Source organism: Nocardioides sp. NPDC006303 (assembly GCF_040613175.1).
Taxonomy (GTDB): domain Bacteria; phylum Actinomycetota; class Actinomycetes; order Propionibacteriales; family Nocardioidaceae; genus Nocardioides.
Genome location: NZ_JBEXRR010000032.1, coordinates 1 through 55,079, shown reverse-complemented (window position 1 = coordinate 55,079; position 55,079 = coordinate 1). Strand labels below are relative to the sequence as shown.

Sequence of the window (55,079 nt, the reverse complement as noted above, 5' to 3'; positions counted from 1 at the left end):
GCGCACCGCGATCGGTGGCCAGCGAGGTGCTACGGGTGGCGCGGCAGCACGGCGACACCGAGGTCGAAGCCGGTGAGGCCGGTGGCTCGGTGGGGCCCGAGCTGCAGGAGCAGCAGGTCGAGACCGATACTCCGGCGGAGGAGTACCTCGGGCTCCTCGAGCAGGATCTGAGGCGGTGGCGCGACAAGGCGCGCGCGGCCGCCTCCGAGGCGGGCGCGCTGATCCTGGCCAGCGGCACCACCCCCTTGCCGGTGCGTCCCCGGACCTTCGACGACGAGCGCTACGCGGCGATGACCGAGCAGTTCGGGCTGACCGCCACCGAGCAGCTCACCTGCGGCTGCCACGTGCACGTCTCCGTCCACTCCGACGACGAGGCCGTCGGGGCGCTCGACCGGATCCGCGCCTGGCTGCCGGTGCTGCTCGCGGTGAGCGCCAACTCACCCTTCTGGCAGGGCGGCGACACGGACTACGCGAGCTACCGGTCCCAGGTGATGACCCGGTGGCCGACGAACGGTCCGACCGAGATCTTCGGCAGCGGCCAGGCGTACGCCGATCATCTGCGCCTGCTCGTCGACACGGGGGTGCCGCTCGATGAGGGCATGGCGTACTTCGACGCCCGGCCGTCCCGCAATTACCCGACGCTCGAGATCCGCGTCGCTGACGTGTGCCTCGACCCTCGCGACACCGTGCTCGTCGCCGCGCTGGCGCGGGCGCTGGTCGAGACGGGTGCCAGGGAGTGGGCCGAGGGCCGGCCGCCCGATCCTGTTTCGGTCGCCGTGCTCCGGCTCGCCATGTGGCAGGCGGGACGGCACGGGATCACCGGCGATCTGCTGGACCCGCAGACCCACCGCCCGAGGCCGGCTCGCGACGTGGTGGAACGCCTGCTCGAGCACATCGGCCCGGCGTTGCGCGACACCGGAGACCAGGTGCGCGTCGAGAAGGGCATCGGCCGGATCTTCACCGGCGGCACGGGCTCCACGACTCAGCGCCGGATCCACGACGAGGAGGGCCGTCTGGACCGAGCAGTGGTCCGGCTGGCCGAGCTCACCTGAGTTTCCCACCCTGAACAGGAGGCACCTGCTGTCATGATCCGCTTCGGTCATCTCGACATCGACTTCGACGATCGCGTGCTCACGCCGCGTACCTGGACCGTCCGTCAGTCCGAGTGGGCGGCCAAGCTGGCCGCGGAGCTGCCGGACGGACCGATGCTCGAGCTGTGCTCGGGCGCCGGCCAGATCGGCCTGCTCGCCGCCGCCCTGACCGGCCGGCGCCTGGTGTGCGTCGACGCCGATCCGGTCGCCTGTGCGTTCGCCCGGGCCAACGCCGAGCGCGCCGGGCTGGCGCACCGGGTAGAGGTACGCGAGGGCAGCATGGACCAGGCCCTGGACCCGGACGAGCGCTACTGGCTGGTGATCGCGGACCCGCCGTGGGTGCCCACGGCCCAGGTCGAGCGGTATCCCGAGGACCCGCGGACGGCCATCGACGGCGGCGCCGACGGGATGCTGGTCGCCGAGATGTGCCTGGCGACGACCGTCCGGCACCTCTCCCCCGGCGGCGCGGCCGTCCTCCAGCTCGGCACGACCGGGCAGTCCGATCGCGTGCTGGAGATGGTCGAGGGCAGCGACCTGACGATCGAGGAGGTCCGCGACTCGCCGGGCGAAGGAGTGCTCGTGCACCTCGCCCGCGCACCGCGGCCGAGCATGTCGGAACCGGCTGTCGGGTACAGGACGGCCTGAGGGAAAGGTAGGCCTAGATGCTGCCGAAGTCGCGTGGCACCCTGAGTGCCGCTGTGTTCACTGCGCTGCAGAGCGGCGCCACCGCTGATCTGGAGCCGACTCCGGAGTCAGCCGAGGACGCCCAGATCGCTCTGTGGGCGCTCTACGAGCTCCACTACCGGGGCTTCGACGAGATCGATCCCGACCTCGAGTGGGACGCGGACCTGCTGGGTCTGCGCCGCGGTCTGGAGCGGTCGTTCGAGGTCGAGCTGCGCCAGCGCTGGGAGCACAGCGGCTTCCAGGAGGATCCCGACCTGGACCTGCCCGGTCTGGTCGCCGACCACGACGGACCGTCGCTGGCACGGTTCGTGCAGCGCCGGGCCGACCGGGAGCAGGTGCTCGAGATCCTCAAGCACCGCTCGCTGTACCACCTCAAGGAGGCCGACCCGACCAGCTGGGTCGTCCCCCGGCTCGACACCCGGCCGAAGGCCGCGCTGATGGAGATCCTCTTCGACGAGTACGGCGACGGTGACCCGAACCGGCTGCATCACCACCTGTTCCGCCGAGGCATCGAAGCGGCCGGGCTGCGTACCGACCACGCCTGCTACGTCGACGAGGCGCCGGCCGAGATCCTCGAGATGAACAACGCGCTGTCACTGTTCGGGCTCCACCGCCGGCTCCGCGGAGCGGCGCTCGGCCACTTCGCCGCGTTCGAGTCGACCAGCTCGGTGCCGTCGCGCCAGCTCGCCCAGGGGCTACGTCGCCTGGACTTCCCCGAGGAGATGGCGAACTACTACGACGAGCACGTCGAGGCCGACTCCGTACATGAGCAGGTGGCCGTACGCGACGTCTGCGGCGCGTTCGTGGAGGAGAACCCGAGCGAGCGCGACCAGGTGCTCTTGGGTGCCTTCACCTGCCTCGACCTGGAGGCTCGCTACGCCCGGACGATGCTCACCCAGTGGGGTGCCTCATGACCGACTTCGAGCACCCCTCGATCGTGCTGTGCCCGGCCGGGCCGATGCTGCTGCGCGGGAAGCACGAGATCCAGGACCCCGACGGGAAGATCCACCACACGGTTCGCCCGGTCAGCGCGGTGTGCATGTGCGGCGGGTCCGCGATCAAGCCCTGGTGCGACGGTACGCATCGACTGCTCGCCGCGCGAGGGCGCGACAGCGACGACACCAGCGGGTGAGAGGAGCCCCTGGTGGTTCGACTTCGTCGGGTCTCGACGGAGGAGCCGGGGTGGACCCGCCGTCGCGCGGGTCGCGGCTTCGTGTACCTCGACGACTCAGGTGACCGGCTGCCGGACGACGCCATCGAGCGGATCCGCTCCCTGGCCATCCCTCCCGCCTGGGAGGACGTCTGGATCTGTCCTCGCGAGAACGGGCATCTCCAGGCCGTCGGGACCGATGATGCCGGCCGCCGCCAGTACCTCTACCACCCCGACTGGCGGGCGAAGCGCGACCAGCAGAAGTTCGAGCGGGTGCTGGAGCTCGGCGCGGTCCTGCCCCGCGTACGCGAGCGGACGGAGCGGGATCTCACCACCACCGGGATGAGCGCTGCCCGGGCATCAGCACTCGCGGTGCGTCTGCTCGATCTGGGGTGCTTCCGGATCGGCAGCGACGCCTACGCCGATGAGAACGGTGGCTTCGGCCTGACGACGCTGGAGCGTCGCCACGTACGCAAGCGGGGCGAGGCCTACGTCTTCGACTTCACCGGGAAGTCCGGCGTCCACCACTCCATCAGCATCGACGACCCGCTCTCGGTGAAGGCGATCGTGCAGCTGCGTCGCCGCCGCGCCGGCTTCGAGGAGCTTCTCGCCTACCGTCAGGGCCGGCGGTGGCAACGGCTGACGCCGGCCATGGTCAACGACTACATGCGCGAGCTGAGCGGCCTCGAGGTGTCGGCGAAGGACTTCCGGACCTGGCACGCGACCGTGCTCGCGGCACTCGCCCTGGCCGAGGACCCGCACGCCGCGGGCCGCTCGACCCCGACCGCCAGATCCCGCCGCAAGCAGCAGGTCGCCGCGATCAAGGAGGTCGCGGAGTACCTCGGGAACACGCCGGCGATCGCCCGGAGCTCCTACGTCGACCCGCGGGTGCTCGAGCTGCACGAGCAGGGGTGCACGATCCGTGTACGGGACGGCGTGAGCGAGGACCCGCAGGCGCGACAGGCCGCGGCCGAGCGCGCGGTCCTGCGCCTGCTGGCACAGGCCGACCGCTGAGGCATCAGCCCTCGATCCCGGTGGCCTCGTGGGACGCACCCACAGGCTTGCTCTCCGGGGATCCGCGCTGTCTGAGATAGATCGAGAGGACGGCCATGGAGCCGACCGCCAGGAACTCCGACTGCCAGTTCTGCAGGGTGCGCGCCCAGAAGTCCGAGTTCGTCAGATAGGACACCCACGGGATCGGGTCGCGGAGCTGGCGCAGCCTGGTCTCGTTGTACGTCGCCCATCCCGCCACCGACTGGACCAGCCAGGACATCAGGAAGATGGAGCCCATGACGATGCCTAGGGAGCGGGAGTAGAACAACGTCCGCAGGCCGCCGGCCCGGGCCAGCTTGGGCGAGTCGGGACGGGCGTACGCTCCGACCTTCTGCGCCTCGTCGGACTCCTGGCCCGCGTCCTTCAGCGGCTTGGACTCCGGGGATCCACGTTGGACCAGCCAGACCGTCAACATGATGTAGAGCAGGAACTGGAGATACTCACTCTGCCAGTTCTCCGTCACGTCCACGGCGAAGCTCGCCGAGGTGAGATACCTCCCCAGCGAGAGCTGGTGGAGACCGTCGGCGAACAGCTCGTCGTTGAGCTGGTGCCAGCCGGCGATGGCCTGACCGGCGAGGCTGACCAGGAAGAGCGCCCCGAAACCCAGGCTCAGTGAGTTCTCTTTGAGGAATCGGCGCATCGAGGCCCCTCACCCGTGCCTCAGCGCGAGGACGAACGTGTAGAGCAGTCCGATACCGATGACCGCCAGGTAGGTGACGTACATGACTCGCATCTCAGCCTCCGTGCACGGCGCAGTCGTAGGGCTTGGGCTGCTGCGGCGTACAGCCGGCCGCGAACATCCGCCAGCCGTCGGCGAACCGGGTCAGGAACAGGGTCTCGCCCTGGTAGCGCACCTCGGCCATGGTCCCGAAGACGTCCACATCGTCCGGGACGCCCGGAGCGGGTAGGTCCTCCTCGGCCAACGCGTCGTCGCAGGGCAGCTTGGCGGCGGACTCCAGCTCGGAGCGCGTCTCCGGAGCCAGCAGCGCGCACGCCCGGGCCCAGTCCTGGGCGGCTACCGCGTCTTGGAAAGCGGCGGCGCTGTCGCGTACCGCCTGGTCCTGCCCCGAACCGCATCCGGTGAGGACCATCGGGAGGAGCAGCGCCAGCCCCATGAACCACCGCCGCATCGCACACCCCTCAGCCGTGGGCGGCTCGTGCCGCTCCCGCCTCCGTGGCCTCGCCGCTGGTCTGCAGCTGACCGCCCTGGTCCTCGAGGTGGGCGCGTACGAACCAGTGGAAGAGCTCGAGCTGCTCGGTCTGGCCGATCAGGATGTCCTGGGTCACCAGGTCGATGTCGTCGAGGGTCTTGATCGCCTCGCGGTAGGAGCCGATCACGCCCTGATAGGTGACATCGAGCGCGGCGAGATGCTCCTGGGTGGTGGCCCGGCCGATGCTGTAGTCGTTCCACTCCCGCTCCTCGACCAGAGCGCCCGGGGTGCCTCGCGGGGCACCGCCCAGGGTTGCGATCCGCTCGGCGAGCGCATCGGCCATCGCGCGTACGGCGTCGACCTGAGGGTCGATCATCTGGTGGACCGCGATGAAGTGGGGTCCGACCACGTTCCAGTGCACGTGCTTGAGAGTGAGCTGGAGGTCGTTCGTGGCATGGAGGCGCGACTGCAGCAGGTCGATGGTCTTGCGCGCAGCGCCCTCGTCCAGCCCCGGGATCGTGTAGTGCAGCGTCTCAGTACTCATGTCGCGATCGGTACCCCGCATCGGCTCGATGCATACCAGCGCACGTCGGCGAATAGACTCGTCCGCGTGCCCGCTCTTCTTGGTTCCCCGTCTCGCCTCTTTCGGATCGTCGCCACCGCCGAGGCGGTGACCTGGGCCGGGCTGCTCAGCGGCATGTTCCTGAAGTACGTCACCAAGACGACCGAGCTGGGAGTCAGCATCTTCGGGATGCTGCACGGGATCGTGTTCATCACCTACTGCGTCACCACCGTCGCGATCGCGATCGACCAGCGCTGGTCGATCGGCCGGCTCGTCGCCGGCCTCGCCTCCTCGATCCCGCCGTTCCTCACCCTCTGGTTCGAGCGCTACGCCGAGCGCCGCGGCCTGCTCGCCCCGGCGTGGCGACTGATCGACGAGTCCCCCAGCCGCCCGCTCGAGCGTCCGCTCGCATGGCTCCTCCGCAACCCGGTGCGTGGCCTGGCCGCCGGTCTCGCGAGCGTCGCCGCGCTGACCGTGGTCGCCCTCATCGCCGGGCCGCCGGTCGGCTGACCCACGCCGCACAGCGCGGCCAGGTCACCTCGCGGCGTCTGCGATCTGGACCTCACCGCGACGTACGACCTCTCCGCAGGCCTTGCAGGCCAGCACGGGGTGGAACTCCGCACCACAGGAGTGCTCGAACCTGGCCGGCGGGCCGTCCTCGCCTGCCAGGTGACGGTCCCCGAACTCGCGCATCGTCTCGATGATCGGCGCGAGCGACCGCCCGAGATCGGTCAGGTGGTATTCGTACCTCGGCGGGCGCTGCTCGTACTGGACCCGAGTCACCAGTCCGTGGGCCTCGAGCCTGCGTAGACGGTCGGTGAGGATGTCGCGCGGGCCGCCCGTGAACCGGGCGATCTCCTCGAACCGGCGGCTCCCGAGAAACAGCTCGCGAACGACGAGCAGGGTCCATTTGGAGCCGACGAGCTCGAGCGTCCGCGCCACCGAGCACTCACGTACCTGCGTCATCATGGTTCGATCCTAATCGAGTTGGAAAACCAAACCAACCCGAGTACGTTGGAAAAACCAACTCATCACGGAGCGGCGCCCGCGCCGTCGAACAGGAGAACCACATGCCCACTCTCGCGAACGCGGTCGTCCTGGTGACCGGAGCGAACGGCGGCCTCGGCACCCACTTCGTCAACCAGGCGCTGGAGCGCGGCGCCGCCAAGGTGTACGCCGCGGCCCGCAAGCCCCGCGAGTGGAACGACCCGCGCATCGTGCCGCTGAGGCTCGACGTGACCGACCACGACTCGGTCACCGAGGCTGCTGCGGCAGCTGGAGACGTCACGGTCGTCATCAACAACGCCGGCGCCTCCAACGGCGCCAGCGTGACCGGTGACCTGAGCGCCGCGCGCGACCTCTTCGAGACCAACTTCTGGGGAGCGCTCGACGTCACGACCACCTTCCTGCCGTCGCTGCGCGCCAGCAAGGGGGTCGTGGTCAACGTGCTCTCGGTCCTGAGCTGGTACGGCGTCGGCGACGCCTACAGCGCCACCAAGGCAGCGCTGTGGTCGGCGACCAACACCCAGCGCCTCGCGCTGGCGGGCGACGGCATCCATGTCGCGTCGCTGCACCTGGGCTACACCGACACCCCGATGACGGTCGGCATCACCGACCCGAAGAACGATCCGGCCGACGTGGTTCGGAGTGCGTACGACGGCCTCGAGGCCGACGCGTACGAGATCATCGCCGACCAGATCAGCGCCGACGTCAAGGCCGGCCTCGCCCAGCCGATCGAGGCGCTCTACCCGCAGCTGGCCCGCTGACCCACGCACAGGAGACGCTGATGACCCTCGATTTCGACGCCTTCTTCCTGCCGACCGACGAGGACGGGACGTTCGAGTCGACTGCGGCGACTGCCAGCCCCTGGGACCAGTCGTTGCAGCATGGCGGCCCTCCCGCTGCCCTGCTGGCCCGGGCGATCGAGTCCGTACGCTCCGACCCGGCCCTGTCCATCGCCCGGTTCACGGCCGACATGCTCGGCGGCATTCCGCAGGGAACCATGCGCGTCGAGGCGCACGTGGTCCGGCCGGGCCGTCGCGTCGAGCTCATCGAGGCCTCGCTGTGGGCCGGTGACCGGCTCGCCGTCAAGGCGAGCGCCTGGCTGATCCGGGCCACGCCGGGATCGACCCGCGAGCACTGGCGCGAGGAGAAGGTGCCCGCCATCCCGCCGGCCTCCTCCGAGCGCTTCTTCGACGGGGTCAGCCCCGACTGGGGCTACGGCCGCGCCATCGACTGGCGGTTCATCAGCGGGGGTTACGAACCCGGCCCGGCGGCGGTATGGGCGCGGCTGCGCGTCCCGCTGGTCGCCGGTGAGCAGGCCTCCCCCGTGCAGCGCCTCCTCACCCTGGCCGACTCCACCAACGGCCTGTCCGGCTCGCTGCCGATGAGCTCGTGGTACTTCATCCCGCCGACCGTGACCGTCACCATCGAGCGACCACCCATGAGCGAGTGGATGCTGCTCGACGCCCGCAGCACCATCGGCCCGGACGGTATCGGCCTGGCCCAGGGCGACATGGCCGACGAGCACGGCACCTTCGCCATGGTCGCGCAGCCGCTGATGGTCGCGCCCCGCTGAGCCTCACCCAGCACGTTCGCTGTTCCGACCCGACTCGCACACCACCGCTTGAACGAGAAAGAGGACCACCATGCCGAACGCCTTCATCGTCGACGCCGTCCGTACGCCCGTAGCCAAGGGCAAGCCCGGCGGCGCCTACTCCGAGATCCACTCTGTCGATCTCCATGCGCACACGCTCGCCGCGTTGGTCGAACGCACCGGCATCGACCCGGCCGTCGTCGACGACGTGATCAGCGGCGCGGTCGGACAGGTCGGCGAGCAGTCGGGCAACACCGCCCGCTGGGCCCTGCTCGGCGCCGGATTCCCGGAGTCGGTCCCCGGCGTCACGGTCGACCGGCAGTGCGGCAGCTCGCAGCAGGCGCTCCACTTCGCCGCTCAGGGCGTGATCGCGGGCGCGTACGACGTGGCCATCGCCTCCGGCGTGGAGTCGATGAGCCGCGTCCCGATGGGGTCGCAGTTCGCGGGCAAGGACTTCTACGGCAGCAAGGTGAACGCCCGCTACGACGGTGGCCTGGTCCTCCAGGGCATCTCGGCCGAGCTGATCGCCAACAAGTGGGACCTCTCCCGCGCCGAGCTGGACGAGTTCGCGGCAGAGTCGCACCAGCGTGCCGCGGCAGCGTGGAAGGACGGGCACTTCGACTCGCAGGTCACCTACGTGAACGACCTGCGCGTCGACGAGACGATCCGGCCGTCATCCACGGCCGACTCGCTCGCGGGCCTTCGACTCGCCTTCAAGGACGAGGACTCCGTGGCCAGGTTCCCCGACATCGACTGGCGAGTCACGGCGGGCAACAGCTCCCCCATCAACGACGGCTCCGCCGCCCTCCTCGTCGCATCCGAGGAGGCCACCGCGCGCCTCGGCCTGACCCCGAGGGCGCGGGTCCACTCCTTCGCGGTCGCCGGCGACGACCCGATCTTCATGCTCACCGGCATCATCCCCGCGACCCAGAAGGTGCTCGCCCGCGCCGGACTCTCCATCGACGACATCGACGCCTTCGAGGTCAACGAGGCATTCGCCTCCGTCGTACTCGCCTGGCAGAAGGAGACCGGTGCCGACCTCGCCAAGGTCAACATCAACGGCGGCGCCATCGCCATCGGGCACCCGCTGGGCGGGTCCGGCGCCCGGCTGATGACCACGTTGCTGAACAACCTCGAGCAGACCGGCGGCCGCTACGGGCTGCAGGTCATGTGCGAGGCCGGCGGCCTGGCGAACGCCACGATCATCGAGCGGATCTGAGCCGCCATGACTCAGAACACGACCCAGAACACGACCTCCGAGCAGTCCCGAGCGGTGCGCGAACGCACCTACTCGTGGGCCGACCCACAGGTCTTCGCCACCGCCGCCCGGGAGCTCGACGGGCTCGACTTCTTCAAGCAGCTGGGAGACATCGAGCTCCCGCCACCACCGATCAACGCGACGCTCGGCATGGCCCTGGTCGAGGTCAGCGACGGCCGGGCCGTCTTCGAGCTCACGCCCGAGGAATGGCACTACAACCCGATCGGCACCGTGCACGGCGGCATCCTCGCGACCCTTGCCGACTCGGCTCTCGGGTGTGCGGTCCACACCAAGCTGAAGGCGGGCACGGGCTACACCTCGCTCGACCTGACCATCAAGTTCACCCGCGCAGCCACGCTCGACAGCGGCACCCTCACCTGCGAGGGCCGCGTCGTGACGATCGGACGCCGCGCCGCGACCGCCGAAGCCGAGATCACCGACCAGACGGGCCGCGTCATCGGTCACGCGATCGCGACCTGCCTCATCATGGCGGGGAGCTGACGGCTTCGGCGGTTGCAGGTCAGCTGTCGGCGTGCTGATCGAGCGTGCGCTTCAGGTCCTCCTTGCCCTTGTCCCCGACGGGGATGTCGGCGTTGGCGGCCTGGCGGCGTAGCTCGTCACGGGTGATGTCCTGGGGCATGTCGCCGAGGTGCTCCTGCCGACTCTTCAAGAAGGCCTTACCCAGCTCGGCGCGACGGGCGTCGTCGAGACGGTCGCGAATGCCCGGGAGCACGGTGCTCTCCTCCTCCTCGACGTGATGGGAGACCGCCTCGACCACCTCCGCCAGCTTGTCGCCGTACTCCGTTGAGTAGGGGTCGCACTCGCTGAGCTCGGCGAGGAGACGGTCCGCCAGCAGGTGCTCCTCCTGGCTGTGCGCGACGTCCTCCGCCTCACCCGCCTCGTCCCGGGCGGCCGGGTAGACCTCGGCCTCCTCGGCGCGGCTGTGTGCGGCCAGGAGCGTCACCAAGATCGGGGTCAGCCCGGCTCGTACGTCTGGATCTCGCTGAAGCTTCTCGAACAGGCTCTCCACCTCACGGTGGTCCTGCATGATCAGGTCGGTCACGTCTTCGGACACGGGAGTCCTCCTCTGCGCTGAAAGGGATCCGGCGAATCACCGGTACCCCCGAACGCGCGGACTCAGCCTCAGTCGGGAGGCTCGTCGACGATGTGCACGGCCGCTTCCTCAGCGGAGGCGCCGGCACCGTCGATGCCTTCGTCGTGTCCGATGAGCTTCCCCTCGTCGTCCTCACGCACGCCCTCGTCGGGACTGGTGAGCCGGCCGGCGCGGGCCTCGCCCACCTCCCCTGTCACCGGGCCGTCCAGGATGTCGGCGTCAGCCTCGGCCTCGGCCTCCTCCCAGACCTCCGGCTCCTCCTGAGCGCGCCGTTCGTCGATGGTCTCCCCCTCGATCTCCTCCCGCGGCGTCACACCCTTCGCGGTGACACCCCGCGGCCGCTCGGGCGGCGAATAGCCCTCGTCCAGGACATCGTCGACACCGCGGTCGTCGAGGGTGTCCTCCGGCTGAAGCTGCTCTTCACTCATGACTCGACCGGTAACCCCCGACGCGACCTCGCATGCTCCGCGAGTCGGTTGGTTCGTACGTAACCTGGTTCGGGGAGGCTGGCCGTGCTGGACCTGCAATGCGACGAATCGGGGCGACGTAGCTATGACTGCCGACCTTGCCTACGTGGTGATCGGTGCCAGCCTGCTGCTGGCCATCGTGCTTCCCGACCTCCTCAACCGATGGGCGATCTCGGCTCCGATGGTGCTCGTCGGGGTCGGGATGCTGATCGGGCTCACGCCGCTCCCCGATGGCCTGCCGCTGGACCCGCAGGCCAACCGGGTCGCGATCGAGCACGCCACCGAGCTGGTCATCATCGTGGCGCTGATGGGTGTCGGCCTGGCGCTCGACCGGCCGCTCGAGCTCCGCAGGCCGAGGACCTGGCGCCGGTGGTCGTCGACCTGGCGGCTGCTGGCCATCGGGATGCCGGTCACCATCGCCGCCATCGCGGTTCTCGGGTGGGCCGCCGGACTGGCACCGGCCGTGGCGATACTCCTGGGCGCGGCGCTGGCGCCCACCGACCCGGTGCTCGCCTCCGACGTCCAGGTGGCCGGCCCGCAGACCGGTGACCACGAGGTCGACGAGCGCGACGAGCTCCGGTTCACCCTCACCTCGGAGGCCGGCCTGAACGACGGGCTCGCCTTCCCGTTCGTGTACGTGGCGATCCTGCTCGCCACCGAAGGAGCCGTCTCGAACTGGGCCCTTGAATGGGTCGGCTTCTACCTCGTGGGAAAGATCGTGATCGGCGTCCTTGCCGGCCTGGTGGTGGGAAAGGTCCTCGCCTACATCGCGTTCCGGTCCAGCAGCCGGTCCCTGCGCGTGGCCGAACGGGGCGAGTCGCTGCTCGCCCTCGCGGCCCTGATCGGGTCGTACGGCGTCGGCGAGGTTCTCGGCGGCTACGGGTTTCTCTCCGTCTTCGTCTGCGCCATGGCCTTCCGTTCGGCCGAGCGCTCACACGACTACCACGCAGCCATGCACGAGGTGGCCGAGCGGCTCGAGCGCCTGCTGACCCTCTTCGTACTCCTCGTTCTCGGGATCGCGCTCACGCGAGGCCTGCTCGAGGCTCTCGACTGGCGCGGGATCGCCATCGGGCTGGCGCTGATCCTGGTGGTCCGTCCAGCGGCGGGGATCCTGGCCCTGGCGCCGTGGCCGGGCCGAGGCGAGCGCACCTCGCCTCTGACCCGGCACCAACGCTGGGCGACGGCGTTCTTCGGCGTCCGCGGCGTCGGTTCCGTCTACTACCTCGCCTACGCCGCCGGGCAGGACGAGGCGTTGGCACAGGACTGGCTGTGGTCGACGGTCGCCTTCACCGTCGTCGCCTCGGTGCTGATCCACGGAGTCCTCGCCACCCCGGTCATGGCACGCGTCGATCCCGCCCGGCGATGACGACGAGCTTCGTACGTCAGGCAGGGCCGCCTTCGCCGCTGTCGGCGGCGAGCAGGTCGACGTCGACGTCCTCCTGACGTGAGATCCGGTCCGTCACGAGCTCCTGCTGCTCCTCGGTGAGGGTCACCCCGGCCTCCTGCAGCGCCTTGGACAGCTCGTCCCGGATGGTTCCCTCGGGTGCGGTCTCCTGCCAGGCGTTGACTCGTTCGACCACACCCTGAAGTGCCTGTACGCGTGCTTCGTCCTGGTTCATCTCAGTCATCTCCTCGCGGTACCCGACCCAGGTGAGGACATGCCGACCGACGAATCAGGTCCGTGCGCGGGCGGGTCCGGATCATCCCTACCGGGGGAGGACACGGGCCCACCGAGGCGACCACCGTGGTTCCCGTGGTTGACGCATGGCGTCCCGCAGTCGTCCTGACGAAGGTGAGGGGTTCCGATGAGCAGCACCGAGGTGGCAAACCGAGCAGGTGGTGTCCTCCTCGTCACCTGTCTGTCGACTCTGGTGGTCAATGCCAACACGTCGGCGGTGAGCATCCTGCTCCCCGCCATCAGCGCAGATACCGGCATGGATGTCACCACGCTGCAGTGGGCCGTCACGGGCTACTCGCTGGTGGGCGCCGCGACCATCGTGACCTCCGGCTCGCTGGGCGACGTGTTCGGCAGGAAGCGCATCTTCCAGCTCGGTCTGCTGCTGTTCATCGCCTCGTGCGTGCTGATCGCCATCTCCGACTCGGGTGCAGCCGTCATCGCTGGGCGGTGCATCCAGGGCGCATCCGGCGCGACGATCCTGGCCTGTGGCCTCAGCCTGCTGACGGTCGGCACACCTGAAGAAGGCAAGCTGCGGGCGGTCTCGCTCTGGGGCGCGGCGGCAGGTGTGGGTGCTGCGGCCGGGCCGCTGCTCGGCGGTGTCCTGGTCGAGCTGACGAGCTGGCAGGGACTGTTCTGGCTCGACGCCGGCGTCGCGGCGGTGTGCATGGCGATGACCGCACGCATGGTGACCGAGTCCCGCGACGAGGACCGGCCGCGCTCGATCGACGTCGCTGGCAGCGTGCTGGTCGCTGCCACCCTCACCCCGATCATCCTGGCACTCAGTGAGGGCAGTGACTGGGGGTGGACGTCGTTGGCCACGCTCGGGTGCCTAGCAGTGGCCGTGGTGTCGGGATTCGCCTTCGTCGCGGTGGAGAAGCGGGTCGCCGTCCCCATGCTCGACCTGGCCCTGCTTCGCAACCGGGTCCTGGTGGCGTCCACGATCGCCATCCTCATCGGCGCCGGCACCATCAACGCGCTGATGTACCTGGTGAGCCTCTACTTCCAAGACCCGAGCACGCTCGGGCTCAGCTCGCTGCAAGCAGGCCTGGCGACACTTCCGGCCACCGTCGGCCTCGTCGCGGTCGCTCCCCTGGTGCCACGGGTCGCGGCGCGGTTCGGCGGTCGACCGGTCGTCGGAGCCGGCTTCGCGATCACGGCGATCGGCTTCGGCTGGATCGGCTTCGTCGAGGGCTCGTGGGGGTACGGCGCGTTCGTGCTGCCGCTCGTCGCGGCGGCCGTCGGGATGGGCCTGTCCAACGGGCCAGCGACGTCGGCCTCGACGGCGTGCGTCTCGGCAGCCCAGGTCGGGGCGGCCTCGGGTGTCTCCAACATGGCACGCTACGTCGGCGCGGCCGTGGCCACTGCCCTGGCTGCGACGATCTACGGAAACGTCATCGCCAGCCAGACGGCTGAGGGCCAGTCCAGTGCCGATGCCCTGTCCTCCGGCCTTGCCGCCGCGTCCTGGGTGATGGCGGTGTTCAGTCTCGTCGGCGTCGCGATGGCCGTGATCATGGGGCGTCACCGGGTCGCCCGGGGCACTTTGGCCGACGCGGGCGCTGCGGCCGCGGCACACACGCACACCCTGCCGACTTCGGCCACGCCCACGTCGGCCGAGAGGACACCGTGACTCCGCGACGGCACGTCCGCCCGCGAGCCCTCAGCCGGCGAACGCCGCGCGGCCCTGCAGGGCGGAGGTGCCGAGGTCGCTCTTGGCGAGCGGCTTCCGGTCAGTGACCGCTTCTGTCCAGGCCGCGGTGGTGGCGACCGCGGCGAAGTTGGAGTGCAGCAGGACGAGCAGGGTCTGGTGGAGCTGGTCGGCCGAGACCTTGCCGGCCTCGTTGGCCAGGTGGATGGCGCCGCTCGCGTCGGAGAGGATCTCGGCGGCCAGGCCGAGCTCCTCGGCGCTCACCGCCGTGGCGATGTCGCAGTTGTTGGTCATGAAGCCGACGATGGTGATGGTGTCGACGCCCTGCTCGGCCAGCCACGCCGCGACGCCGGTGCCCGCGAAGACGCTGCTCTTGTCCTTGGTCACGCGCTTCCAGGACGACTTGACGCGCCGCTCGATCTCGGGGTGCAGGGTCGAGCTGTGGCTTCCGGCAGCGAAGACCGGAGAGCCCTCGGGCAGCTCGTGCCGGACGACGACCACGGGAAGGCCCTCGCGATCGGCGACGTCGAGTGCTTCCGCGATGTTGGCGAGCGCCTGCTCGCGGTCCGGGGACTGGATCTGCAGGATCCCGTCGAAGTACTCCTGCTGGACGTCGACGACGATCAGGGCGCGGCGGGGCGTGGTCATGACTGGATTCCTCTGTTCGGGGTGGCGTTGGCGTTCCCCTTCACTCTGGCCGCTGTGAAGCGCTACCGTGAGTGGCACAAATGACGACTTACGATGAGATCGGGCCAGGATGCGCATCGCCGTACACGCCTTCGACGGCATCACCATGTTTCACCTCGCCGCACCCTTGATGGTCTTCGGCGAGGTCGGCCGCCTGGGCCTGGCCGAGGGATGGGATCCCGTGGTGTGGACCGAGGACGGACACGGCGTACGAACGGCCGAGGGACTGCGAGTCGACGACGTCGCCGGCCCCGATGTCGTCGAGGACGCGGATCTCGTGGTCCTGCCGTCGTGGCCGAGCGACCTCCGGCCGGCCGGTGCCGCCCTGACCGGCAGGATCCGTGCCGCGCAGGCACGGGGCAGTCGCATCGCGGGCCTGTGCCTGGGCGCGTTCCCCGTCGTCGACAGCGGGGTGCTCGACGGACGAGATGCCGTCACCCACTGGGGCGCGGTCGACGAGCTGGCCCGCCGGCGGCCGGCCGTCACCGTCATTCCGGCAGCGCTCTACCGCGATCACGGCGACGTACTCACCTCAGCCGGCACGGCATCGGCCATCGACGCCTGCCTGTCGATCGTACGCACCCACCTCGGCTCCGCCGCGGCAGCCAGCGTGGCCCGCCACCTCGTGGTCGCGCCCCATCGCGAGGGCGACCAGGCCCAGTACGTCGACCGCCCCATGCCCGAGTCAGGAGGTGTGGGCGACCTCGGACCGACGATCGACTGGGCCCTCGCCCACCTCGACGAACGGCTCCACGTCGACGACCTGGCAGCCCACGCCCGGATGAGCCGGCGCAACTTCACCCGCCGCTTCGCCGAGGTCACCGGCACCACGCCCGCGCGCTGGGTCCTGACCCGTCGCCTCGACGAAGCGCGCCGTCTCCTCGAGACCACGACCTGGCCCATCACCCGCATCGCCGAAGCGTGCGGGTTCAGCAGCGCCGTGACGTTCCGGCAGAACTTCGCCACGGCATTCGCGACGACACCCACCTCCTACCGCAGGCGGTTCGCCCCCTCTGCCGATGTGGCGAGCTCCAAGCGCACCACGACGCCCTTCGAGGTCGGGGTGTTGCTGCCCTCGGCAACGCTGTCGAGCGGCACGAGCACGTTGGTCTCCGGATAGTACGCAGCCGCCGAACCCCGGCTCGCCGGATAGGCGACCAGGGTGAATCCCGGGGCGCGCCGCTCGACACCGTCCTCCCAGACCCCGACGATGTCGACGCGGTCACCGTCGGCCAGACCCAGCTCGGCGATATCGGCCGGGTTGACCATCACGATTCGGCGGGCGTTGTGGATGCCGCGGTAACGGTCGTCCATGGCGTACGGGATGGTGTTCCACTGGTCGTGAGAGCGCAGGGTCTGCAGGATCAGATGACCCGGCGGGGCCTGCAACCACGTCAGGTCGTTGCGCGTGAAGACGGCCTTGCCGCTCGGTGTGCGATAGACGCCGGAGTTCACCGGGTTCGGGAGAACGAACCCGGTCGGATTCTTGATCCGCTCGTTGAAGTCCTCGAACCCCGGCACCACTCGTGCGATCCGATCGCGGATCCGGCCGTAGTCCGCCTCGAAGTCCGCCCAGCGGATGCCGTACCGGCCGCCGATCGCGGCCCGTGCCAGGCGCGAGATGATCGCGACCTCGCTGAGGAGATGCTCCGAGGCGGGCTGGAGCTTGCCGCGAGTGGCGTGTACGGAGCTCATCGAGTCCTCGACGGTGACGAACTGCTCACCACTGGACTGGACGTCGATGTCGCTGCGGCCCAGCGTGGGCAGGATCAGCGCGGTCTCCCCGACCACCGTGTGCGAGCGGTTCAGCTTGGTGGAGACCTGGACCGTCAAGCGGCAGTTCCTCAACGCGGCCTCGGCGACGTCGCTGTCCGAGATCGCCCGGACGAAGTTGCCGGCGACGCCGACGAAGACCTTCGCCTTCCCGTCGCGCATCGCCCGGACGCCGTCCACCGAGTCGTACCCGTGCTTGCGCGGTGGGTCGAACCTGAACTCGGCACCCAGTGCGTCGAGGAAGGAGTCGGGCATCTTCTCCCAGATGCCCATCGTCCGGTCGCCCTGGACGTTGGAGTGACCGCGGACCGGGCAGACCCCGGCCCCGGGCTTGCCGATGTTGCCCCGCAGCATGAGGAAGTTGACCACCTCGCGGATCGTCGGCACGCCGTGCTTGTGCTGGGTCAGCCCCATCGCCCAGCAGACGATGACCGAGCGGCTGGCCAGCACCTGCTCGTGGACCGCCTCGATCTCCTCGCGGGTCAGGCCGGTGGCCTCGAGCGCAGCCTCCCAGGTGATGGTGCGGGCGTGCTCGGCGAAGGCGTAGAACCCGGTCGTGTACTCCGCGATGTACTCCCAGTCCAGCACTCCGCCGCCCTCGGCCCGGTCGGTCTCGAGCAGGCGGCGGTTGAGCATCTGGAACAGCGCGAGGTCGCCGCCGGGGCGGATCTGCAGGAACTGATCCGCGATCTGGGTGCCCCGGCCCACCACTCCGCGGGCCTTCTGCGGGTTCTTGAACCGCATCAGTCCCGCCTCGGGAAGGGTGTTGACCGCGATCACCTTGCCGCCCCGCTGCTTGGTCTCCTCCAGCGCTGACAGCATCCGCGGATGGTTCGTGCCCGGGTTCTGGCCGACCACGAACACCAGGTCCGCGTTGTAGATGTCGTCGAGCTGGACGCTGCCCTTGCCGATCCCCAGCGTCTCGCTGAGCGCCGAGCCGCTCGACTCATGACACATGTTCGAGCAGTCGGGCAGGTTGTTGGTGCCGAACGCGCGGGCGAAGAGCTGGAGCAGGAACGCGGCCTCGTTGTTGAGCCGCCCCGAGACGTAGAACATCGCCTCGTCGGGAGAGTCCAGGCCGTTGAGCTCCTGGGCGACGGTCTGGAAGGCGTCCTCCCAGGTGATCGGCTCATAGTGCGTCGCACCTGGCCGCTTGACCATCGGTTCCGTCAGCCGGCCCTGCTGGTTGAGCCAGTAGTCCGACTTGCCGTCCAGCTCCGAGACCGGGTGACGCGCGAAGAACTCGCGCGTCACCCGGCGCGACGTCGCCTCGTCGGCGATGTGCTTCGCACCGTTCTCGCAGTACTCGTTCCGGTGCCGGTGACCCGGCTCGGGCCACGCACACCCCGGGCAGTCCATCCCGTCGGCCTGGTTGAGGTTCAACAGCGTCAACGCCGTACGCCGTACCGATGTCTGCGTCAGCGAATACTCGATCGCCTTCCGCACCGCCGGCAAGCCGGCGGCCCAGGTCTTCGGCTCGGTGACACTGAGTGCCTCCACCGGCTCTTCCACGGAGTACGCGCCGTCCGCGTCTCGCTTCACCACACCCGTTCCCTTCGAGACTCGAGCTAGCTGGCCGACCTGGGCAGCTCGGCCTCCTCGTCATCGGCCAGTTCGTCGGCCGATTCGTTGGCCGATCCAGCGACCGATTCGTCGGCGGGCGCATCGGGATCACGGGAGACCCGGATGACGAAGTCGTCACCGTGCTCCGAGACCCCGTAGACAACGGCCTGCTCGACGGCTTTGGAGGCGTACTGGGCACGCACCACGAGTGGGTCCTCCCGAAGGTCCTTCACCAGCGATACGCACAGCCCGACCATGACGACGACGAACGGGACCGCCGCCACGATGGTGATGGTCTGCAGGCCGCTCAACGCGTCGGAACCGCCGACCAGCAGCATCACGGCAGCGACCGCGCCCGTGGCAACACCCCAGAAGATCACCGTCGGCCTGCTCGGTTCGATGGATCCGCGCTCGGAGAGCGTGGCCATGACGATCGAGGCCGCGTCCGCTCCTGAGATGAAGAAGAGCGCGACCAGGATCATGACCACGACGCTTGCCACCGTCGCGAACGGGAACGACTCCAGGGTCGTGAACAGCTGGGTCTCGACGCCGCCCGCACCGGCGATGTCCACACCGCCCAACTGCAGGTCGAGAGCCGCCCCGCCGAAGATCGCGAACCAGGCCAGGCTGACCAGCGACGGGACGAGGAGCACGCCCGTCACGAACTGGCGAATGGTGCGGCCCCGCGAGATCCGCGCGATGAACATTCCGACGAACGGCGTCCACGAGAGCCACCAGGCCCAGTAGAAGACCGTCCAGCCCGACAACCAGGTGGCGGTCGCAGACCCTTCGGCCGAGGTTCGCGCCGACATCATCGCAACCTCTTGGAAGTAGCTTCCGACAGTTGTCGGGACCAGGCTGAGGATGAACACGGTCGGACCGGCGACGAAGACGAACAGGGCCAGTCCGACGGCGAGCACCATGTTGATGTTCGAGAGCCACTGGATCCCCTTGGCGACGCCGGAGACCGCGGAGAAGACGAACCCGACCGTGAGGACGGCGATGATCGCGACCAGGATCCCGTTGCCCGTCGTGCCGAGCCCGCCGACGATCTCCAGGCCGCTGCGGATCTGGAGCGCCCCCAGGCCCAGCGACGCGGCCGACCCGAAGAGCGTCGCGAAGATCGCGAGCATGTCGATGACCTTGCCGCCGGCGCCGCGGGCGTGGCGCCCGAGAATGGGCTCGAACACCGAGCTGATGAGCAGACCGCGGCCCTTGCGGAAGACGCTGTAAGCGATCGCCAGCCCCACCAGGGCGTAGATCGCCCAGGGGTGGATTCCCCAGTGGAAGAGGGTGGTTGCCATGGCCGTCTGGATCTTCTCGGACTGACCATCGCCGACAGAGCCCGGCGGAGGTGCGACGAAGTGGCTGACCGGCTCGCTGACGCCGTAGAAGATCAGGCCGATCCCCATTCCGGCGCTGAACATCATCGTGATCCACGAGACCGTACGGAACTCGGGTTCCTCGCCGTCCCTGCCGAGCGGGATGTTCCCGAACTTGCCGAAGGCGAGCCACAGTACGAAGCCGACGAAGGTCGATGCCGCGGTGACGAAGAGCCAGCCCAGGTTGGCCATCACCCAGGACAACGACTTCCCTGAGACCGACGCCAGCGACTCCGTGCTGACGAAGCCCCAGACCAGGAAGCCGATCGCGATGACCGCGGTCACTCCGAAGACGACGCGATCAAGACCACCGGCATCCTTGGCGGGCTCCTCAGGAGGACAGTCGAGGGCCGGATGGGTCGGGCTTCCGTTCTGGCCGACGGATTTGTGGCGCGGCGCTACCGGGGAAAGGTCTCCGCGACGTGCAGAGGATCTCATGACGCACTCCGATCAAGAGCTCTTGGGATGAGCAGCATCTGTCGGTGCCAGAGAGGCTCCGGGTGGCGGCACGACAGTGGGGCGCTACGCGGCCAGACGCTGATATACTAGTTACCTTATCTGTGATGCATCACACAAGGCAAGGGTCGATCTCGACGACGAGTTCGACCTCCACCGGGGCGTCCAGAGGCAGGGCCGAGACCCCGATCACGGAGCGCGCATGTCGCCCCGCATCGCCGAACACCCGACCGAGAAGCTCCGAGGCACCATTGGCGACCAGGGCCTGATCCGCGAAGAGGGTGCCGGAGGCGACATACACGACGACCTTGACGATTCGCTTCACCTGCCCGAGGTCACCGATCTCCGACTTGATCGCGGCGAGAGCGTTGAGCACGCACCATTGCGCACAGGTCTGGCCGTCGGCGACGCCAAGAGCGTCACCGACCCTGCCCGTGGCGAGGAGCTCGCCCTCCCGGATCGGCAGCTGCCCTGAAGTGAAGACGAGCGTTCCCGCGCGCACCGCGGGAACAGGAGCCACGGCGGGCGCCGCCTCACGAACAGACAGACCGAGCCCGGCCAGCGCCATGCTCTGCCCCGACACGGTCGCATTCGACCCCCGAGGACTCAGCAGCCGCAGTACCCGGCCCGAACGATCCGCCATACCCAGACACTAACACTGATATACTAGTTGTCGTTAGTGTGACTTTTAGAGAGCTGGCGCACATGCACGGCCACGAGATGACCGCCGAGAAACGGTTCGCCGAGATGGCGAACCGCCAGCGCCGCTGCTTCTGGCTGGACTCAGGGCCCGGTCAGACCTCCCGGTCGATCATGGTGGCCTTGCGCGACGACGACATCTCCCTCACCTACGACGCCGGGCGAGGTGAGGTGCTTCGTCACCGCGCCGGAGATGTCAGCCAGGTCGGCACGGACATCTTCACGGTCCTCGGGGACGAGCTCGCCCGCACGCCCGAGGACGAGATCTGGGTGGGCTACTTCGGCTATGCATGTCGTCCGGATCTACCGGCCAGGACAGGTCTCGCGGGCGACCCCGCGATGCCTGACGCGATCTGGATGCGCACCCGCAACACGATGATCGTCGACGAGCCGCTCGCGCGCCCGGCCCACCGCACCGCACGAGTCCTCCCCGCGCAGTCCGTGAGCGCCGCCCCGACCGCCTACACGCGCGCCTTCGACGAGGTGCAGCGGGAGCTGCGGGCCGGCAACACGTACGAGGTGAATCTGACGCACCGGATCGAGGTGCAGGACGCCATCGACCCGGCCGTCGCGTACCTGCGCCTTCGCGACCTCAACCCGGCTCCGTACGCCGGTTTCATCCAGCATCACGGGTTCCGGCTGCTCAGCTCCTCACCCGAGCGCTACGCCACGATCGACCGGAACCGGTGGATCGAGACCCGGCCGATCAAGGGCACCACCCCGCGCGGCACGTGCGCCGCCGAGGACGAGGAGCTGCGCCGGGACCTGGCGTCGAACCCCAGGTTCCGCGCCGAGAACTTGATGATCGTCGACCTCCTCCGCAACGACCTGGCGATGGTGTGCGACCCCGGCACGGTGACGGTTCCGTCGTTGATGGCGGTCGAGTCCTACGCCTCGGTGCACCAGCTCGTGACGACCGTACGCGGCCGGCTGCGTGACGACGTCACCGGCATCGAGGCGCTGCGCTCCCTCTTTCCGGCCGGCTCGATGACGGGTGCGCCGAAGCTGCGGACCATGGAGATCATCCGCCGCGTGGAGACCACTCCGCGCGGCGTGTACTCCGGTGCCTTCGGATGGATCGCACCTGACGGCCGGGCGGATCTCGGTGTCGCGATCAGGAGTCTCACCACCACAGGCAACGGCACCTGGGAGCTCGGCACCGGCGGCGGGATCACCGTCCATTCGACAGCTCAGGACGAGTACGCCGAGACAGGCTGGAAGGCCGAGCGGCTCCTGCAGGTGTTCGGCACGCCGTTGCGATGTAACTGATGTATCAGACTAAGATGGTAAAGGCGGCAGAAGATCTGTTGCCGACGATCCGGAGCGGACAAGTGGGGCAAGAACTCAATGACAGTTGACGAGATTCTGGCAGCAACGTCGGATCCCCCCGCCACCTCGCTCGCCGATCAGGCCTACCGATACATCCGCGAGCGCCTGGTGATGCTCGACATCCGTCCGGGGGCGCCGATCAACGACGGCCAGATCGCAGAGGCGATCGGCATGGGGCGTACTCCTGTCCGGGAAGCGATCAAACGGCTCGAGGCCGATCACCTGGTCCACTCCTTTCCGCGCCGCGGCACCTTCGCCACGACCATCGACGCGACCGAGCTCAGCGCGATCGCCGAGATCCGGCGCCAGCTCGCCCCGTACGCCGCCCGCGCGGCCGCGGAACGCGCGACGACACAGCAACGTGAGCAGATGCGCGACCTCGCCGCCCAGATCAGCAAGGGCAAGCTGGGCGACGGAGATCGCACCTCCCTGATGCGCGTCGACAAGGCGGCGCACGGCCTGATCTACCAGTCGAGCGGCAACGCCCACCTCGAGGACATCCTGATCAGGTACGACAACCTCGCCATCAGGATCTGGTGGATGGTGATCGATCGCCTGCCCGACCTGGCCCACCACGTCCTCGAGCAGGCGCAGCTCCTCAGCGCGGTCGCGGACGGTGATGCCGACCGCGCCGAGAAGCTCACCCTCGAGCACATCGGCAGCTTCGAGAGCGAGATCCGCCAGGTTCTCTGACGCTCCGTGCCTCAGCAGTCCAACTGGATGTCACCCAGAGGCTTCGAGCAGCAGATCAGCACCTTCTGGTTGGCGATCTCCTTGGGCCGGATGCCGCCGTTGTGCTGCATGTCGACCTCCCCGGAGAGCATCGACACCTTGCAGGTCCCGCACATGCCCTGACCGCAGGCCGCCATCGGCCGCATGCCGGCCGCCATCGCCGCCTCCAGGATGGTCTCGTCCGGGCCACAGGTGATCATCCGGCCGCTGCGCGCGAACTCGACCGAGAACCCGGTTCCGACCCCCTCCTCGGAGTCCTGCTCGACGGGCGGTGCCGTCGACGGAGCAGGGACCGCGGGAGCGCCGAAGTCGAAGCTCTCCTCGTGGTACTTCTCCATGCCGTAGCCGAGCTCTTCGAGCAGCGACTTCGCCGCCGCCATGTAGCCCGCCGGACCGCAGATGAACGTCTCACGCTCGTTGAGGTCAGGGGCCAAGATCTCGAGCACCGGCTTGGAGATGCGTCCCTGCAGCCCCATCCAGCGCTCGGTGGGGGCATCGCCCTCGCAGATCTCCACGACTCGCAGGTTGGGCATCAGGCGTGCCATCGCCTCGAGCTCGCCGCGGTAGATGATGTCGGCCGGCGTACGCGCACTGTGCACGAAGAGGATGTCCGCCTCGGAGCCGAGGTCGTACAGCGTCCTCGTCATCGACAGCACGGGGGTGATGCCGCTGCCGGCCGAGAGGAAGAGGTACTTCGACGCGTCCTCCTCCGGCAGGACGAACGCACCTGCCGGAGCGTGCATCGAGATCCAGGCCCCGGGCTCGAGGTTGTCGTGGAGCCAGTTCGAGACCACACCGTCGGGGACCCGCTTGACCGTGATGGCCAGCCGGTCGGGCCTGGTCGGCGGCGAGGCGATCGTGTAGCAACGGGTCATCAGCTCGCCGTCGATCTCGACCCGGATGGTGATGAACTGGCCCGCCTCGAAGTCGAAGGGACGTCGCTCGGGGGTCGTGAAGACGAAGGTCTTCACGTCATGGGTGACCGCCAGAACCTGGCTGCACACCAGGTCCATCACGTCGCTCTCGGCCCAGCAGGGCTCCAGCATCCGCCGGCTGCGCACGGGCGCCGGGCGGCCGTTCTGCAGACCGAACGAGTTGGGCTCCGACACCTTGGGGATGTCGGTCTCCATGATGGTCATGTTTCCTCCCGAACTCCGGCTAGGCACTGGCTTGGATGCGTTGGACGTACCAGGTGACGAAGGCATCGACTTCACCCTCGACCACGGAGTACGGACCAGGTACGTAGCCCGGGTCCGCCACTCCTCGCTGCGTGCCCTCGACCAGGACGCGGTCTTGGTCGTTGGTGGCACGCCAGACGGAGGTGAGCGACTCGACCGAGTAGTCGACCCCTTCGACAGCCTCCGGGTTCACCAGCCAGGTCGTCCGGACCAGCGTCCGGTCGACCGCCAGCGGGATCACCGAGAAGACGACAGCGTGGTCACCGAGGAAGTGGAACCACGAGTTGGGCTGCATGTGCAGCGACAGGTCTCCGAACCTGGGGTCCTCGATGGAGCCCATCAGCTTCGCGCAGAGCTGCTGCCCGTCAGGACCGAACGAGGCCCCTGCGCCGTCGAGCGGCAGGTGCGAGAGCTGGAACGCCGTCGTACGACCCTCGAGCTCGCAACGCTCCTCGTGCGGGAAGCCGATCGCGTCGCGGGCCTTCTCCAGCTCCGCCTGCGCCTCCTGATAGCGGTCGAAGACCGACTGCATGCGCGGTGGCACGTCCGCGGCTTCGTAGCGGCTGATCGGGAAGTACGCCGTCACCAGCTCCGGGTGGGAGGCGTCGCAGTGGTGGCACTCCCGGTTGTTCTCCATCACCAGCTTCCAGTTGCCCTCCTCGACGATGTCGGTCTGGTGGGCGACCTTCGCCGAAGCGAGCGAGTACGGCTTCAGGTAGGGCTCGATGAACTCGCTGACCTCGTCGAAGTCGGTCGGCGGCTCGTCGGAGAGGCAGAGGAAGATCAGGCCGCCGACCGCTCGGACGTTCACCGGCTTGAGCCCGAACTTGTCGTACTCGAAGGTGTTCGCCTGCGACTCGGCGAAGATGAGGCTGCCGTCGACCCGGTAGGTCCACTGGTGGTAGGGACACACGATGTTGCCGATCGAGCCGCACGCGGACTCGAGCAGTCGTGATCCACGGTGCCGGCACACGTTCCTGAAGGCGCGAACGTTCTCGTCGTCGTCTCGAACGACGATCACGGAGTGGGCGCCGACATCGATGGTGACGTAGTCACCCGGGTCCGGGATCTCCGCCTCGGCGACAGCGAAGATCCAGTGCTGACCGAAGATGACGTCGAGATCCTGCTCGTAGATCTCCGAGCTGATGTAGAAGGGCGCCTCCAGGCTGTAGCCGGATGCTCGCCTGTCCGCCAGGGACGCCAGCTCCACCGGCGTCGTTTCGATGCTCATACGCGTCACGTTGATGTCTCCCACGCTCAAACCGGGCAGATTCCGGGTTCAGATACGGCGGTCCGCCAGACGGCGGTTGTTTCACTCTGCACAACTACTGCGTAGCGTGAAACGATTCTGCCGCGCTGAAGAAGACGCTGTCAACGGGTCGATCTGGATTCGTCCGCAGGATTTACGCGGGCTTTACGACGTACGCGGAGTGGCCCGCATGCACGAGGCATGCGGGCCACTCCGAGGGTGCCGGTTCGTCGCCTCGGCAGGCGCGGATCACTCGGCCTTGGGGAAGCCGTTCCGCTCGGAGATCGCAGCAGCGGCGGCAAGCACATGCTCAGCCAGCTCGGGCACCTTCTCGGAGGTGATGCGGAACGACGGGCCCGAGGCCACCACCGCGGCGATCACCCCGCCACCCAGGGAACGGATCGGCGCGGCCACGCCGGCGAGGCCGATCTCGTGCTCGTCGACCGAGTAGGAGTAGCCCAGCTTCCTGACCTCGGCGAGCTGCTCCTCGAGCCTGGCCGGATCGATCACGGTCTCCTCGGTATAGCGCTCCAGCCCACCCTCGACGATCTCCCGACGGTCCTCCGGCGACATGGTCGCCAGGAAGACCTTGCCGGAAGCAGTGGTGTGCAGGGGGCTGCGCTGCCCGACCCAGTTCACCGAGGTGATCTCGGCGCTCCCGATCACCTGGTCGATCGTGATGGCCTCCTCGCCGTCGTTGATGACGATGTTTACGGTCTCGCCGACCGCGTCGGCCAGCGCCATACAGATCGGGCGACTCGTGACCGAGATGTCGTGCTTGCGGGTCGCACCGGCGGCCAGCTGGATGACGCCATAGCCGAGCTGATAGTGCCCCCGGCTCGCGTTCTGCTCCACCAGCCCGCGCGCCTCGAGGGTGGCCAGCAGACGGAAGACCGTGGACTTGTGCACACCCAATTCCTCGGAGATCGGTGTGACTCCGACAGCCCCCCGACGGGCGAGCACCTGGAGGATGGAGATGGCTCGGTCCACTGAGTGAACGGTCGTGCTCCGTGTTTCGCTCGTGTTGCTCATGCTGAAACAGTATGCCTCCTTGTCAGATCCTCGCCTTCGCCCCTACTGCCGAGTAGCCGCGGCGCGAGCAACGAGACACCTCCGCAAGAGCTCTGAAAACGGTCGAAACAGGGTCTTGATGCCGACGCCACCGACGGTCTACGTTGTTTCATATAGCGCTCTTGTTTCGCTATGAGAAACATCCCCGCAACTGAGCAAGCCGGACGCCCCCATCCGGGGCAGGAAGAAGAGACGCCATGGCAGACAACAGAGTCGTCGTCTACAAGGGGCCGGGCGAGGTGGCCGTCGAGTCCATCGAGTACCCGAAGCTGGAGCTCCCCCAGGACGTCGTGAGCGGCCTGGGCATCAAGCGCGCCGCGCCGCACGCGGTGATCCTCAAGCTCGTGACCAGCAACATCTGCGGTAGCGACCAGCACATGGTGCGCGGCCGGACGACCGCCGCCGTGGGTCAGACGCTCGGCCACGAGATCACCGGCGAGATCGTCGAGATCGGCGACGACGTCCTCTTCCACGAGGTGGGCGACATCTGCTCGGTCCCGTTCAACATCGCGTGCGGTCGTTGTCGTATGTGCAACGAGGGCAAGACCGGCATCTGCCTCAACGTGAACCCCGCGCGGGCCGGCGCGGCGTACGGCTATGTGGACATGGGTGGCTGGATCGGTGGCCAGGCGGAGTACGTCATGGTCCCGTTCGCCGACTTCAACCTGCTGAAGTTCCCCGACCGGGACCAGGCCCTGGAGAAGATCCTCGACCTGACGATGCTCTCCGACATCTTCCCGACCGGCTACCACGGCGCCTACACCGCCGGCGTCACCACCGGCTCGACTGTGTACGTGGCAGGCGCAGGCCCGGTCGGGCTCGCCGCGGCGTACTCAGCACAGCTGCTCGGTGCCGCCACGGTCATCGTCGGCGACATGAACGCGGACCGGCTCGAGCAGGCTGCCAGCTTCGGCTGCGCGACCGCGGACCTCTCCTCCGGTGACGCCCTCGCGGACATCATCGCGGACATCGTCGGTGAACCCGTCGTGGATGCGGCGATCGACGCGGTCGGGTTCGAGGCCCGTGGCCACGGCCGAGACGCCGCCGAGCAGCCCGCCACCGTCCTCAACGACATCATGGACGTGGCGCGCGCCGGCGCCTCCCTCGGCATCCCCGGTCTGTACGTCACCGGCGACCCCGGCGCCGTCGACGATGCGGCCAAGCAGGGGCAGATCGGCGTCCGGCTCGGCCTGGGCTGGGCGAAGTCGCACACCTTCGTGACCGGCCAGTGCCCGGTCAAGCAGTACAACCGCCAGCTGATGAACCTGATCCTCGCCGACAAGGCCCACATCGCCGACGCCGTCAATGCGAAGGCCATCAGCCTCGACGAGGCGCCGGAGAGCTACGCCGCGTTCGACCAGGGCGCGGCCACCAAGTACGTCATCGACCCGCACGGCATGGTGCGCTGACGCAACCGGGCAGCCGGACGGTCCTGCCCCTGGCCACATCGGCCAGGGGCAGGACCGTCTCACCTACCCAACAGGTGGCGCGCTTCCCCCACGGTGACGACAGAGCCCGTGACCAGCACCTGAGCCGGGTCTCCACCCTCCTCGGAGAGAGCCGAGGCCGCTCTGGCGGCCTCGCGGAGGGCGTCGGCGAGGTCGTCGATCTCCACGACCCGATCCGCGCCAATCACTCCGCGCGCCGCAGCGGCGGTGTCGCGGGACGACAGCGACCTCGGGCTGCTGTTCCGGGTGCAGATCATCATCGACACCACAGGCTCGAGCTCGGCGAGCATGCCGTCGAAGTCCTTGTCGCCCATCGCAGCGACCACGGCGACCGTCTGCCGGCGGCCCAGATCGGACAGGGCGGTGGCCAAGGCCCGGGCACCGTCGGGGTTGTGGGCTGCGTCGAGGATCACCGCGGGCGTGCCGGGCAGCACCTCCAGCCGCCCGGGCGAGCGGGCCGAGCCGAGCGCCCGTCGCAGTGCGTCCAGCGGGATCACGTCTTCCAGGAGGGCTTCGACGCTCGCGATGGCAAGCACCGCGTTGTGCGCCTGGTGGCGGCCGTGAAGTGAGAGCGGGACCTCGGGATAGTGACCGGCGAGGCCGTTGACCGAGATGATCTGACCATCGCTGAACGCTCGTCTGCCGCTCAGGCGGAAGTGACGGCCTTCGACCATGAGCCGCGCGAGATGCGCATCGGCATGGGCTCGGAGGAGCTGCTCGACATCTGGGGTCTGCCGAGATGTGACGGCCAGCGCACCCGGCCTGATGATCCCGGCCTTCTCGGCCGCGATGTCGAGCCTCGTCGGCCCCAGGTGATCGACATGGTCGAGGCCGATGGGGAGGATCGCGGCGACCGGAGCGTCGATGACGTTCGTCGCATCCCACATGCCGCCCATACCGACCTCCACCGCGGCGACGTCGATGGCCGCCGTCGAGAACGCCTGGTAGGCCATGGCGACCGTCATCTCGAAGAACGACAGCGGAGTGGGACTCTCGCGGTCCACGGCCTCGGCCGCGGGCAGCACATCGCGGTAGGCCCGGACGAAACCATCCTGCGGGATCGGCCGGCCGCCGATGCTGATCCGTTCCCGGATGTCGGCGAGATGGGGGCTGGTGAACCGGCCGACCGTCGAGCCCAGCTCGAGGAGGATGGCCTCCACCATCCGCGCGGTGCTCGTCTTGCCGTTGGTTCCGGTGATGTGAATCGACCGGTAGTCGCGTTGTGGCCGGCCGAGCGCGTCCGTCACCGCCCGGATGCGCTCGAGGGACGGGGCGATCCTGGTCTCGGGCCAGCGGGCGAGGAGCCGCCGCTCCACCTCCTCGACGTCGAGGTCGAGGCCGGTGCCGGTCACTGGGGTCCTCCGCCGAGGCGCGCCAGCAGGTCGCGGCGCCAGGCCTCGGTCTCGGCGACCTGGTTGAACGTGAACAGATGCAGACCGGTGATCGCGGCCTCCGGCTTGTCCAGCGCCGGCGCCGCACGGGTGAGGAACCGCTCCGGCGAGTAGCCCCCGGGCGCGGCGATGCGCGCGAACATGCCCTTGTTCTTGGCGAGGAACCTCGTCGACTCCCCCACCCCGATCTTGGTCGCCATGGTGAGGAGCTTGGCGCGCTCGACCGGGCCGGGCAGCCCTACGATGATCGGTGTCGTGACCCCGCGGGCGCGGACGCGGCGTACCCAATCGGTGAGGGCCCTGTCGTCGAAGGTGAGGTTGCTGACGATCTCGGTGGCGTGGTGGCGCTTGTCCCACATCGCCTGGACAAGGCGGTCGTGGATGATCGTCGGATGGTCCTCCGGATAGCCGGCGACACCGACGTGACTGAACGGGTCGCCGAGGTCGACGAGCGCCTCGAGGAGCTCCAGCGCGCTGGGGAACGCTCCCGGCTGCTCGGCGTCGCCGGCGGGCACGAAGACCTTGTCGATGCCGGCCGCCTTCAGGCGACCGACGATGTCGGCGAGCTCGGCCCGGCCCGAGACCATCCGCGCGGCGAGATGGGGTACGACCTCGTACCCGTGCCCGGCGAGGCGGATGGCGAGGTCCACGGTTCGATCGAGGCCCTTGGCCGGGGAAGCGGTCACCGTGACGGTTCGGCCGACCGGAAGAGACCTGGCGACGACCTCTTCGATCGTCGCAGTGGGCAGGACCTCGTAGCGGGCGTCGAGCAGCAGCCTCCGTACGGTCACAGCGGCCGAGCGACGACTCATCGCCGTCCTGCCCGAGCCCCGACCACGTCGGCTGCGACCGCAGATCCACGCAGGCGTGCGGCCACCCTGGAGGCGGCAGCGGCACCGGACACCGAGTGCACGCGCACACCCCAGGCGCCTTCCGCGGCAGCGATGGCGGCCACGGCGTCCGACGCCTCGTCCCGGTCGGCCGGGACATCCGGGTCACGCCGTCCGTACGTGGCCTCCTCGGTGAGGAACCGCTTGCGGGAGGCTCCGACGAGGAGAGGGAAGCCGAGGTCTCTCAGCGTGCTGAGGGACGCGAGCAGCTCCCAGGACTGAGCGCTGTTCTTCGCGAACCCCAGACCGGGGTCGAGGACGATGCGCTCGGGACGTACGCCGGCGTCGAGTGCGGCATCGACCCGGTCGCGGAGCTCGGCGCACACGTCATCGACGACCGAGCCGTAGAAGCAGAAGTCGTCCATCCGCATGGAGTGGGCGCGCCAGTGCATGAGGACGCAGGTGACCTCCGCCTCGGCCAGGAAGGGCAGCATCCTGGGGTCGGCGAGCCCGCCGGAGACGTCGTTCACGATGACGGCCCCGGCCTCGACGGCTCGCTGGGCGACCGAGGCGCGCATGGTGTCGACCGAGACCGGCAACCCCTCCCGGGCCAGGGCCTCGACCACCGGGATCACGCGGGCGATCTCCTCGGCCGCGTTGACCCGCTGGGCACCGGGCCGGGTGGACTCGCCGCCGACATCGAGGAGGTCGGCGCCGTCGCGCATGAGCTCGAGGCCCCTGCGTACGGCTGCGTCGACGTCGAGGAACCGGCCGCCGTCGGAGAACGAGTCGGGGGTGACGTTGATGATGCCCATCACCTGACAGCGCCGATCTGCCTCGGTGAGCAGCTGCGTGGCACTCATGCCGCCACGCCCGTAGCGCAAGCGCCATCATACGGGCGCGGCGGCCTGAGCCTTGTGGTCGCTCGCTGGCGCTCGCTCATGTCAGCGCCCCGGCGATCGCCTCCCTGGCAGCCAGATGCTGTTCGGCGATCTCGACGATGTTGGTCAGCAGCATGGCGCGGGTCATGGGTCCGACCCCGCCGGTGGCACCACTCATCTTGCCCGCGACGACGTCCACGTTCGGATCGACGTCGCCCAGGATGCCTTCGATGGTGCGGGTGATCCCGACGGACAGGACCGTGGCGCCGGGGCTGACCCAGTCGGGCTTGACCAGGTGAGCCACACCCGCCGCGGCGACGATGACGTCCGAGGCCCGGGCGTGTGCGGCGACGTCACGCGTCTCGATGTTGCACAGCGTGACGGTGGCGTGCTCGGTGGGGCGGGTGAGCATGAGCCCGAGCGGCCGGCCGACGGTCAGACCGCAGCCGATGACACAGAACCGCTGTCCGGTGATCGGTACGTCGTGCTGCCTCAGGAGCTCGATGATCCCGCGCGGGGTGCACGGCAGCGGAGCAGGAGTGCCGAGCACCAGCTTGCCGAGGTTCGTGGGGTGGAGCCCGTCGGCATCCTTGTCCGGGTCGATGAGCTCCAGGACCCGATGGGTGTCGACGTGGGGCGGCAGGGGCAGCTGGACGATGAAACCGGTGCACGTCGGATCGTCGTTGAGCTGTTGCACCGCTGCCTCGATCTCGGCCTGCGATGCGCTGGCAGGGAGCTCGATCCGGATCGAGGCGATGCCCACCTCGGCGCAGTCGCGGTGCTTGCCCGCGACGTAGGAGCGGGAGCCGGGGTCGTCACCGACGAGGATGGTGCCGAGGCCGGGGTCGATCCCGGCCTCGTGCAGTGCCTTCACCCGCACGGCGAGCGCGGTCTTCAGATCAGCAGCGATGCGCTTGCCGTCGATCTTTGCTGCGGTGGTCATGCACTTCTCCTTCTCGCGAGACCGGGGACGTCAGCATTCGATGACGTTGACGGCGAGGCCTCCGCGGGAGGTCTCCTTGTACTTGATCTTCATGTCGGCTCCGGTCTCGCGCATGGTCTTGATCGCGGCGTCGAGAGAGACCCGGTGGCTGCCGTCGCCGCGAGCGGCGATGCGGGCGGCGTTGATGGCCTTGTTGCTGGCGATGGCGTTGCGTTCGATGCAGGGAATCTGCACCAGGCCACCGACGGGGTCGCAGGTGAGCCCTAGGTTGTGCTCGATGCCGATCTCGGCCGCGTTCTCCACCTGCTCCGGGGTGCCTCCGAGCACTTCGCACAGGGCTCCGGCAGCCATGGCGCAGGCAGAGCCGACCTCGCCCTGACAGCCGACCTCGGCGCCGGAGATCGACGCGTTGATCTTGAACAGGATCCCGACCGCGGCGGCGGCGAGGAGAAACCGCACGATCCCGTCCTCGTCGGCGCTGGGCACGAACTTCTCGTAGTAGTGGAGTACGGCCGGGACGATGCCCGCCGCACCGTTGGTCGGCGCGGTCACGATCCGTCCGCCCGACGCGTTCTCCTCGTTGACGGCGAGGGCGAAGAGGTTGACCCAGTCCATCGCTCTGAGCGGGTCCGTCTCGTCCGTGGATGCCTGGAGGTGGGTGTAGAGACCGGGGGCACGCCGGGGAACCTTCAACCCGCCGGGCAGCGTGGGTTCGGTGCGGGTGCAGCCGTTGCGCACGCACTCCTGCATGACCGACCAGATGTGCAGCAGCTCGGCACGCACCTCCTCCTCGGTACGCCACGCCAGCTCGTTGGCCATCATCACGTCGCTGATCCGTTTGCCTGACTCGGCGCAGACCGCGAGCAGCTCGGCCCCTGTGGTGAACGGGTACGGGATCGGGGTCGCGTCCTCGACGATCCGATCGGCGCCGGCTGCCCGCTCGTCCACGACGAAACCGCCACCGACCGAGTAGTAGGTGCTCTCCAAGAGCACGTTCGTCTCGGCGTCGTACGCGCGGAAGATCATGCCGTTCGGGTGCGCCGGAAGGGTCTTGGTGCGGTGCATGACGACGTCGTCGGCGTCGAACTCGATGCCCTGGGCGCCGGAGAGCCGCAGGCGCCGAGTGGCTCGGACCTCGGCAACGCGAGCGTCGGCTCTGTCGGTGTCGACGGTCTCGGGCCGGTTGCCCTCGAGCCCGAGGATCACGGCCTTGTCGGAGCCGTGACCGTGACCGGTGGCACCGAGGGAGCCGAACAGCTCCACCTGGGCACGGGCGACGGCGTCGAGCAGTGAGCCGGCCTTCAGGGCATCGATGAACTGCGCCGCCGCGCGCATCGGGCCGACCGTGTGGGACGACGACGGTCCGATGCCGACGGAGAACATGTCGAACACGCTCAGCGCCATCAGCCGGATCCCAGGCGCTGTGTCGAGCTTGTCGAGATGACCTTGAACTCGGCCATGGCGTCGATCAACCAGCGGCCCAGGTAGTCGGCGTACGAGGCACGCGGGAGGATCCGGTAGGAGTCCGTGTCGACCTTCCAGAGGATCACCGGAACACGTCCGATGGTGCTGGCGACCGCCGTGCCCGGCGTGAACGCCCTCGGGTGGAGGTCGAGCGGACAGCCCTTCTCGAGGACCGCCTGCGCGGAAGCTCCCTCGAGCCGGAAGGTGGTGCGGTTGGCCGACAGGTCGACGACCGCGGCACCGCCTCCCGAGACGCCTGCGCGGAGGTAGGACACCAGGGTGGACCCGGCCACGTTCTGCGAGATGACCAGGTACTCGTCGGGCGAGAGCCACAGGATGACCACGTCGTGGCCGGTGGCGACCTCGCCGCATCGTCCGGGGAGCTCGGCGCCGAGGATCTGGGCCAGGCGCGCCCGGTCGGGCGAGCCGATCGGCACCCGCAGACCCACCATGGTGAGGAACTGCTCCTCACGCACCCGCACCCCGAAGGCACCCGACACGCCGGCGTCGACGAAGTCGCCGTGGAGGTGCTGGGCCGGGCTGACGCGCAGAGCGGAGATCTTCTTGTCGAGCGGCTCGATCGTGGTCTCAACCATCGCGGCGGCTTCCTTCCGGGTCGTAGAGGACGGTTTCAGCGACGACGACGTCGACCAGTCGGTCCCCGACCGGTGCGACGAGGGTCTGGCCGATGCGGTTGCGGCCATCCTTGATGAGCGCCAGGGCGAACGAGCGCCCGAGCGCGGCACTGTGGTAGCTAGAGGTCACGTGCCCGAGCATCGGCACTGGTCCGTCGGCGGGGGTGATCGGCGTACCGGACTCGACCAGCTGGGTGCCCTCGGGCAGCCTGAAGCTCTTGTCGACGGGCAGCACCGAGACGAGGTGCTTCCGGTCCGTGCGTGCGGTGTCGGCCCGGTTGTAGGACCGCTTGCCGACAAAGTCCTTCGCCTTGGAGACGATCCACTCCATGCCGGCGTCCTGGGGCGTGACCGTGCCGTCGGTGTCCTGGCCGACGATCGGGTAGCCCTTCTCCGCCCGGAGCACATGCATGGTCTCGGTGCCGTACGGGGTGATCGCCCACTCCTGGCCGGCGGCGTGGATCTCCTCCCACACGTGCTGTCCGAACCAGGTCTCGACATTGACCTCGAAGGCGAGCTCTCCGGAGAACGAGATCCGGCACACCCGCGCCGGGACGCCCGAGGCGAGCGTCGTCTCGCGGAACGTCATGAACGGAAAAGCCTCGTTGCTGACATCGAGCTCCGGAGCGATCTTGGCGATCACCTCCCGTGACTTGGGGCCGACGACGGCGATGGTGGCCCACTGCTCGGTCACCGAGGTGAAGCTGACGTCCAGGGTGGGCCACTCGGTCTGGTGCCACTCCTCGAGCCAGTCGAGGACCTTCGCGGCGCCACCGGTGGTCGTCGTCATGAAGTAGCGGCCCTCCTCGATGCGGAGCGTGACGCCGTCGTCGAAGATCATCCCGTCGGGCGTGCACATGACGCCGTAGCGCGCGGATCCGGGGGCGAGCTTCTTGAAGGCGTTGGTGTAGATCCGGTTGAGGAACTCCCCGGCGTCACTCCCCCACACCTCGATCTTGCCCAGGGTGGTCGCGTCCATCATGCCGACGGACTCGCGGACGGCGGCGCACTCGCGGAGAACGGCCTCGTCCAGGGACTCGCCGTTCTGCGGGTAGTACCACGGCCGCAGCCACTGCCCCACGATCTCCATCTCGGCGCCGTGCGCGACGTGCCAGGGATGGATCGACGTCAGCCGGGCCGGGTCGAACAGGTCACCCCGCTCGCGGCCCGCGAGAGCGACGAACGGGACCGGAGCGTACGGAGCGCGGTACGTGGTCGTGCCGATCTCGCCGGGGCTGCGACCGTCGTTGAGCGCGGCGGCGATGACTCCTATGGCGTTGACTCCGGACGTCTTGCCCTGGTCGTTGGCGGTGCTGATGGAGGTGTAGCGCTTGATGTGCTCGACGCTGCGCATGCCGGCTCCGGTCGCACGCAGTACGTCGTGCACGGTCTGGTCGCGCTGGAAGTCGACGAAGTGGTCGACGAGGTCGTCGAGCGGAACGCCGGCCTCGGCGGCGAGCCACAGAGCGCGGGTGGTGCCGTCACCTGTCGCCGCGGGAAGCGGCCCGGTCGGGGCCTCGGCCTCGCCGATGAAACCGGCGGCAAGCAGCGCCGTCGCTGCCGCATGCCGCCCCTCGGCGAGACACGCATCGAGGGTGTAGCTGCCCCGGGCCGACCCCACGATCTGCTGACCGGCGACTACGCCATCAGGGACGAACCCGGCCAGGTCCTCGTCCCAGCGGACCTTGCCCTGCCGCTGGCTGTGCAGGTGGACCACGGGGCTCCATCCGCCGGCGACGGCGACGACGTCGCAGGCGATGTCGCGCCACTCGCCGACCGCGACGCCGTCGGCGTCGACGGCCGACACCGTGGCGGCGGTGACCCTCGGGTCACCGTCGGTGTCGAGGACCGCGGAGCCGAGGATGACCTCGATGCCGGCGGCTTCGGCGCGGCGGGCGGCGTCGGACTGCTCGGCGCGAGCATCGACGACGGCCGCGACGGCGACTCCGGCCTCGGTCAGATCGGCGGCAACCTCGTAGGCGCTGTCGTTCGTGGTCGCGAGCAGGACCCGTGCGCCTGCGGCCACGCCGTACCGGTTCAGGTATGTGCGGACCGCGGAGGCGAGCATGACGCCGGGGCGGTCGTTGTTGCCGAACACCAGGGGACGCTCGTGCGCGCCGGTCGCGATGACGACCTGCTGCGCCCGGATGTGCCAGAGCCGCTGGCGCGACAGCCCCGTGAGCGCCTCCTTGGCGGACGCGTCGAGGTGGTCCAGCCGGCTCTCGAGCGCGATCACGTAGTTGGCGTCGTAGCTGCCGAAGGCGTTGGTCCGGGTGAGCACGGTGACCTCGGGGGCAGCCGCGAGCTCCTCGGTGGCCCCACGCAGCCAGGTGTCGCTGTCCACGCCGTCGATGCTGAGACCGCGCCTGGAGAGAAGCGACCCGCCGAGTTCGGGCTGGTCGTCGATGACGATCACCCGAGCTCCGGATGCGGCGGCGGTGCGGGCCGCGGTGAGCCCGGCCGGGCCGGCTCCGATGACGAGGACGTCGGTGTGGACGTACAACTTGTCGTAGATCGCGGTGTCGTCGGCGGGGTCGAGGTCGCCGAGGCCGCTGAGGTAGTCGGCCTCGAGCCCGTCGACGAGCTCGACGGTCGTGGCGGGAAGCATGGACTCGGTCACCGAGTCGCCGGGACGCCTCAGCTTGACCAGCGCGTTGGACTCCTCGAGCCCGGCGGCGAGGACGCCGCGAGGACGCTGTCGGTACAGCGAGGGGCCACACTCGAGCACGCCGTTGGCGATCAGTGCCGAGGCGAGGGTGTCACCGGCGTGGCCGGCGTACTCCTGGCCGTCGACGCTGAAGGTGAGGCGGGTGGATCGGTCGATTCGGCCGCCGTCTGCGAGGCGGTGCGACGTCGTGCTCACTGCGGGCCTCCATCCAGGGTGGGACGCGGTTCGCCGGCGCGGTAGACGGCGGCGATGCGGTAGGTGACGGTGTCGCGAAGGACGTTGAACCACTTGCGGCAGCCGGAGCTGTGGACCCAGCGCTCGGCGAAGATGCCCTTGGTGTTCTCGCGGTAGAACAGGTAGCGACCCCACTCCTCGTCACTGAGGGTGTTCGGGTCCTCCGGGTAGGGGACGTGGGCTTGGCCGCCATAGTGGAACTCGGTCTCGTCGCGGGACCCGCAGTTGGGGCAGCTGATGAGAATCATCGTCGGCTCCTTTCAGTGGGCCACGGCGGCTGCGCCGTGCTCGTCGATGAGGGCACCGGTGCTGAATCGCTCCAGTGCGAACGGTGCGTTGTACTCATGGGGCTCGTCGTGGGCGATCGTGTGCGCCATCGTCCAGCCGGCACCCGGCGTGCCCTTGAAGCCGCCGGTGCCCCAGCCACAGTTCACGTAGAGCTGGTCGATCGGCGTCTTGCTCACGACCGGCGATGCGTCCGGCGTGACGTCGACGATGCCACCCCAGGTCCTGAGCAGATGCGCGCGGGCGAAGATCGGGAACAGCTCGACGGCAGCTGCCATCTGCTCCTCGATCACGTGGAACCCGCCGCGCTGGCCATAGCCGTTGTACGCATCGACGCCGGCACCCATGACCAGCTCGCCCTTGTGGGCCTGGGAGACATAGACGTGGACGTGGTTCGACATCACCACGGTGGGGTGGACCGGCTGATGGAGCTCGGAGACGAGCGCCTGGAGCGGGTGGGACTGGATCGGCAGGTCGAAACCGGCCATCTCGGCGAGGACGCTGGAGTGCCCTGCTGCGCACAGCGCGACCTTGCCGGCGGCGATCGTGCCTCGGCTCGTCTGTACGCCGACCACCCGGTTTCCGTCCTTGACGAAGCCGGTCACCTCGCAGTCCTGGATGAGGTCGACGCCGAGCTCGTCTGCCTTGCGCGCGAACGCCCAGGCGACGTGGTCGTGCTTGGCGATGCCCGCGCGAGGCTGGTAGGTCGCGCCGAGGACCGGATAGCGGATGTTGTCGCTGACATTGATGATCGGGCAGACCTCCTTCACCTGGTCGGCGTCGAGCCACTCCGCGTCGATCCCGTTGAGGCGGTTCGCCTCGCAGCGCCGCACCGAGTCGCGTACGTCCTGCAGCGTGTGGGCGAGGTTGAGCACGCCGCGCTGGCTGAAGAGGAAGTCGTAGTCGAGCTCCTCGGGGAGCACCTCCCACTGCTTGAGGGAGTGCTCGTAGATCGCCGCGGACTCGTCCCACAGGTAGTTGGACCGGATGATCGTCGTGTTCCGCGCCATGTTGCCGCCCGCGAGCCAACCACGCTCGAGGACCGCGACGTTCGTGATGCCGTGGTTCTTCGCCAGGTAGTAGGCCGTCGCCAGGCCGTGTCCGCCGCCGCCGATGATCACGACGTCGTAGGAGGACTTGGGCTCCGGGTTGCGCCAGAGGAAGTCGGGGTGCTCGGGCAGCAGGTCTGCCATCACTCGGCTCCGTTCGACTCGAGGAGGTGGGGGTAGAGCGGGTGCTTCTCGGCGAGGTTCGTGACCCGGCTGCGCAGGGCGTCGGCCGTCTCTTCGGTGAAGTCGTCCTTCAGCGCGGCCGCGATGATGTCGGCCACCTCGCTGAAGTCGGTGTCGCCGAAGCCGCGGGTGGCGAGCGCGGGCGTGCCGATCCGCAGGCCGGAGGAGACCATCGGCGGACGCGGGTCGAACGGGACGGCGTTGCGGTTGACCGTGATGCCGATGCGGTGGAGGCGGTCCTCGCCGTCCTGACCGTTGAGCTCGGAGTCGCGCAGGTCGACCAGCACGAGGTGGACGTCCGTGCCACCGCTGACCACCGAGATGCCCGCAGCCGCGACGTCGTCGGCGAGCAGCCGCTCGGCGATGATGCGGGCACCACGGAGCGTACGTTCCTGGCGCTCGCGGAACCCGGGCTCCGCGGCGACCTTGAAGGCGACCGCCTTGCCGGCGATGACGTGCTCGAGCGGCCCACCCTGCTGGCCGGGGAAGACCGCGGAGTTGATCTTCTTGGCGACGGCGGGGTCGTTGGTGAGGATGACGCCACCGCGCGGGCCGCTCAGGGTCTTGTGCGTGGTCGAGGTGACGACGTCGGCGAACGGGACCGGGTTCGGGTGGAGGCCGGTCGCGACCAGGCCGGCGAAGTGCGCCATGTCGACCATGAGCCGGGCGCCGACCAGGTCCGCGATCCGGCGGAACTCCGCGAAGTCCAGCTGCCGGGGGTAGGCGGACCAGCCGGCGACGATCAGCTTGGGCCGGTGCTCGAGGGCGAGGCGCTCGACCTCGGCCATGTCGATCAGGAAGTCCTCGCGGCGGACCTCGTACGGCACGACCTGGTAGAGGCGTCCGGAGAAGTTGAGCTTCATGCCGTGGGTGAGGTGGCCACCGTGGGCCAGCGAGAGGCCGAGGATGGTGTCGCCGGGCTCGAGGAGGGCGAACATCGCGGCGGCGTTGGCCTGGGCACCCGAGTGCGGCTGCACGTTGGCGTACTCCGCGGAGAACAGCGCCTTGAGGCGGTCGATGGCGAGCTGCTCGATGACGTCGACATGCTCACAACCGCCGTAGTAGCGGCGGCCGGGGTAGCCCTCGGCGTACTTGTTGGTGAGAACCGATCCTTGAGCCTCCATCACGGCGGCGGGAGCGAAGTTCTCCGAGGCGATCATCTCCAGCGTCGTCTGCTGGCGGCTCAGCTCGGCGTCGATCTGCTCGCTGACCTCGGGATCGAGGTCTGCGAGCGAGGCGGTCAAGACGTCAACCACGATGAACTCCCAAACTCTTGAAGTACGATTGATATATCAGTTCGGGATCAACAGTATGCTGGGTAGCGAACACCTGTCAACGGCCCAGATCAGAAAGCGGTGACTTGGTATGACCGACGCTCAGGCGCCCGCTCCGCCGGCGATCGGCGCAACGATCTCGCTGGCGCACGCGGCCTACGAGCGCATCCGGGATCGGCTGATCATGCTGGACATCAGGCCGGGCGAGCCGATCAACGACGGCAGGCTCGCGGACTCCCTCGGGTTCGGCCGCACCCCGGTGCGAGAGGCCCTCAAACGCCTGGAGACCGACCATCTGGTCATCTCCTACCCGCGCCGCGGCACGTTCGCGACGCCGGTCGACGTCACCGAGCTCGGCGCCATCTCCGACCTGCGCCAGCAGCTCGAGCCGTTCGCCGCCAACCGAGCGGCGACCGCCGCGACCGACCGGATGCGAGCCGAGCTCCGCGCCATGGCCCAGAAGGTTCGAGGTCTCGATCCGTCGGGCGACGACCGGCCCACCCTGATGCGGCTCGACATGTCGGTGCACCGGATGATCTACCGCGCCACCGGCAACAGGCACCTCGAGGACGTCCTGGTCCGCTACGACAACCTGGCGACCCGGATCTGGTGCCTGGTCGTGGACAAGCTCCCGGACCTGGCGTCCCACATCTCCGAGCACGCCCCGCTCCTGGAGGCGATCGCCGACGGCGACGCCGAGCGTGCAGAGCGGCTGACCCGCGAGCACATCGACAGCTTCGCGACGGAGATCCGCCGCGTTCTCTGACTGCGTTCTCCAAACATGAGATCGGGCGCCGGCCCACCCGGCCGGCGCCCGATCTCGACCAGTAGGTCAGCCGCGCAAGCGACTCATCTCCGGGTCGAAGAGCGGCTCAGGGGTGACCGTCGCGGGGATCCGCTGGCCGAAGTACTCGATCTCGACCTGGTCGCCCTCTCCGATCTCCGCCGGCAGGTAGGCATAGGCGATCGGCTTGCCGATCGTGAACCCGTACGCCGCGCTCGTGACGTACCCGACCGCGGTCTCGCCCGACAGCACGGGCTCCTTGCCGAGCACCATGGACTTTCCGTCGTCGATGGTGAGGCAGCGCAGCCGTCGAGCCGAGGTCTCCACCGAGCGACCCTCGAGCGCGGCCTTGCCGACGAAGTCCTCCTTGGCGCGCTTCACCGCGAACCCGACGCCTGCCTCGTACGGGTCATGCTCGGTGGTCATGTCGGCGCCCCAGGACCGGTAGCCCTTCTCCAGCCTGAGCGCGCCGAACGCGGCCCGGCCGGCGGCGACGACACCGTGCTCCTGGCCCGCGTTCCACAGCACGTCCCACAGCTTCTGGCCGTTCTCGGCGGAGGCGTAGATCTCCCAGCCGAGCTCGCCGACGTAGGACAGCCGCAGGGCGGTGACGGGGATCCCGCCGATGGTGGCCCGCTTGCCGCGGAAGTACTTCAGACCGTCGTTGGTGAAGTCGTCGGCGCTGACCTTGGCGATCAGATCCCTGGCCAGCGGTCCCCACAGGCCGATGCAGCAGGTGCCGCCGGTGGTGTCGCGGATCTGGGTGGTGAGGGCGGGGTCCTCGGCCCGCAGCTTGCGGGCCTCCCGGCGGAGGTACGCCAGGTCGACGGTGCCGTTGGCACCGACCTGGTAGAGCTCGTCCTCGAGTCGGGCGACGGTGATGTCGCTCTTGATCCCGCCCTGCTCATCGAGGAACAGGGTGTACGTCACCGCACCGGGCTTCTTGCTGACGTCACCGGTGGTGAGCCGCTGCAGCAGGGTCTCGGCGCCGGGTCCGGAGACCTCGAGGCGCCGCAGCGGCGTCATGTCGTACATGGCGACCGCGGTGCGGGTCTTCCACGCCTCGACGGCCGCGATCGGCGAGTGGTAGCGGGCCGACCAGTCGTCGCGCGTCGGCGACTTCCACTCCTCGGGCAGCTCGTCCAGCAGGGCTGCGTTGGCCTCGTACCAGTGCGGCCGCTCCCAGGTCCCGGCCTCGAGGAAGAAGGCGCCGAGCTCGACCTGGCGCGCGTGGAACGGGCTCACCCGGATGTCGCGGGGCGACTCCTTGGGCTGCAGCGGGTGGAGGATGTCGTAGATCTCGACGAAGTTCTGCTGCGAGGTCTCGCTGACGTACGCCGGAGCCAGCTGGGTCTCCTCGAAGCGGTTGAGCTCGAGGTCGGCGAGGTCGTACTGCGACCGTCCGGTGGTCAGCACCTCGGCCACCGCCCGGGCGACGCCGGCGGAGTGGGTGACCCAGACCGCCTCGGCCACCCAGAAGCCGTCGACGTCGCGGGACTCACCGACGAGCGAGCCGCCGTCCGGGGTGAACGAGAAGATGCCGTTGAACGACGACTCCGCGATCTCCGCCTCCTGGAGGCACGGGAGCAGCTTGCGGCACTCGTCCCACGGGCCCTCGAAGTCCTCGGGCGTGAAGTCCAGCCGAGAAGGCATGTTGTCGTGGTCGACGTGCTCCGGGGTCGGACCGAGATCGGAGGCGACGTACGGCATCGGCTTGTGGGCGTACGAGCCGATCCCGTAGACATCGCCCCACTCCCGGAAGTAGAGGTCTTGGTCCTGGTGTCGCAGGATCGGCAGGGTCGCGCCGTCAGCAGCCTTGTGCTTGCCACGCAGGACCGGGACGGGAGTGGTCTTGATGAACTGGTGGGCGAGCGGGAGGAGCGGCACCTTGGTGTTCGCCATCGCGCCGACCTCGACGCCCCAGAACCCGGCACACGAGACGACGATGTCTGCCTCGACGACGCCACCGGTGGTCTCGACGCCGGTGACGCGGCCACCCTCCTGGAGCACTCCGGTCACAGCGGTGTGCTCGAGGTAGGTGACGCCGGCAGCCTGCGTACGCTCGATCAGGATGTCGACGGCACGTGCCGCCCGGGCGAGACCGTCGGTGGGGATGTGCAGCGCCGCGAGGACCTGCGACTCGTCGAGGTGCGGGTAGAGGTCCTTGCACTCGGCGGGGCCGATCACCCGGGCGTCGATCCCCCAGGACTTCGCGTAGCCGAGCTTGCGGTAGAGCTCAGCGACGCGGGCCTCGGTGGTCGCGACCTCGAGCCCACCGACCTGGTTGAAGCAGCTCACCCCGTCCTTCTCGAGGGACAGGAACTTCTCCACGGTGTACTTGGCGAACAGGGTCATCGTCTTCGACGGGTTGATCTGGAAGACGAGACCGGGTGCATGGGAGGTCGAGCCACCAGGCAGGCTGAGTGGGCCCTGTTCGATGACCGTGATGTCGGACCACCCGCGTGACACGAGTTCGTCCGCGAGGTTCGTGCCGACGATGCCGGCGCCGATGATGACTGTGCGGGGCGAGACGGTGCTGTCGGAGGACGGCATGAGCAACTCCTGAGGTTCTGGGTTGGTGGTCAGCGGAACACGACGGTGCTGGAGCCGTGCATGAAGACGCGGTGCTCGCAGTGCCAGCGGACGGCGCGCGAGAGCGCGAGGCACTCGGCGTCCTGGCCGACGGTGGCCAGAGCCTGCGGTGTGTAGGTGTGGTCGACCCGGTTGACCTCCTGCTCGATGATGGGCCCCTCATCGAGATCAGCGGTGACGTAGTGAGCGGTGGCACCGACGAGCTTCACGCCACGTTCGTGCGCCTGGTGATAGGGCTTGGCCCCCTTGAAGCCGGGCAGGAACGAGTGATGGATGTTGATCGCGCGGCCCTCGAGCTGGCGGCAGAGGCCATCCGAGAGGATCTGCATGTAGCGGGCGAGCACGACCAGGTCGACGTCGTACTCCTCGACCAGGTCGAGCATGCGCTGCTCAGCCTGCGGCTTGGTCTCGGGCGTGACCGGGATGTGGATGAACTCCAGCCCGGCCGCCTCCGCCATGGGCCGAAGATCATCGTGGTTGGAGGCGACGACAGCGATCTCGGCCCCCAGCGTCCCGCCCCGCCACCGGAAGATGAGGTCGTTGAGACAGTGGCCGAACTTGGAGACCATCACCAGCAGTCGCGGCTTGCGCTCGTCGTGGAACGCGTACGACATGCCGAACCGGTCCGCGATCGGCCCGAACGCAGCGGTGAGCTCGTCGACGTCGGCCCCGTCGACGGACGCGAACGCGGTCCGAAGGAAGAACAGCTCCCCCACCCGGTCGTCGTGCTGCTGGTGCTCGAGGATGTCGAACCCGCGGTCGTACAGGAAGCTCGTGACCGCCTGCATGATCCCCGGGCGCTCCTGACAGGAGAGCGTGAGCACGTTGGCCGTAGCTGTGGGGGCGGTCGCCACGGACGCAACGGCGGTCGAGCTTGGCGGGCTGATGGTCATGCTGGGCTCCTGGTTGCCGGTAATGATACACAACTCATATATCAGAATGATCGTAGAACGGCTCTCAGATCGCCGTCAAGGGCCTCGCGCCCTGGACCATCGGCCTGAACAGTTGGGCGAGAGCCACTGAGCCAGGCATCAGCCAGGGTCGTGGGAACCCTCCGCGACTGGCTGAGATCGGGCTTCACGCATCCGCAGCGAACACCAATGCCGGGTGAAAGGCGGGAGATACAACCCACCGTCGAAATGAAGAAAGCCTCTGACCAGTTCGTTTTGCCTGGTCAGAGGCCCTTTAATGGCTCCCCCGGTTGGACTCGAACCAACAACCCTCCGGTTAACAGCCGAATGCTCTGCCAATTGAGCTACAGGGGAATTGCACCTTGCGGCGCGGGTGAAACCTTAGCAACCCGGCGGCGGCGATCGGAAATCGGCAGGCCGTCACTCGGCGACCAGGTTGCGGAGGCCGCGACGGTGCTGTTCGAGGGCGGCCAGCTGGGCGAAAAGACGGTTGTAGGACTCGGGGTCGGCGGCCGCGTCGGAGCGCTGCAGACGGCTCTTCACCTCGGCGATGCGGCGCTGGTCGAGGAGCTCGAGGAGGCGTACGACGTACTGCAGGACGTACGCAGTATCCGGCTCCTTCGCCGACGGGATCGGCTCCACGGCGAGCTCGGCGAGGATGCGGCTGACGAGCGGGTCCGAGGCGGCGGCACCGAGCTTCTGGGCCCAGCCGGCGTCGCCGGTGCCGGCGCCGGGGCCGCCGAGGCCGGCGATGATCTCCCACAGCGCCCGGTAGAGGGGGTGGGTGAAGGCCTCGGGAGTGATCTCGCCGGTGGTGCGTCCCAGGGCGACGGGGTGCTGCACGAAGAGCTTGAGGGTCTCGCGCTCGACCGTGAAGCGCGGCTCGCGCGGATGCGGCATGGGCGGGCGCTGCGGCGCGGCGGGAGCCTCGGACGCGGAGACGGCCTCGCGTCGTGGCGGAGCAGCCGAGGGCGCGGGACGGCCGGCGGCGCGGCGTACCTCTCTGGCGGCCTCGTCGGGATCGACGCCGAGGAAGCGAGCCAGGTCGCGGGTGAAGCCCATCTTCTTGGACTCATCCCGCACGGAGGCGACCAGCGGGGCCGCCTCGCGGAGGGCATCGACCCGCCCGTCGGCGCGGTCCAGATCGTATTTGGAAGCGACGTTGCGCAGCACGAACTCGTAGAGCGGGACGCGGTTGGCGAGCAGCTCGCGGACCGCCTCGTCGCCCTTCTTGATCCGCAGGTCGTTGGGGTCGAGGCCGTCGGGCTCGACGGCGACGTAGGTCTGCGAGGTGAAGTTGCCGTCGCCCTTGAACGCCTTCAGCGCCGCGGCCTGGCCAGCGGCGTCGCCGTCGAAGGTGAAGACGACCGCGCCGCGCAGCTGCTGGTCGTCGGAGATGAACCGGCGCAGCACCTTCGCGTGGTCGTCGCCGAACGCGGTGCCGCAGGTCGCCACGGCGGTGGTGATCCCGGCGAGGTGGCAGGCCATCACGTCGGTGTAGCCCTCCACGATGACCGCCTCGCGGGTGCGGGCCATCTCCTTGCGGGCCAGGTCGATGCCGTAGAGGACGTGCGACTTCTTGTAGATCGGCGTCTCGGAGGTGTTGAGGTATTTCGCCTCGATGCGGTCGTCGTCGAAGAGCCGGCGCGCGCCGAAGCCGATGACATCGCCGCCCGACTCCCGGATCGGCCACATCAGCCGCCCACGGAACCGGTCGTAGTGCGAGCGCCCGTGCCCCACCAGACCGGCGGTGACGACCTCCTCGTCCGAGAACCCGCGCGCGCGCAGGTGGCGGTAGAGGTCCTCTCCCCCACGCGGCGAGAACCCGACCCCGAAGTGCAGCGCCGCGTCGCGGTCGAAGCCCTTCTCGGCGAGGAACTGCCGCGCGACGACGGCGTCCGGAGTGAGCAGCTGCTCGGCGTAGTACTCGGCGGCGACCTTGTGGGCCTCGACCAGCTTGCCGCGACCGGGCCCGCGCCGGACCGGCGCCTCGTCGCCCTCCTCGCGCTGGACCTGTACGCCGACCTTGTCGCCGAGCCGCTCGACCGCCTCGAAGAAGCTCAGTCCCTCGAGCTTCATGACGAAGTCGATGACGTCGCCGCCCTCTTGGCAACCGAAGCACTTGAAGAAGCCCCGCGACGGGTTCACGTTGAACGACGGCGACTTCTCGTCGTGGAACGGGCACAGGCCTTTGTAGGTGCCCGGGCCAGCGCGGCGCAGCGTGACGTACTGGGAGACGATGTCGTCCAGGCGTGCCTTCTCGCGCACCTCTTGGATGCTCGTCTCCTTGATGCGGCCCGCCACAACGTCTGATCCTACGGGGCTGTGGATCGGCCTGAGATGCTTGACCTGATGTCCACCACCACACCGGCCCGACCGCCGGCCCGAACGCGGGCCCGCCGGGCGACATTCTGGCTCGGCCTCGTGATGGTCCTGGCCGGTGTGGGGCTCCTCGGCTACGCCGCCTGGGAGCTCTACGGCACCACGATCGTCAGCAAGCAACGCCAGCAGGAAGCGACCTCGACGATCGAGAAGGCGTGGGACTCGGGCAGGGCCGAGGCCACGACCGAGTTCGGTTCGGCCGAGGCCCTCATCGAGATCCCCCGCTTCGGCGGGGACTACCGGATCCCGGTCCTCGAAGGCACCTCGGACCGGGCTCTGGGCGCCGGTTTCGGCCACTTCTCCGGCACTGCCGGGCCCGGCGAGGTCGGCAACTTCGCGCTCGCCGGCCACCGGATCACCCACGGCGAGCCGCTGCGCGACCTCCCGAAGCTCCGCGAAGGCGACGAGATCCGCGTGCTGACCAGGGAGAAGACGTACGTCTATGCCCTCACCAGCAACGGCGACGACCTGATCGTGCCGTTCACCTCCGTCTGGGTCACCGACCCGCTTCCCGACAACCCCGACCGTGGCGGGGTGGAGCCCGAGCAGGTCGAGGGCCAGCGCCTGATCACCCTCACCACCTGCTCCGAGCTCTTCCACACCGACAACCGGATGATCGCCTTCGGCAGGCTCGTCGCCGAGGAGCCCGCCCGCTGACGAGGCGGCTAGAGGCGGAGCGTACGCCGCGGGCCGAGGTCGGCCCGGTGGTCGGCCCACATCCGCTGCTCGTCCCGGACGCGGGCGACCTCGGCCGGGTCGATCGTGGCAAGGACCATCCCAGGAGTGGCGTCGTCGAGCCGCTCGACCGGCCGGCCGAGCGGGTCGTAGACCGCCGAGCCGCCGATGAGGCCCAGCGGCCCGCCGACGAGACCGGCGAAGGCGACGTACATCGAGTTGTCCAGCGCCCGGGCGGCGTAGTGCAGGTCGCGCCGGTGGCCTCCGCCTGGGAAGTAGGCACCGGTGTTGAGGTAGAGGATCGCGCCGTCGGCGGCCGCGGCGGCCGCGTGCTCGGGGAAGTTGGCGTCGTAGCAGACCGACAGGGCCACCCGGAGGCCGTCGATCTCGATCGTCGTGCCGTGCTCGCCCGGCTCGAAACGCTCGACCTCTGGCGGGTAGAGGTGCTGTTTGTCGTACGCCGCGACCGGCTCCTCCCCCGGCGCGATGACCAGGCTGGTGATCGCCCGCCGCCCGGCCTGGGCGAGGGGCGAGTTGAGCACGAGCACCGTCCCGGTCTCGTCCACCGCGGCCTGCGCGGGGACGAGCCAGGCGGTGTCGTCTAGCGTTGGCAGCGGGCCGTCGAAGGCGTCGAGGTCCCAGGAGGTCGTGAACGTCTCCGGCAGCGCGACCAACCGGGCGCCCTTCGCCGCCGCCTCGCGGACCCGGTCCGCGGCCGTCGCGACGTTGGCCACCACGTCGCCCGGCACCGCCGTCTCCTGGACGACCGCGATCCGCAGCATCAGTAGGCGCCCGACATCACGTTGGCGAGCGGCTCGCCGGCGGCGAACCGCTCGAGCTGCTCGCGTACGACCCGGTAGGCGCGGGGCCACATCGCGCTCGACGCCCCGCCGACGTGCGGGGTGATGAGCAGGTTGGGCGAGCTCCACAGCGGGCTCTCCGCCGGGAGCGGCTCGGCCTCGGCGACGTCGATCGCCGCATGGATCCGCTTCGTGGCGAGCTCGGCGACCAGGTCGGAGGTGACGACGACACCGCCACGCGCGACATTCACCAGCAGCGCACCGTCCTTCATCTGCCCGAGGAACTTCCGGTCGACGAGGCCGCGGGTCTCGTCGGTGAGTGGCGTGGCCAGCACGATCACGTCGGCCTCGGGCACGAGCGTGTCGAGCTCGTCGAAGCCGTGCACACCCTCCCGTGCGGTCCGCGCGACCCCGACCACCTCGGTCTCGAACGGAAGCAGCCGCGCCTCGATGGCCCGGCCGATCGCGCCGTACCCGACGATCAGGACCCTCTTGTCGGCCAGCGACGGGAACCAGCCGGGCCGCCAGGCGTGCTCGTCCTGGTGGCGTACGTGGCCGGGGATGCCCCGCAGCGACGACAGGACCAGCGTGACGGCGAGCTCGGCGGTCGAGGTGTCATGGATGCCGCGGCCGTTGCAGAGCGTCACGCCCTCCGGGATGTGGCCGCGGGCGGCGTCGACCCCCGCGGTGAGCAGCTGTACGACCTGGAGCGAGGTCATCTGGCTGACGACGTCGAAGATGCGCGAGCCGAGCATGTAGGGCGGCAGGTAGAAGGCCACCTCACCGACCGAGTCCGGCACCTCCACCTCGCCACCGGTGAAGCGGGTGTGGTCGAAGAGCTCGAAGCGGAGGCCTGCGGGCACCTTGCCCAGCTCGGATGGGTCGAAGGGCAGCCAGACGAGGGGATCGCTCACACCGGGAGACTCTCCCATACCCCGGTAGGGGTGACTTGAATCACATCCCGTCGCTAGGGTGACCGCCATGGATCCGCTGGCCCCCGCTCACCCGACCTGGGTGATGCTCCTGATCGCCGCCGTCGCCGTCGCCGTGCTCCTCGTCCTGATCGTCAAGGTCAAGCTGCACGCCTTCATCTCACTGGTACTGGTCAGCGCGGTCACCGCGGTCGTGGCCGGCATCCCGGTCGCCGACGTGCCCGCGGCGATGCTGGCGGGCTTCAGCGCCACGCTCGGCTCGGTGGCACTGCTGGTGGCGTTCGGGGTGATGCTCGGACGGCTGCTGGAGGTGACCGGCGGCGCGCAGGTGCTCGCCGACACGCTCATCGGCGCCTTCGGCGAGAAACGGGCTCCGCTCGCGCTCGGCGTCGCTGCGTTGATCTTCGGTTTCCCGATCTTCTTCGACGCCGGCCTGGTCGTCTTCCTGCCGATCATCTTCGCGGTCGCGCGGCGCTTCGGCGGCTCGATCCTCGTCTACGCCCTGCCCACCGCCGGTGCCTTCGCGGCGATGCACGCGGTCGTGCCGCCCCACCCGGGCCCGGTCGCAGCCGCCACGGAGCTCGGTGGCGACATCGGCCTCACCCTCCTGATCGGCGTGCCGGTCGCCGTCCTGGCCTGGATCCCCGGCGCCTACCTCGTCGGCACCAGGCTCGGCGCCCGATACAACCCGGAGCCGCCCAACGTCTTCGCGACCGGCGAGACGGACGACGTGTTGGAGAGCGGCGCCACTCCCCCGCCGTTCGCCACTGTCGTGCTCCTCCTGGCGCTGCCCCTCGTCCTGATCGGCCTCAACACGGTCGCCAGCACGCTGGTCGCCGCCGGGACGGTCAGCGAAGACGCCACCTGGGCCAGCGCCCTGATCCTCATCGGCCAGACCCCGATCGCGCTGCTGATCACCGTGCTCGTCGCGATCTTCGTGCTCGCACCTGGCCGGTTCCCCATCGGCCGGGCGAGCGACATCGTCGACAAGGCGCTCGGCCCGATCTGCGCGATCATCCTGATCACCGGCGCCGGCGGGATGTTCGGCGGCGTGCTGCGCATCAGCGGGATCGGCGAGGCGCTGTCCACCTCGCTCTCCGGTCTCGGGATGTCGCTCATCGTGCAGGCGTTCCTGATCGCGACCCTGCTCCGGGTCGCCCAGGGCTCCGCGACAGTCGCACTGACCACCACCGCCGGCCTCATCTCCGCGCAGGTAGCCGCCGCGGGACTGGGAAACTTCGACATCGCCCTGCTCGTCTTCGCGATCGCGGCCGGCGCGACCGTCCTCTCCCACGTCAACGACTCCGGGTTCTGGCTGGTCAGCCGCTTCTTCGGGATGGACGTCATCACCACCCTGAAGACTTGGACGGTCCTGGAGACCACCCTCGGCCTCTCGGTCTTCGTGATCGCCTCGGCGCTCTGGATCGTCGTTCCCTAGCTCCGGGCTCAGCCGGTACGCCGCACCCTGTTCTCGAGCGTCGCCAGCCCCGGGCCAGCGAGCTCGGGCAGGGCGTCTGCCCGCCCGCAGACCGCCATCAGCAGCGCCTCGCCCGGCCCGGTGACCGACTCCCCGCTCCCGTGGGACCAGTCGAGGTCCGTGGCCACCAGGCGCAGGCCGCGTACGTTGCGCCTGGCCGGCAGCGGCGGGGCCATCAGCGCGAATTCGAGCACCGGCCCGAGCCGCTCGGCCGGCACCTCGCGCGGCCGCCCGAGCGCCCGGCGGATGTCCTGGTGATGGATGAGGCCGTCGGTCAGCCCGATCCTGGCATCGGCCATCGCCGTCGGTCCGGACGGTCGGGCATGCGCCCGCAGGTAGGCGACCAGCTCGCCTGGAGACCGTTCGCCGAACTCCCGGAGCCGGCGGGCGTTCATCCGGCCGAACCGGAACCCGGCCCGCACGAAACGCCCCGCGAACTCGCCCAGCCCGATCTCCTCGTAGCTGATCAGGTGCGCGACGACATCCCGCACCGTCCACCCGCTGCACAGCGAGGGCCGCTCCCAGTGCTCCGGCTCGAGCGTGTCGAGGAAGTCGGCGAGATCCTTCCGTTCGGCCGTCGCGAGCGCGGTGCGGTCCACCCCGATCACGCCTGAGCGAGAGCCCGGAAGCGCTCGAGATAGATCCCCCAGGCGTCGGATCCGGCGGCCCGGTCACGCCAGCCCTGCCACCCGGCGCCGTGCCGGTCGAGGTGGCGGTGCTCGAGGCGTACGTGGGTCTGCTCCGCTCCCACCGCGGTGAAGGTGAACTCGACCTCGCTGCACCGTGACGGATCCGGCTCGAGCTGGAAGTCGGGGGTGATGTCCCAGGAGATCACCAGCCGGTGGGGCGGTTCGACGGCGAGGACGCGCGCCCACTGACAGGTGCTGCCGTCGACACCGCGGTCGTAGACGCGACCGCCGACGCGAGGCTCCAGCACCGTCTCGGCGATCTCGACGGGGAGCATGTTGTGCTCGCGCGGCTTGATCCGGTCGAAGTCCTCGGTGAACACCTTGAAGGCGTGCTCGACCGGGACGTCGACGGTGATCTCCAGGTACACGGAGGTCTTGTCGCGGATGGTGCTCATTGCTGCTCCTTCGCTGCCCGGTAGCTGTCCTCAGCCACCTGCTTGAACGAATGCAACGCCTGGGTCCAGTAGGTATCGAGCTCGGCGCGCAGCTCGGCCAGGCCCTCCACCCGGGCCTGGTAGATCCGGCGACGACCGGCCGGAGTCATCGACACCAGCCCGGCCTCGCGCAGGATCTTGAGGTGCTGGGACACCGCGGCCATGCTCACCGGCAGGGCATCGGTGATCTCGCCCACCGAGCTTGGCCCGGCGGCCACCCGGGCCAGGATCTGGCGGCGGGTGGAGTCGGAGACGGCGTACCAGGCATCGGTCACGTCATTTAAGGTAACGCTTAAATGTCATGCCCGCAATGGGCCGAGAGGTCGCCTGGGTCGGTCGGGTGGGCACCTCCGTGACCACTCAACTCGCCGAAGTGACGCTTCGGCGAGTTGAGTCAGGCGGCGCAGAGCCGTTCGTGCCAGGCCAGCGCGGTGATGTCGGTGAGCGAGGCGACCTGGTCGATCACGACGCGGAGCCGGGCGGCGTCGTCGGCCGCGTCGTGCCAGTCGTCGGCGAACTGCCGGTCGAGGTCGTCCGGCCCGGTGGCGACGAGGTGCTCGAGGAGCTCGCCGAGCAGGTTGCGCTGGCGGTCCATCTTCACGGCGCGCTCATCGGTGCGCATCACGTAGTGCGCTGCGATGCCCTTCAGCAGCGCGATCTCCAGGCGGGTCTGCTCCGGCACCACCAGGTCCGCGCCGTAGCGGACGTAGGGACCGCCGCCGGCGGCGTACGTCGCCTCCCGCACCGCCCCGCAGAACCGGCCGATGACGTCGGAGGTCAGGTTCTTGAGCATGGCTCGCGACCGACGAGATGCGTCGTACACAGCGCCCTCGGGGATCCAGCAGCCGGCGGCATCCAGGTCGGCGATGGTCGAGACCGCGACAGCGCGGTCGAAGCCGGGGACGTACCAGTCGGCCACGGTCGCGGCGACGCCGTCGAGGTCGAGTCGGGCGAGGTCGACCTTGCCGGCGACGATGCCGTCCTCGACGTCATGGACGGAGTAGGCGACGTCGTCGGAGAGGTCCATGATCTGCGCCTCGACGCACTGCCGCTGTCTGGCATCCGCCGCGCGCAGCCAGGTGAAGACCGGCAGGTCGTCCTCGTATACCCCGAACTTCGAGCCCTTCCGCTCGCCGAAGCCCCACGGGTACTTCGTGCAGGCGTCCAGCGTCGCCCGGGTCAGGTTGAGCCCGACCGAGCGCCCGTCGGCGTCGAAGGTCTTCGCCTCCAGCCGGGTCAGGATCCGCAGCGTCTGCGCGTTGCCCTCGAACCCACCGATCCCCTTCGCCTGCTCGGCGAGCACGTTCTCGCCGTTGTGCCCGAACGGCGGGTGCCCGAGGTCGTGCGCAAGGGCCGCGGTCTCGGCGATGTCGGGCTGCGGCGAGTCCGGGCCGTTCAGGGCGCGCGACAGGTCCCGCGCGACCTGGGCCACCTCGAGGGAGTGAGTCAGCCGGTTGCGTACGAAATCGTCGGCCTGCGGCCCCACGACCTGGGTCTTCGCCGCCAGCCTCCGGGTCGAGGCGGCATGCACCACGCGGGCGCGGTCACGCTCGAACTGCGTACGCTCCGGCGCGACCACCCGCTTGGGCGGCTCGGCGACGATCCGCTCGCGGTCGGCGGCCCCATATAGCTCCACGGTTGAGAGGCTAACGGCTGCGGCTCCCAGTGGCGCCATGGCCGCCCTCAGGGCAGCAGGATCGCGAAGTCGTCCGCGTTGAAACCGGCCGTCGACATGACGTCGTCGAGCGTGATCCCCGAGAGCTCGTCGAGGACGGCGCGGGCCACGCGGCGGTCGAGGTCGACGAGGACACCCTGGATGTTGGCGCCGACCGCGCAGGCGGGGTTGGGGCCATGGATCCCGAGGACCTGGTCGTCGCCCTGCAGCACCTGCCACACCTGGGCGAGGTTCACCGTCTTCGGGTCGACCGCCAGCTCCCATCCCCCGTGGGCGCCGGGACGGGACCGAACCAGACCGGCCGTACGCAGCGGCCCGAGCACCTTGCGCACATGGACCGGGTTGACCGCGGTGCTGCCGGCGAGCTCGTCGGAGCTGACGGGGGTCGTGCGGCCGGCGGCAGCGCACGAGGCCAGGTACGTCAGGACATGGACGGCCACCGCGAAACGGGTGTTCGTCGGGGCGGCCATACCCCCATCTTGCCTTATTGCCATCGGTATGACTACATTTATGAAACCGTCATCGCCGTGATTACAGTTACGGCACTACCGATAGGACTCCCATGACCATCGCCATCACCGGCGCCTCCGGCCAGCTCGGCCGCCTCGTCGCCGACCAGCTCCTCACCACCGTCGACCCCGCCGAGATCGTGCTCCTCACCCGCGATCCCGCGAAGCTCGCGGACTACGCCGAGCGCGGCGCCGACGTCCGTGCCGCCGACTTCAGCAAGCCCGACGAGCTGGTCGAGGCCTTCGCCGGCGTCGAGCGCGTACTGCTGATCTCCACCGACGCCGTCGGCGCCCGCGTCGAGGGCCACCTCGCCGCGATCGATGCGGCCGTCAAGGCGGGCGTGCGCCACATGGCCTACACCTCGGTCTCCGGGCCGACCGCGGACAACCCCGCCGGCGTCGTCGCCGACCACGCCGCCACCGAGGACGCGCTGCGCGAGAGCGGCCTGGCCTGGACGATGCTCCGCAACAACCTCTACGCCGACATGCAGGTCGACTCCGTCGCCCAGGCCGCCGCGACCGGACAGCTGGTCACCAACACCGGCGACGGCGGCGCGGCCTACGTCACCCGGGCCGACTGCGCGGCTGTCGCCGCCGGGGTCCTGACGGGCGAGGGACACGAGGGCAAGGCGTACGACGTCACCGGCCCGCACGCCTACACCGCGGCCGACCTGGCCGAGCTCGCCACCCAGAAGTCCGGCAAGCCGGTCGAGGTCGTCCAGGTCGACGACGAGGCCTACACCGCCGGTCTGGTCTCCGCCGGGCTCCCGGACTTCATCGCCCCGCTGCTCACCTCGTTCGGCACCGCGACCCGTCTCGGCAAGCTCGCCACCGTCACCGACATCGTCGAGCAGGTCGGTGGCCGCAAGCCCACCCCTCTGAGCGCGCTGGTCTGATCTCACCTTGGCGGCCCGGCGTAGATTTGGGGTGACTGACCGGACCTGAGGCCTCCATCCGGACACCGCTCGTGCCGGTCGAGAGGCGGGCATCATGTCGACGTCGCGAGAGATCGGCCAGTGACCATGGCCGGCATCGTCCTTCGCGTAAGGCTCATCGGCGGTGACAGCATGGACGTGATCTACGACGACGTAGAGACGGCGAGCGAGGCCGAGGCGATCGACCACCTCGCCGCCGTACTGTCGAGCGACACCGGCGTCATCCGCTGTCGCCACGGCGACCGGCTGCTGCTGTTGTACGCGCGCGGGATCTCCACGGTGGAAGTAGCGCCACGAGGCGCGGTCCTCTGAGCGACCACCCCCGCCGAGTCGGCGCGCCTTCGCCGGGGCGACCCCCGCGGCGACCGCGGTGTCGTAGATCGCCTTGCGGCCCGCCTCGGGGCCACCCATCGACTCGGTCATGTCGATGT

At 69.2% G+C, this 55,079-nt stretch carries 54 protein-coding genes, 1 tRNA gene and 1 pseudogene (1 of these 56 running past the window's edge); 21 read left to right on the top strand and 35 right to left on the bottom strand.

The window, feature by feature from the left end:
• The 5 genes in view from ABZY89_RS21500 to ABZY89_RS21480 are tightly spaced (at most 33 nt apart) and all read left to right on the top strand, a layout consistent with a single transcriptional unit that may run on beyond the window.
• On the top strand, window positions 1–1,052 hold the 3' portion of the coding sequence (locus tag ABZY89_RS21500; RefSeq protein ID WP_355230465.1) for a glutamate--cysteine ligase. It extends 88 nt beyond the left edge of the window; 1,052 of the gene's 1,140 nt are visible here — the last part of the coding sequence; its start codon lies beyond the left edge, outside the window; it ends in the stop codon at window positions 1,050–1,052.
• A 33-nt stretch (window positions 1,053–1,085) separates the two neighbouring features.
• On the top strand, window positions 1,086–1,736 hold the full coding sequence (locus ABZY89_RS21495; protein ID WP_355230463.1) for a class I SAM-dependent methyltransferase: 651 nt from the start codon (window positions 1,086–1,088) through the stop codon (window positions 1,734–1,736).
• 17 nt (window positions 1,737–1,753) lie between these two features.
• Complete coding sequence (locus tag ABZY89_RS21490) at window positions 1,754–2,689, top strand: iron-containing redox enzyme family protein (RefSeq protein ID WP_355230461.1); 936 nt, start codon at window positions 1,754–1,756, stop codon at window positions 2,687–2,689.
• Window positions 2,686–2,907, top strand: coding sequence for a CDGSH iron-sulfur domain-containing protein (locus tag ABZY89_RS21485; protein WP_355230459.1), 222 nt, complete (start codon window positions 2,686–2,688; stop codon window positions 2,905–2,907). Before ABZY89_RS21490 ends, ABZY89_RS21485 begins: the two co-directional genes overlap by 4 nt.
• Window positions 2,908–2,919: 12 nt before the next feature.
• Window positions 2,920–3,939 carry a DNA topoisomerase IB gene (locus ABZY89_RS21480; protein WP_355230457.1) on the top strand — a complete coding sequence of 340 codons (1,020 nt, stop codon included), beginning with the start codon at window positions 2,920–2,922 and terminating at the stop codon, window positions 3,937–3,939.
• A gap of 4 nt (window positions 3,940–3,943) precedes the next feature.
• Here ABZY89_RS21480 and ABZY89_RS21475 read toward each other — a convergent pair whose 3' ends face one another.
• From ABZY89_RS21475 to ABZY89_RS21465, 3 genes are all read right to left on the bottom strand, one after another.
• On the bottom strand, window positions 3,944–4,618 hold the full coding sequence (locus tag ABZY89_RS21475) for a DUF6766 family protein (RefSeq protein WP_355230456.1): 675 nt from the start codon (window positions 4,616–4,618) through the stop codon (window positions 3,944–3,946).
• A gap of 94 nt (window positions 4,619–4,712) precedes the next feature.
• Entirely contained in the window at window positions 4,713–5,108 is a 396-nt protein-coding gene (locus tag ABZY89_RS21470; protein WP_355230454.1) for a hypothetical protein, read from the bottom strand.
• A gap of 10 nt (window positions 5,109–5,118) precedes the next feature.
• Entirely contained in the window at window positions 5,119–5,673 is a 555-nt protein-coding gene (locus tag ABZY89_RS21465; RefSeq protein WP_355230452.1) for a DNA starvation/stationary phase protection protein, read from the bottom strand.
• A 66-nt stretch (window positions 5,674–5,739) separates the two neighbouring features.
• Here ABZY89_RS21465 and ABZY89_RS21460 point away from each other — a divergent pair, with 66 nt between their 5' ends.
• Complete coding sequence (locus ABZY89_RS21460) at window positions 5,740–6,201, top strand: DUF3817 domain-containing protein (RefSeq protein ID WP_355230450.1); 462 nt, start codon at window positions 5,740–5,742, stop codon at window positions 6,199–6,201.
• 24 nt (window positions 6,202–6,225) lie between these two features.
• On the opposite strand, the gene ABZY89_RS21455 is transcribed toward ABZY89_RS21460, so the two are convergent.
• Window positions 6,226–6,660, bottom strand: a complete 435-nt coding sequence (locus tag ABZY89_RS21455; protein ID WP_355230448.1) for a helix-turn-helix domain-containing protein — start codon at window positions 6,658–6,660, stop codon at window positions 6,226–6,228.
• Window positions 6,661–6,761: 101 nt separating this feature from the next.
• On the opposite strand from ABZY89_RS21455, the gene ABZY89_RS21450 reads away from it, so the two are divergent.
• The 4 genes from ABZY89_RS21450 to ABZY89_RS21435 all read left to right on the top strand — a co-directional run bounded on the left by ABZY89_RS21450 (window position 6,762) and on the right by ABZY89_RS21435 (window position 10,046).
• Window positions 6,762–7,457 carry an SDR family oxidoreductase gene (locus tag ABZY89_RS21450; RefSeq protein ID WP_355230446.1) on the top strand — a complete coding sequence of 232 codons (696 nt, stop codon included), beginning with the start codon at window positions 6,762–6,764 and terminating at the stop codon, window positions 7,455–7,457.
• A gap of 20 nt (window positions 7,458–7,477) precedes the next feature.
• On the top strand, window positions 7,478–8,269 hold the full coding sequence (locus ABZY89_RS21445; RefSeq protein WP_355230444.1) for a thioesterase family protein: 792 nt from the start codon (window positions 7,478–7,480) through the stop codon (window positions 8,267–8,269).
• Between the two features lie 70 nt (window positions 8,270–8,339).
• On the top strand, window positions 8,340–9,506 hold the full coding sequence (locus ABZY89_RS21440) for an acetyl-CoA C-acyltransferase (protein ID WP_355230443.1): 1,167 nt from the start codon (window positions 8,340–8,342) through the stop codon (window positions 9,504–9,506).
• A gap of 6 nt (window positions 9,507–9,512) precedes the next feature.
• Window positions 9,513–10,046: a PaaI family thioesterase gene (locus tag ABZY89_RS21435; protein WP_355230441.1), complete on the top strand. Its 534-nt coding sequence runs from the start codon at window positions 9,513–9,515 to the stop codon at window positions 10,044–10,046.
• A 19-nt stretch (window positions 10,047–10,065) separates the two neighbouring features.
• Here the strand turns inward: ABZY89_RS21435 and ABZY89_RS21430 are convergent, their stop codons facing one another.
• Both ABZY89_RS21430 and ABZY89_RS21425 read right to left on the bottom strand, forming a co-directional pair.
• Entirely contained in the window at window positions 10,066–10,620 is a 555-nt protein-coding gene (locus ABZY89_RS21430) for a hemerythrin domain-containing protein (RefSeq protein ID WP_355230439.1), read from the bottom strand.
• Between the two features lie 68 nt (window positions 10,621–10,688).
• On the bottom strand, window positions 10,689–11,087 hold the full coding sequence (locus ABZY89_RS21425; RefSeq protein ID WP_355230437.1) for a DUF5709 domain-containing protein: 399 nt from the start codon (window positions 11,085–11,087) through the stop codon (window positions 10,689–10,691).
• A 124-nt stretch (window positions 11,088–11,211) separates the two neighbouring features.
• On the opposite strand from ABZY89_RS21425, the gene ABZY89_RS21420 reads away from it, so the two are divergent.
• Window positions 11,212–12,492, top strand: coding sequence for a cation:proton antiporter (locus ABZY89_RS21420; RefSeq protein ID WP_355230436.1), 1,281 nt, complete (start codon window positions 11,212–11,214; stop codon window positions 12,490–12,492).
• A gap of 16 nt (window positions 12,493–12,508) precedes the next feature.
• On the opposite strand, the gene ABZY89_RS21415 is transcribed toward ABZY89_RS21420, so the two are convergent.
• On the bottom strand, window positions 12,509–12,745 hold the full coding sequence (locus ABZY89_RS21415; RefSeq protein ID WP_355230434.1) for a hypothetical protein: 237 nt from the start codon (window positions 12,743–12,745) through the stop codon (window positions 12,509–12,511).
• A gap of 186 nt (window positions 12,746–12,931) precedes the next feature.
• Here ABZY89_RS21415 and ABZY89_RS21410 point away from each other — a divergent pair, with 186 nt between their 5' ends.
• Window positions 12,932–14,431 (top strand): MFS transporter, encoded by a 1,500-nt coding sequence (locus ABZY89_RS21410; RefSeq protein WP_355230433.1) that lies wholly within the window; start codon window positions 12,932–12,934, stop codon window positions 14,429–14,431.
• A gap of 30 nt (window positions 14,432–14,461) precedes the next feature.
• Here the strand turns inward: ABZY89_RS21410 and ABZY89_RS21405 are convergent, their stop codons facing one another.
• Window positions 14,462–15,097: an isochorismatase family protein gene (locus ABZY89_RS21405; RefSeq protein ID WP_355230431.1), complete on the bottom strand. Its 636-nt coding sequence runs from the start codon at window positions 15,095–15,097 to the stop codon at window positions 14,462–14,464.
• Window positions 15,098–15,206: 109 nt separating this feature from the next.
• Here ABZY89_RS21405 and ABZY89_RS21400 point away from each other — a divergent pair.
• Window positions 15,207–16,079: pseudogene (locus ABZY89_RS21400) on the top strand (helix-turn-helix domain-containing protein); the annotation flags it as partial.
• A 47-nt stretch (window positions 16,080–16,126) separates the two neighbouring features.
• On the opposite strand, the gene ABZY89_RS21395 reads toward ABZY89_RS21400, so the two are convergent.
• The 3 genes from ABZY89_RS21395 to ABZY89_RS21385 all read right to left on the bottom strand — a co-directional run bounded on the left by ABZY89_RS21395 (window position 16,127) and on the right by ABZY89_RS21385 (window position 20,878).
• A complete protein-coding gene (locus ABZY89_RS21395; RefSeq protein WP_355230429.1) occupies window positions 16,127–18,454 on the bottom strand; it encodes an FdhF/YdeP family oxidoreductase in 2,328 nt (775 codons plus the stop codon).
• Between the two features lie 23 nt (window positions 18,455–18,477).
• A complete protein-coding gene (locus ABZY89_RS21390) occupies window positions 18,478–20,292 on the bottom strand; it encodes a BCCT family transporter (RefSeq protein ID WP_355230427.1) in 1,815 nt (604 codons plus the stop codon).
• Between the two features lie 130 nt (window positions 20,293–20,422).
• Window positions 20,423–20,878, bottom strand: a complete 456-nt coding sequence (locus ABZY89_RS21385; RefSeq protein WP_355230481.1) for a RidA family protein — start codon at window positions 20,876–20,878, stop codon at window positions 20,423–20,425.
• Between the two features lie 137 nt (window positions 20,879–21,015).
• On the opposite strand from ABZY89_RS21385, the gene ABZY89_RS21380 reads away from it, so the two are divergent.
• A complete protein-coding gene (locus ABZY89_RS21380) occupies window positions 21,016–22,278 on the top strand; it encodes an anthranilate synthase component I family protein (RefSeq protein WP_355230426.1) in 1,263 nt (420 codons plus the stop codon).
• Window positions 22,279–22,356: 78 nt separating this feature from the next.
• Entirely contained in the window at window positions 22,357–23,031 is a 675-nt protein-coding gene (locus ABZY89_RS21375; RefSeq protein ID WP_355230424.1) for a GntR family transcriptional regulator, read from the top strand.
• A gap of 11 nt (window positions 23,032–23,042) precedes the next feature.
• On the opposite strand, the gene ABZY89_RS21370 is transcribed toward ABZY89_RS21375, so the two are convergent.
• The 3 genes from ABZY89_RS21370 to ABZY89_RS21360 form a co-directional block, all read right to left on the bottom strand.
• Complete coding sequence (locus ABZY89_RS21370) at window positions 23,043–24,209, bottom strand: hybrid-cluster NAD(P)-dependent oxidoreductase (protein ID WP_355230423.1); 1,167 nt, start codon at window positions 24,207–24,209, stop codon at window positions 23,043–23,045.
• Window positions 24,210–24,228: 19 nt separating this feature from the next.
• Entirely contained in the window at window positions 24,229–25,479 is a 1,251-nt protein-coding gene (locus ABZY89_RS21365; protein WP_355230421.1) for an aromatic ring-hydroxylating dioxygenase subunit alpha, read from the bottom strand.
• 267 nt (window positions 25,480–25,746) lie between these two features.
• Window positions 25,747–26,529: an IclR family transcriptional regulator gene (locus tag ABZY89_RS21360; RefSeq protein WP_355230419.1), complete on the bottom strand. Its 783-nt coding sequence runs from the start codon at window positions 26,527–26,529 to the stop codon at window positions 25,747–25,749.
• 236 nt (window positions 26,530–26,765) lie between these two features.
• Between ABZY89_RS21360 and fdhA the strand changes: the two genes are divergently transcribed.
• Window positions 26,766–27,977, top strand: coding sequence for a formaldehyde dehydrogenase, glutathione-independent (gene fdhA / locus ABZY89_RS21355; protein ID WP_355230417.1), 1,212 nt, complete (start codon window positions 26,766–26,768; stop codon window positions 27,975–27,977).
• 59 nt (window positions 27,978–28,036) lie between these two features.
• Here fdhA and ABZY89_RS21350 read toward each other — a convergent pair whose 3' ends face one another.
• From ABZY89_RS21350 to glyA, 10 genes are all read right to left on the bottom strand, one after another.
• Window positions 28,037–29,368 (bottom strand): folylpolyglutamate synthase/dihydrofolate synthase family protein, encoded by a 1,332-nt coding sequence (locus tag ABZY89_RS21350; protein ID WP_355230416.1) that lies wholly within the window; start codon window positions 29,366–29,368, stop codon window positions 28,037–28,039.
• On the bottom strand, window positions 29,365–30,219 hold the full coding sequence (locus tag ABZY89_RS21345) for a methylenetetrahydrofolate reductase (RefSeq protein WP_355230414.1): 855 nt from the start codon (window positions 30,217–30,219) through the stop codon (window positions 29,365–29,367). The genes ABZY89_RS21350 and ABZY89_RS21345 overlap by 4 nt, the downstream gene beginning before the upstream one ends.
• Window positions 30,216–31,100 carry a dihydropteroate synthase gene (gene folP / locus ABZY89_RS21340; protein WP_355230412.1) on the bottom strand — a complete coding sequence of 295 codons (885 nt, stop codon included), beginning with the start codon at window positions 31,098–31,100 and terminating at the stop codon, window positions 30,216–30,218. The genes ABZY89_RS21345 and folP overlap by 4 nt, the downstream gene beginning before the upstream one ends.
• A gap of 76 nt (window positions 31,101–31,176) precedes the next feature.
• Window positions 31,177–32,061 carry a bifunctional methylenetetrahydrofolate dehydrogenase/methenyltetrahydrofolate cyclohydrolase gene (locus tag ABZY89_RS21335; protein ID WP_355230410.1) on the bottom strand — a complete coding sequence of 295 codons (885 nt, stop codon included), beginning with the start codon at window positions 32,059–32,061 and terminating at the stop codon, window positions 31,177–31,179.
• A 30-nt stretch (window positions 32,062–32,091) separates the two neighbouring features.
• On the bottom strand, window positions 32,092–33,465 hold the full coding sequence (locus ABZY89_RS21330; protein ID WP_355230407.1) for an L-serine ammonia-lyase: 1,374 nt from the start codon (window positions 33,463–33,465) through the stop codon (window positions 32,092–32,094).
• Window positions 33,465–34,121 carry a sarcosine oxidase subunit gamma family protein gene (locus tag ABZY89_RS21325; protein ID WP_355230405.1) on the bottom strand — a complete coding sequence of 219 codons (657 nt, stop codon included), beginning with the start codon at window positions 34,119–34,121 and terminating at the stop codon, window positions 33,465–33,467. The genes ABZY89_RS21330 and ABZY89_RS21325 overlap by 1 nt, the downstream gene beginning before the upstream one ends.
• Window positions 34,114–37,023 (bottom strand): sarcosine oxidase subunit alpha family protein, encoded by a 2,910-nt coding sequence (locus ABZY89_RS21320; RefSeq protein WP_355230403.1) that lies wholly within the window; start codon window positions 37,021–37,023, stop codon window positions 34,114–34,116. The genes ABZY89_RS21325 and ABZY89_RS21320 overlap by 8 nt, the downstream gene beginning before the upstream one ends.
• Window positions 37,020–37,310: a sarcosine oxidase subunit delta gene (locus ABZY89_RS21315; protein WP_355230401.1), complete on the bottom strand. Its 291-nt coding sequence runs from the start codon at window positions 37,308–37,310 to the stop codon at window positions 37,020–37,022. Before ABZY89_RS21315 ends, ABZY89_RS21320 begins: the two co-directional genes overlap by 4 nt.
• Window positions 37,311–37,322: 12 nt before the next feature.
• Window positions 37,323–38,540: a sarcosine oxidase subunit beta family protein gene (locus ABZY89_RS21310; protein WP_355230399.1), complete on the bottom strand. Its 1,218-nt coding sequence runs from the start codon at window positions 38,538–38,540 to the stop codon at window positions 37,323–37,325.
• Window positions 38,540–39,835, bottom strand: a complete 1,296-nt coding sequence (gene glyA / locus ABZY89_RS21305) for a serine hydroxymethyltransferase (protein ID WP_355230397.1) — start codon at window positions 39,833–39,835, stop codon at window positions 38,540–38,542. Before glyA ends, ABZY89_RS21310 begins: the two co-directional genes overlap by 1 nt.
• A 109-nt stretch (window positions 39,836–39,944) precedes the next feature.
• Between glyA and ABZY89_RS21300 the strand changes: the two genes are divergently transcribed.
• On the top strand, window positions 39,945–40,619 hold the full coding sequence (locus tag ABZY89_RS21300; RefSeq protein ID WP_355230396.1) for a GntR family transcriptional regulator: 675 nt from the start codon (window positions 39,945–39,947) through the stop codon (window positions 40,617–40,619).
• Window positions 40,620–40,685: 66 nt separating this feature from the next.
• Here ABZY89_RS21300 and ABZY89_RS21295 read toward each other — a convergent pair whose 3' ends face one another.
• The 4 genes from ABZY89_RS21295 to dnaG all read right to left on the bottom strand — a co-directional run bounded on the left by ABZY89_RS21295 (window position 40,686) and on the right by dnaG (window position 46,444).
• Window positions 40,686–43,190, bottom strand: a complete 2,505-nt coding sequence (locus ABZY89_RS21295; protein ID WP_355230394.1) for an FAD-dependent oxidoreductase — start codon at window positions 43,188–43,190, stop codon at window positions 40,686–40,688.
• 29 nt (window positions 43,191–43,219) lie between these two features.
• Complete coding sequence (gene purU / locus ABZY89_RS21290; RefSeq protein ID WP_355230392.1) at window positions 43,220–44,122, bottom strand: formyltetrahydrofolate deformylase; 903 nt, start codon at window positions 44,120–44,122, stop codon at window positions 43,220–43,222.
• 296 nt (window positions 44,123–44,418) lie between these two features.
• Window positions 44,419–44,494, bottom strand: a tRNA-Asn gene (locus tag ABZY89_RS21285).
• 66 nt (window positions 44,495–44,560) lie between these two features.
• Window positions 44,561–46,444, bottom strand: coding sequence for a DNA primase (dnaG, locus tag ABZY89_RS21280; RefSeq protein ID WP_355230390.1), 1,884 nt, complete (start codon window positions 46,442–46,444; stop codon window positions 44,561–44,563).
• Between the two features lie 48 nt (window positions 46,445–46,492).
• Here dnaG and ABZY89_RS21275 point away from each other — a divergent pair, with 48 nt between their 5' ends.
• Window positions 46,493–47,179 (top strand): class E sortase, encoded by a 687-nt coding sequence (locus ABZY89_RS21275; protein ID WP_355230388.1) that lies wholly within the window; start codon window positions 46,493–46,495, stop codon window positions 47,177–47,179.
• 8 nt (window positions 47,180–47,187) lie between these two features.
• Here the strand turns inward: ABZY89_RS21275 and ABZY89_RS21270 are convergent, their stop codons facing one another.
• Window positions 47,188–47,979: a carbon-nitrogen hydrolase family protein gene (locus tag ABZY89_RS21270; protein ID WP_355230387.1), complete on the bottom strand. Its 792-nt coding sequence runs from the start codon at window positions 47,977–47,979 to the stop codon at window positions 47,188–47,190.
• A complete protein-coding gene (locus ABZY89_RS21265) occupies window positions 47,979–48,911 on the bottom strand; it encodes a 2-hydroxyacid dehydrogenase (protein WP_355230385.1) in 933 nt (310 codons plus the stop codon). Before ABZY89_RS21265 ends, ABZY89_RS21270 begins: the two co-directional genes overlap by 1 nt.
• Before the next feature lie 67 nt (window positions 48,912–48,978).
• Here ABZY89_RS21265 and ABZY89_RS21260 point away from each other — a divergent pair, with 67 nt between their 5' ends.
• Complete coding sequence (locus tag ABZY89_RS21260; protein WP_355230383.1) at window positions 48,979–50,367, top strand: GntP family permease; 1,389 nt, start codon at window positions 48,979–48,981, stop codon at window positions 50,365–50,367.
• A gap of 8 nt (window positions 50,368–50,375) precedes the next feature.
• Here the strand turns inward: ABZY89_RS21260 and ABZY89_RS21255 are convergent, their stop codons facing one another.
• The 5 genes from ABZY89_RS21255 to ABZY89_RS21235 all read right to left on the bottom strand — a co-directional run bounded on the left by ABZY89_RS21255 (window position 50,376) and on the right by ABZY89_RS21235 (window position 53,674).
• Window positions 50,376–51,005: a maleylpyruvate isomerase family mycothiol-dependent enzyme gene (locus ABZY89_RS21255; RefSeq protein ID WP_355230381.1), complete on the bottom strand. Its 630-nt coding sequence runs from the start codon at window positions 51,003–51,005 to the stop codon at window positions 50,376–50,378.
• Between the two features lie 5 nt (window positions 51,006–51,010).
• On the bottom strand, window positions 51,011–51,490 hold the full coding sequence (locus ABZY89_RS21250) for an SRPBCC family protein (protein WP_355230379.1): 480 nt from the start codon (window positions 51,488–51,490) through the stop codon (window positions 51,011–51,013).
• On the bottom strand, window positions 51,487–51,804 hold the full coding sequence (locus ABZY89_RS21245) for a metalloregulator ArsR/SmtB family transcription factor (protein ID WP_355230377.1): 318 nt from the start codon (window positions 51,802–51,804) through the stop codon (window positions 51,487–51,489). Before ABZY89_RS21245 ends, ABZY89_RS21250 begins: the two co-directional genes overlap by 4 nt.
• Window positions 51,805–51,923: 119 nt before the next feature.
• The gene (locus ABZY89_RS21240; protein ID WP_355230375.1) at window positions 51,924–53,165 is read right to left on the bottom strand and encodes a deoxyguanosinetriphosphate triphosphohydrolase; all 1,242 of its coding nucleotides are present in this window, start codon (window positions 53,163–53,165) and stop codon (window positions 51,924–51,926) included.
• Between the two features lie 47 nt (window positions 53,166–53,212).
• Window positions 53,213–53,674: an Rrf2 family transcriptional regulator gene (locus ABZY89_RS21235; RefSeq protein WP_355230373.1), complete on the bottom strand. Its 462-nt coding sequence runs from the start codon at window positions 53,672–53,674 to the stop codon at window positions 53,213–53,215.
• 92 nt (window positions 53,675–53,766) lie between these two features.
• Here ABZY89_RS21235 and ABZY89_RS21230 point away from each other — a divergent pair, with 92 nt between their 5' ends.
• Both ABZY89_RS21230 and ABZY89_RS21225 read left to right on the top strand, forming a co-directional pair.
• Window positions 53,767–54,609, top strand: coding sequence for an SDR family oxidoreductase (locus ABZY89_RS21230; protein ID WP_355230371.1), 843 nt, complete (start codon window positions 53,767–53,769; stop codon window positions 54,607–54,609).
• A 171-nt stretch (window positions 54,610–54,780) separates the two neighbouring features.
• Complete coding sequence (locus ABZY89_RS21225; protein ID WP_350664644.1) at window positions 54,781–54,960, top strand: hypothetical protein; 180 nt, start codon at window positions 54,781–54,783, stop codon at window positions 54,958–54,960.
• Window positions 54,961–55,079: the final 119 nt, after the last annotated feature.

What these genes read in the sequence shown, in the direction of transcription:
- ABZY89_RS21495 (WP_355230463.1), top strand. Translation starts at nt 1,086, where the DNA reads ATGATCCGCTTCGGTCATCTCGACATCGACTTCGACGATCGCGTGCTC.
- ABZY89_RS21490 (WP_355230461.1), top strand. Translation starts at nt 1,754, where the DNA reads ATGCTGCCGAAGTCGCGTGGCACCCTGAGTGCCGCTGTGTTCACTGCG.
- ABZY89_RS21485 (WP_355230459.1), top strand. Translation starts at nt 2,686, where the DNA reads ATGACCGACTTCGAGCACCCCTCGATCGTGCTGTGCCCGGCCGGGCCG.
- ABZY89_RS21475 (WP_355230456.1), bottom strand. Translation starts at nt 4,618, where the DNA reads ATGCGCCGATTCCTCAAAGAGAACTCACTGAGCCTGGGTTTCGGGGCG.
- ABZY89_RS21470 (WP_355230454.1), bottom strand. Translation starts at nt 5,108, where the DNA reads ATGCGGCGGTGGTTCATGGGGCTGGCGCTGCTCCTCCCGATGGTCCTC.
- ABZY89_RS21465 (WP_355230452.1), bottom strand. Translation starts at nt 5,673, where the DNA reads ATGAGTACTGAGACGCTGCACTACACGATCCCGGGGCTGGACGAGGGC.
- ABZY89_RS21455 (WP_355230448.1), bottom strand. Translation starts at nt 6,660, where the DNA reads ATGATGACGCAGGTACGTGAGTGCTCGGTGGCGCGGACGCTCGAGCTC.
- ABZY89_RS21450 (WP_355230446.1), top strand. Translation starts at nt 6,762, where the DNA reads ATGCCCACTCTCGCGAACGCGGTCGTCCTGGTGACCGGAGCGAACGGC.
- ABZY89_RS21445 (WP_355230444.1), top strand. Translation starts at nt 7,478, where the DNA reads ATGACCCTCGATTTCGACGCCTTCTTCCTGCCGACCGACGAGGACGGG.
- ABZY89_RS21440 (WP_355230443.1), top strand. Translation starts at nt 8,340, where the DNA reads ATGCCGAACGCCTTCATCGTCGACGCCGTCCGTACGCCCGTAGCCAAG.
- ABZY89_RS21435 (WP_355230441.1), top strand. Translation starts at nt 9,513, where the DNA reads ATGACTCAGAACACGACCCAGAACACGACCTCCGAGCAGTCCCGAGCG.
- ABZY89_RS21425 (WP_355230437.1), bottom strand. Translation starts at nt 11,087, where the DNA reads ATGAGTGAAGAGCAGCTTCAGCCGGAGGACACCCTCGACGACCGCGGT.
- ABZY89_RS21420 (WP_355230436.1), top strand. Translation starts at nt 11,212, where the DNA reads ATGACTGCCGACCTTGCCTACGTGGTGATCGGTGCCAGCCTGCTGCTG.
- ABZY89_RS21415 (WP_355230434.1), bottom strand. Translation starts at nt 12,745, where the DNA reads ATGAACCAGGACGAAGCACGCGTACAGGCACTTCAGGGTGTGGTCGAA.
- ABZY89_RS21410 (WP_355230433.1), top strand. Translation starts at nt 12,932, where the DNA reads ATGAGCAGCACCGAGGTGGCAAACCGAGCAGGTGGTGTCCTCCTCGTC.
- ABZY89_RS21405 (WP_355230431.1), bottom strand. Translation starts at nt 15,097, where the DNA reads ATGACCACGCCCCGCCGCGCCCTGATCGTCGTCGACGTCCAGCAGGAG.
- ABZY89_RS21390 (WP_355230427.1), bottom strand. Translation starts at nt 20,292, where the DNA reads ATGAGATCCTCTGCACGTCGCGGAGACCTTTCCCCGGTAGCGCCGCGC.
- ABZY89_RS21385 (WP_355230481.1), bottom strand. Translation starts at nt 20,878, where the DNA reads ATGGCGCTGGCCGGGCTCGGTCTGTCTGTTCGTGAGGCGGCGCCCGCC.
- ABZY89_RS21380 (WP_355230426.1), top strand. Translation starts at nt 21,016, where the DNA reads ATGCACGGCCACGAGATGACCGCCGAGAAACGGTTCGCCGAGATGGCG.
- ABZY89_RS21375 (WP_355230424.1), top strand. Translation starts at nt 22,357, where the DNA reads ATGACAGTTGACGAGATTCTGGCAGCAACGTCGGATCCCCCCGCCACC.
- ABZY89_RS21370 (WP_355230423.1), bottom strand. Translation starts at nt 24,209, where the DNA reads ATGACCATCATGGAGACCGACATCCCCAAGGTGTCGGAGCCCAACTCG.
- ABZY89_RS21365 (WP_355230421.1), bottom strand. Translation starts at nt 25,479, where the DNA reads ATGAGCATCGAAACGACGCCGGTGGAGCTGGCGTCCCTGGCGGACAGG.
- ABZY89_RS21360 (WP_355230419.1), bottom strand. Translation starts at nt 26,529, where the DNA reads ATGAGCAACACGAGCGAAACACGGAGCACGACCGTTCACTCAGTGGAC.
- fdhA (WP_355230417.1), top strand. Translation starts at nt 26,766, where the DNA reads ATGGCAGACAACAGAGTCGTCGTCTACAAGGGGCCGGGCGAGGTGGCC.
- ABZY89_RS21345 (WP_355230414.1), bottom strand. Translation starts at nt 30,219, where the DNA reads ATGAGTCGTCGCTCGGCCGCTGTGACCGTACGGAGGCTGCTGCTCGAC.
- folP (WP_355230412.1), bottom strand. Translation starts at nt 31,100, where the DNA reads ATGAGTGCCACGCAGCTGCTCACCGAGGCAGATCGGCGCTGTCAGGTG.
- ABZY89_RS21335 (WP_355230410.1), bottom strand. Translation starts at nt 32,061, where the DNA reads ATGACCACCGCAGCAAAGATCGACGGCAAGCGCATCGCTGCTGATCTG.
- ABZY89_RS21330 (WP_355230407.1), bottom strand. Translation starts at nt 33,465, where the DNA reads ATGGCGCTGAGCGTGTTCGACATGTTCTCCGTCGGCATCGGACCGTCG.
- ABZY89_RS21325 (WP_355230405.1), bottom strand. Translation starts at nt 34,121, where the DNA reads ATGGTTGAGACCACGATCGAGCCGCTCGACAAGAAGATCTCCGCTCTG.
- ABZY89_RS21315 (WP_355230401.1), bottom strand. Translation starts at nt 37,310, where the DNA reads ATGATTCTCATCAGCTGCCCCAACTGCGGGTCCCGCGACGAGACCGAG.
- ABZY89_RS21310 (WP_355230399.1), bottom strand. Translation starts at nt 38,540, where the DNA reads ATGGCAGACCTGCTGCCCGAGCACCCCGACTTCCTCTGGCGCAACCCG.
- ABZY89_RS21300 (WP_355230396.1), top strand. Translation starts at nt 39,945, where the DNA reads ATGACCGACGCTCAGGCGCCCGCTCCGCCGGCGATCGGCGCAACGATC.
- ABZY89_RS21295 (WP_355230394.1), bottom strand. Translation starts at nt 43,190, where the DNA reads ATGCCGTCCTCCGACAGCACCGTCTCGCCCCGCACAGTCATCATCGGC.
- purU (WP_355230392.1), bottom strand. Translation starts at nt 44,122, where the DNA reads ATGACCATCAGCCCGCCAAGCTCGACCGCCGTTGCGTCCGTGGCGACC.
- ABZY89_RS21275 (WP_355230388.1), top strand. Translation starts at nt 46,493, where the DNA reads ATGTCCACCACCACACCGGCCCGACCGCCGGCCCGAACGCGGGCCCGC.
- ABZY89_RS21270 (WP_355230387.1), bottom strand. Translation starts at nt 47,979, where the DNA reads ATGCTGCGGATCGCGGTCGTCCAGGAGACGGCGGTGCCGGGCGACGTG.
- ABZY89_RS21260 (WP_355230383.1), top strand. Translation starts at nt 48,979, where the DNA reads ATGGATCCGCTGGCCCCCGCTCACCCGACCTGGGTGATGCTCCTGATC.
- ABZY89_RS21250 (WP_355230379.1), bottom strand. Translation starts at nt 51,490, where the DNA reads ATGAGCACCATCCGCGACAAGACCTCCGTGTACCTGGAGATCACCGTC.
- ABZY89_RS21235 (WP_355230373.1), bottom strand. Translation starts at nt 53,674, where the DNA reads ATGGCCGCCCCGACGAACACCCGTTTCGCGGTGGCCGTCCATGTCCTG.
- ABZY89_RS21230 (WP_355230371.1), top strand. Translation starts at nt 53,767, where the DNA reads ATGACCATCGCCATCACCGGCGCCTCCGGCCAGCTCGGCCGCCTCGTC.
- ABZY89_RS21225 (WP_350664644.1), top strand. Translation starts at nt 54,781, where the DNA reads ATGGACGTGATCTACGACGACGTAGAGACGGCGAGCGAGGCCGAGGCG.